General features: G+C 62.9%; 57 protein-coding genes and 3 tRNA genes (1 of these 60 cut by a window edge). 33 read left to right on the top strand and 27 right to left on the bottom strand.

Features of this window, described 5'->3' with window-relative positions; translation table 11 throughout:
- From CDQ91_RS00290 to CDQ91_RS00225, 15 genes are all read left to right on the top strand, one after another.
- On the top strand, nt 1-40 hold the final stretch of the coding sequence (locus tag CDQ91_RS00290) for a hypothetical protein (RefSeq protein ID WP_088470727.1). The gene continues 164 nt to the left of window position 1, outside the view; 40 of the gene's 204 nt are visible here — the last part of the coding sequence; its start codon lies beyond the left edge, outside the window; the stop codon is at nt 38-40.
- On the top strand, nt 40-2,052 hold the full coding sequence (gene nuoG / locus CDQ91_RS00285; RefSeq protein ID WP_088470726.1) for an NADH-quinone oxidoreductase subunit NuoG: 2,013 nt from the start codon (nt 40-42) through the stop codon (nt 2,050-2,052). The genes CDQ91_RS00290 and nuoG overlap by 1 nt, the downstream gene beginning before the upstream one ends.
- The gene (locus tag CDQ91_RS21180; RefSeq protein ID WP_158213580.1) at nt 2,049-2,186 is read left to right on the top strand and encodes a hypothetical protein; all 138 of its coding nucleotides are present in this window, start codon (nt 2,049-2,051) and stop codon (nt 2,184-2,186) included. The genes nuoG and CDQ91_RS21180 overlap by 4 nt, the downstream gene beginning before the upstream one ends.
- Nucleotides 2,183-3,229 carry an NADH-quinone oxidoreductase subunit NuoH gene (gene nuoH / locus CDQ91_RS00280; protein WP_088470725.1) on the top strand — a complete coding sequence of 349 codons (1,047 nt, stop codon included), beginning with the start codon at nt 2,183-2,185 and terminating at the stop codon, nt 3,227-3,229. Before CDQ91_RS21180 ends, nuoH begins: the two co-directional genes overlap by 4 nt.
- Nucleotides 3,229-3,678 (top strand): hypothetical protein, encoded by a 450-nt coding sequence (locus CDQ91_RS00275; protein ID WP_088470724.1) that lies wholly within the window; start codon nt 3,229-3,231, stop codon nt 3,676-3,678. Before nuoH ends, CDQ91_RS00275 begins: the two co-directional genes overlap by 1 nt.
- 1 nt (nt 3,679) lies before the next feature.
- A complete protein-coding gene (nuoI, locus tag CDQ91_RS00270; protein WP_088470723.1) occupies nt 3,680-4,165 on the top strand; it encodes an NADH-quinone oxidoreductase subunit NuoI in 486 nt (161 codons plus the stop codon).
- 12 nt (nt 4,166-4,177) lie between these two features.
- A complete protein-coding gene (locus tag CDQ91_RS00265; protein ID WP_088470722.1) occupies nt 4,178-4,789 on the top strand; it encodes an NADH-quinone oxidoreductase subunit J in 612 nt (203 codons plus the stop codon).
- Between the two features lie 130 nt (nt 4,790-4,919).
- Nucleotides 4,920-5,225 (top strand): NADH-quinone oxidoreductase subunit NuoK, encoded by a 306-nt coding sequence (nuoK, locus tag CDQ91_RS00260; protein ID WP_088470721.1) that lies wholly within the window; start codon nt 4,920-4,922, stop codon nt 5,223-5,225.
- Nucleotides 5,226-5,229: 4 nt separating this feature from the next.
- Nucleotides 5,230-7,284, top strand: coding sequence for an NADH-quinone oxidoreductase subunit L (gene nuoL, locus CDQ91_RS00255; RefSeq protein ID WP_088470720.1), 2,055 nt, complete (start codon nt 5,230-5,232; stop codon nt 7,282-7,284).
- Nucleotides 7,281-8,828, top strand: a complete 1,548-nt coding sequence (locus CDQ91_RS00250) for an NADH-quinone oxidoreductase subunit M (RefSeq protein ID WP_088470719.1) — start codon at nt 7,281-7,283, stop codon at nt 8,826-8,828. The genes nuoL and CDQ91_RS00250 overlap by 4 nt, the downstream gene beginning before the upstream one ends.
- Complete coding sequence (gene nuoN, locus CDQ91_RS00245) at nt 8,825-10,258, top strand: NADH-quinone oxidoreductase subunit NuoN (protein ID WP_088470718.1); 1,434 nt, start codon at nt 8,825-8,827, stop codon at nt 10,256-10,258. Before CDQ91_RS00250 ends, nuoN begins: the two co-directional genes overlap by 4 nt.
- The gene (locus CDQ91_RS00240) at nt 10,180-10,983 is read left to right on the top strand and encodes a biotin--[acetyl-CoA-carboxylase] ligase (protein ID WP_088470717.1); all 804 of its coding nucleotides are present in this window, start codon (nt 10,180-10,182) and stop codon (nt 10,981-10,983) included. Before nuoN ends, CDQ91_RS00240 begins: the two co-directional genes overlap by 79 nt.
- Nucleotides 10,984-10,985: 2 nt before the next feature.
- On the top strand, nt 10,986-11,771 hold the full coding sequence (locus CDQ91_RS00235) for a type III pantothenate kinase (protein ID WP_088470716.1): 786 nt from the start codon (nt 10,986-10,988) through the stop codon (nt 11,769-11,771).
- Complete coding sequence (locus CDQ91_RS00230) at nt 11,768-13,402, top strand: ribonuclease J (protein WP_088470715.1); 1,635 nt, start codon at nt 11,768-11,770, stop codon at nt 13,400-13,402. Before CDQ91_RS00235 ends, CDQ91_RS00230 begins: the two co-directional genes overlap by 4 nt.
- Nucleotides 13,403-13,413: 11 nt before the next feature.
- Nucleotides 13,414-13,674, top strand: a complete 261-nt coding sequence (locus tag CDQ91_RS00225; protein ID WP_088470714.1) for a DUF1467 family protein — start codon at nt 13,414-13,416, stop codon at nt 13,672-13,674.
- 180 nt (nt 13,675-13,854) lie between these two features.
- Here the strand turns inward: CDQ91_RS00225 and CDQ91_RS00220 are convergent, their stop codons facing one another.
- A complete protein-coding gene (locus CDQ91_RS00220; RefSeq protein WP_237245754.1) occupies nt 13,855-16,158 on the bottom strand; it encodes a coiled-coil domain-containing protein in 2,304 nt (767 codons plus the stop codon).
- A gap of 131 nt (nt 16,159-16,289) precedes the next feature.
- On the opposite strand from CDQ91_RS00220, the gene CDQ91_RS00215 reads away from it, so the two are divergent.
- Together CDQ91_RS00215 and CDQ91_RS00210 are read left to right on the top strand one after the other, a co-directional pair.
- Complete coding sequence (locus tag CDQ91_RS00215) at nt 16,290-16,586, top strand: Hpt domain-containing protein (RefSeq protein WP_088470712.1); 297 nt, start codon at nt 16,290-16,292, stop codon at nt 16,584-16,586.
- Nucleotides 16,587-16,749: 163 nt separating this feature from the next.
- Nucleotides 16,750-18,036: a tetratricopeptide repeat protein gene (locus tag CDQ91_RS00210; RefSeq protein WP_088470711.1), complete on the top strand. Its 1,287-nt coding sequence runs from the start codon at nt 16,750-16,752 to the stop codon at nt 18,034-18,036.
- 84 nt (nt 18,037-18,120) lie between these two features.
- Here the strand turns inward: CDQ91_RS00210 and CDQ91_RS00205 are convergent, their stop codons facing one another.
- Nucleotides 18,121-18,594, bottom strand: coding sequence for an Lrp/AsnC family transcriptional regulator (locus CDQ91_RS00205; protein WP_088470710.1), 474 nt, complete (start codon nt 18,592-18,594; stop codon nt 18,121-18,123).
- 168 nt (nt 18,595-18,762) lie between these two features.
- On the opposite strand from CDQ91_RS00205, the gene CDQ91_RS00200 reads away from it, so the two are divergent.
- From CDQ91_RS00200 to CDQ91_RS00185, 4 genes are all read left to right on the top strand, one after another.
- Entirely contained in the window at nt 18,763-20,442 is a 1,680-nt protein-coding gene (locus tag CDQ91_RS00200; RefSeq protein WP_237245753.1) for a histidine kinase dimerization/phospho-acceptor domain-containing protein, read from the top strand.
- An 18-nt stretch (nt 20,443-20,460) separates the two neighbouring features.
- Nucleotides 20,461-21,507, top strand: a complete 1,047-nt coding sequence (locus CDQ91_RS00195; protein WP_237245752.1) for a polysaccharide deacetylase family protein — start codon at nt 20,461-20,463, stop codon at nt 21,505-21,507.
- A 55-nt stretch (nt 21,508-21,562) separates the two neighbouring features.
- Nucleotides 21,563-21,638 (top strand) — tRNA-Ile (locus CDQ91_RS00190).
- A 59-nt stretch (nt 21,639-21,697) separates the two neighbouring features.
- Nucleotides 21,698-23,173, top strand: a complete 1,476-nt coding sequence (locus CDQ91_RS00185; protein ID WP_088470707.1) for a M20 family peptidase — start codon at nt 21,698-21,700, stop codon at nt 23,171-23,173.
- A gap of 64 nt (nt 23,174-23,237) precedes the next feature.
- Here CDQ91_RS00185 and CDQ91_RS00180 read toward each other — a convergent pair.
- Nucleotides 23,238-23,314: transfer RNA gene (locus tag CDQ91_RS00180), tRNA-Pro, on the bottom strand.
- A gap of 131 nt (nt 23,315-23,445) precedes the next feature.
- The gene (locus tag CDQ91_RS00175) at nt 23,446-23,706 is read right to left on the bottom strand and encodes a hypothetical protein (RefSeq protein ID WP_158213579.1); all 261 of its coding nucleotides are present in this window, start codon (nt 23,704-23,706) and stop codon (nt 23,446-23,448) included.
- 512 nt (nt 23,707-24,218) lie between these two features.
- Here CDQ91_RS00175 and ettA point away from each other — a divergent pair.
- Entirely contained in the window at nt 24,219-25,898 is a 1,680-nt protein-coding gene (ettA, locus tag CDQ91_RS00170) for an energy-dependent translational throttle protein EttA (RefSeq protein ID WP_088470705.1), read from the top strand.
- Between the two features lie 5 nt (nt 25,899-25,903).
- Nucleotides 25,904-26,350: a PaaI family thioesterase gene (locus CDQ91_RS00165; protein WP_088470704.1), complete on the top strand. Its 447-nt coding sequence runs from the start codon at nt 25,904-25,906 to the stop codon at nt 26,348-26,350.
- On the opposite strand, the gene CDQ91_RS00160 is transcribed toward CDQ91_RS00165, so the two are convergent.
- The 3 genes from CDQ91_RS00160 to CDQ91_RS00150 all read right to left on the bottom strand — a co-directional run bounded on the left by CDQ91_RS00160 (nt 26,347) and on the right by CDQ91_RS00150 (nt 28,385).
- Nucleotides 26,347-27,048, bottom strand: coding sequence for a DUF899 family protein (locus tag CDQ91_RS00160; RefSeq protein ID WP_088470703.1), 702 nt, complete (start codon nt 27,046-27,048; stop codon nt 26,347-26,349). The genes CDQ91_RS00165 and CDQ91_RS00160 overlap by 4 nt on opposite strands.
- A gap of 100 nt (nt 27,049-27,148) precedes the next feature.
- On the bottom strand, nt 27,149-27,730 hold the full coding sequence (locus CDQ91_RS00155) for a DUF2846 domain-containing protein (RefSeq protein ID WP_088470702.1): 582 nt from the start codon (nt 27,728-27,730) through the stop codon (nt 27,149-27,151).
- Nucleotides 27,731-27,743: 13 nt separating this feature from the next.
- A complete protein-coding gene (locus CDQ91_RS00150) occupies nt 27,744-28,385 on the bottom strand; it encodes a carbonic anhydrase (protein ID WP_088470701.1) in 642 nt (213 codons plus the stop codon).
- Nucleotides 28,386-28,447: 62 nt separating this feature from the next.
- Between CDQ91_RS00150 and lipA the strand changes: the two genes are divergently transcribed.
- Both lipA and CDQ91_RS00140 read left to right on the top strand, forming a co-directional pair.
- Nucleotides 28,448-29,392: a lipoyl synthase gene (gene lipA / locus CDQ91_RS00145; RefSeq protein WP_088471365.1), complete on the top strand. Its 945-nt coding sequence runs from the start codon at nt 28,448-28,450 to the stop codon at nt 29,390-29,392.
- A 7-nt stretch (nt 29,393-29,399) separates the two neighbouring features.
- The gene (locus CDQ91_RS00140; protein WP_088470700.1) at nt 29,400-29,879 is read left to right on the top strand and encodes a type II toxin-antitoxin system RatA family toxin; all 480 of its coding nucleotides are present in this window, start codon (nt 29,400-29,402) and stop codon (nt 29,877-29,879) included.
- On the opposite strand, the gene CDQ91_RS00135 is transcribed toward CDQ91_RS00140, so the two are convergent.
- Both CDQ91_RS00135 and CDQ91_RS00130 read right to left on the bottom strand, forming a co-directional pair.
- Nucleotides 29,822-30,379: a CinA family protein gene (locus CDQ91_RS00135; protein WP_419722530.1), complete on the bottom strand. Its 558-nt coding sequence runs from the start codon at nt 30,377-30,379 to the stop codon at nt 29,822-29,824. The genes CDQ91_RS00140 and CDQ91_RS00135 overlap by 58 nt on opposite strands.
- Nucleotides 30,380-30,383: 4 nt before the next feature.
- Nucleotides 30,384-31,565 (bottom strand): bifunctional 2-C-methyl-D-erythritol 4-phosphate cytidylyltransferase/2-C-methyl-D-erythritol 2,4-cyclodiphosphate synthase, encoded by a 1,182-nt coding sequence (locus tag CDQ91_RS00130; protein WP_088470699.1) that lies wholly within the window; start codon nt 31,563-31,565, stop codon nt 30,384-30,386.
- A gap of 98 nt (nt 31,566-31,663) precedes the next feature.
- On the opposite strand from CDQ91_RS00130, the gene dusB reads away from it, so the two are divergent.
- The 7 genes from dusB (at nt 31,664) to hflX (ending at nt 40,947) form a co-directional block, all read left to right on the top strand.
- Complete coding sequence (gene dusB / locus CDQ91_RS00125) at nt 31,664-32,662, top strand: tRNA dihydrouridine synthase DusB (protein WP_088470698.1); 999 nt, start codon at nt 31,664-31,666, stop codon at nt 32,660-32,662.
- Nucleotides 32,659-33,762 (top strand): two-component system sensor histidine kinase NtrB, encoded by a 1,104-nt coding sequence (locus tag CDQ91_RS00120; RefSeq protein ID WP_088470697.1) that lies wholly within the window; start codon nt 32,659-32,661, stop codon nt 33,760-33,762. Before dusB ends, CDQ91_RS00120 begins: the two co-directional genes overlap by 4 nt.
- Nucleotides 33,759-35,180, top strand: a complete 1,422-nt coding sequence (locus CDQ91_RS00115) for a sigma 54-interacting transcriptional regulator (protein ID WP_088470696.1) — start codon at nt 33,759-33,761, stop codon at nt 35,178-35,180. Before CDQ91_RS00120 ends, CDQ91_RS00115 begins: the two co-directional genes overlap by 4 nt.
- Nucleotides 35,181-35,348: 168 nt before the next feature.
- Nucleotides 35,349-37,589, top strand: coding sequence for a sensor histidine kinase (locus CDQ91_RS00110; RefSeq protein WP_237245751.1), 2,241 nt, complete (start codon nt 35,349-35,351; stop codon nt 37,587-37,589).
- On the top strand, nt 37,579-38,958 hold the full coding sequence (gene ntrX, locus CDQ91_RS00105) for a nitrogen assimilation response regulator NtrX (RefSeq protein WP_088470694.1): 1,380 nt from the start codon (nt 37,579-37,581) through the stop codon (nt 38,956-38,958). Before CDQ91_RS00110 ends, ntrX begins: the two co-directional genes overlap by 11 nt.
- A 118-nt stretch (nt 38,959-39,076) precedes the next feature.
- On the top strand, nt 39,077-39,580 hold the full coding sequence (gene hfq / locus CDQ91_RS00100; RefSeq protein ID WP_237245750.1) for an RNA chaperone Hfq: 504 nt from the start codon (nt 39,077-39,079) through the stop codon (nt 39,578-39,580).
- 20 nt (nt 39,581-39,600) lie between these two features.
- On the top strand, nt 39,601-40,947 hold the full coding sequence (hflX, locus tag CDQ91_RS00095; protein WP_088470692.1) for a GTPase HflX: 1,347 nt from the start codon (nt 39,601-39,603) through the stop codon (nt 40,945-40,947).
- On the opposite strand, the gene mazG is transcribed toward hflX, so the two are convergent.
- The 10 genes from mazG to CDQ91_RS00050 all read right to left on the bottom strand — a co-directional run bounded on the left by mazG (nt 40,925) and on the right by CDQ91_RS00050 (nt 49,898).
- Nucleotides 40,925-41,698 carry a nucleoside triphosphate pyrophosphohydrolase gene (gene mazG / locus CDQ91_RS00090; RefSeq protein WP_088470691.1) on the bottom strand — a complete coding sequence of 258 codons (774 nt, stop codon included), beginning with the start codon at nt 41,696-41,698 and terminating at the stop codon, nt 40,925-40,927. The genes hflX and mazG overlap by 23 nt on opposite strands.
- Before the next feature lie 64 nt (nt 41,699-41,762).
- On the bottom strand, nt 41,763-41,939 hold the full coding sequence (locus CDQ91_RS21175) for a hypothetical protein (RefSeq protein ID WP_158213578.1): 177 nt from the start codon (nt 41,937-41,939) through the stop codon (nt 41,763-41,765).
- A complete protein-coding gene (locus CDQ91_RS00085) occupies nt 41,936-42,700 on the bottom strand; it encodes an MBL fold metallo-hydrolase (protein WP_088470690.1) in 765 nt (254 codons plus the stop codon). Before CDQ91_RS00085 ends, CDQ91_RS21175 begins: the two co-directional genes overlap by 4 nt.
- Nucleotides 42,701-42,713: 13 nt before the next feature.
- Nucleotides 42,714-43,490: a TatD family hydrolase gene (locus CDQ91_RS00080; protein ID WP_088470689.1), complete on the bottom strand. Its 777-nt coding sequence runs from the start codon at nt 43,488-43,490 to the stop codon at nt 42,714-42,716.
- Nucleotides 43,490-45,064: a methionine--tRNA ligase gene (gene metG, locus CDQ91_RS00075; RefSeq protein WP_088470688.1), complete on the bottom strand. Its 1,575-nt coding sequence runs from the start codon at nt 45,062-45,064 to the stop codon at nt 43,490-43,492. Before metG ends, CDQ91_RS00080 begins: the two co-directional genes overlap by 1 nt.
- A gap of 63 nt (nt 45,065-45,127) precedes the next feature.
- Nucleotides 45,128-46,096: a DNA polymerase III subunit delta' gene (locus CDQ91_RS00070; RefSeq protein ID WP_237245749.1), complete on the bottom strand. Its 969-nt coding sequence runs from the start codon at nt 46,094-46,096 to the stop codon at nt 45,128-45,130.
- Nucleotides 46,093-46,719 carry a dTMP kinase gene (gene tmk / locus CDQ91_RS00065; protein ID WP_088470686.1) on the bottom strand — a complete coding sequence of 209 codons (627 nt, stop codon included), beginning with the start codon at nt 46,717-46,719 and terminating at the stop codon, nt 46,093-46,095. Before tmk ends, CDQ91_RS00070 begins: the two co-directional genes overlap by 4 nt.
- Entirely contained in the window at nt 46,716-47,939 is a 1,224-nt protein-coding gene (locus CDQ91_RS00060; RefSeq protein ID WP_237245748.1) for a D-alanyl-D-alanine carboxypeptidase family protein, read from the bottom strand. Before CDQ91_RS00060 ends, tmk begins: the two co-directional genes overlap by 4 nt.
- An 11-nt stretch (nt 47,940-47,950) precedes the next feature.
- Complete coding sequence (locus CDQ91_RS00055; protein WP_088470685.1) at nt 47,951-48,919, bottom strand: septal ring lytic transglycosylase RlpA family protein; 969 nt, start codon at nt 48,917-48,919, stop codon at nt 47,951-47,953.
- Nucleotides 48,903-49,898, bottom strand: a complete 996-nt coding sequence (locus tag CDQ91_RS00050) for a lytic murein transglycosylase (protein ID WP_237245799.1) — start codon at nt 49,896-49,898, stop codon at nt 48,903-48,905. Before CDQ91_RS00050 ends, CDQ91_RS00055 begins: the two co-directional genes overlap by 17 nt.
- Before the next feature lie 213 nt (nt 49,899-50,111).
- Here CDQ91_RS00050 and CDQ91_RS00045 point away from each other — a divergent pair.
- Nucleotides 50,112-50,201: transfer RNA gene (locus CDQ91_RS00045), tRNA-Ser, on the top strand.
- A 406-nt stretch (nt 50,202-50,607) separates the two neighbouring features.
- Here the strand turns inward: CDQ91_RS00045 and CDQ91_RS00035 are convergent.
- The 8 genes from CDQ91_RS00035 to CDQ91_RS00005 form a co-directional block, all read right to left on the bottom strand.
- Entirely contained in the window at nt 50,608-50,916 is a 309-nt protein-coding gene (locus CDQ91_RS00035; RefSeq protein ID WP_088470682.1) for a hypothetical protein, read from the bottom strand.
- A gap of 76 nt (nt 50,917-50,992) precedes the next feature.
- Complete coding sequence (locus tag CDQ91_RS21170; protein ID WP_158213577.1) at nt 50,993-51,133, bottom strand: hypothetical protein; 141 nt, start codon at nt 51,131-51,133, stop codon at nt 50,993-50,995.
- Between the two features lie 623 nt (nt 51,134-51,756).
- Entirely contained in the window at nt 51,757-52,023 is a 267-nt protein-coding gene (locus CDQ91_RS00030) for a hypothetical protein (protein WP_088470681.1), read from the bottom strand.
- A gap of 234 nt (nt 52,024-52,257) precedes the next feature.
- Nucleotides 52,258-52,608 carry a P27 family phage terminase small subunit gene (locus CDQ91_RS00025; protein WP_088470680.1) on the bottom strand — a complete coding sequence of 117 codons (351 nt, stop codon included), beginning with the start codon at nt 52,606-52,608 and terminating at the stop codon, nt 52,258-52,260.
- Between the two features lie 201 nt (nt 52,609-52,809).
- Nucleotides 52,810-53,160 (bottom strand): hypothetical protein, encoded by a 351-nt coding sequence (locus tag CDQ91_RS00020; protein WP_088470679.1) that lies wholly within the window; start codon nt 53,158-53,160, stop codon nt 52,810-52,812.
- Complete coding sequence (locus tag CDQ91_RS00015; RefSeq protein ID WP_088470678.1) at nt 53,157-53,900, bottom strand: HK97 family phage prohead protease; 744 nt, start codon at nt 53,898-53,900, stop codon at nt 53,157-53,159. The genes CDQ91_RS00020 and CDQ91_RS00015 overlap by 4 nt, the downstream gene beginning before the upstream one ends.
- Nucleotides 53,897-54,949, bottom strand: coding sequence for a phage major capsid family protein (locus CDQ91_RS00010; RefSeq protein ID WP_144036642.1), 1,053 nt, complete (start codon nt 54,947-54,949; stop codon nt 53,897-53,899). The genes CDQ91_RS00015 and CDQ91_RS00010 overlap by 4 nt, the downstream gene beginning before the upstream one ends.
- Before the next feature lie 86 nt (nt 54,950-55,035).
- Nucleotides 55,036-55,254, bottom strand: coding sequence for a hypothetical protein (locus CDQ91_RS00005; RefSeq protein ID WP_088470676.1), 219 nt, complete (start codon nt 55,252-55,254; stop codon nt 55,036-55,038).
- Nucleotides 55,255-55,558: the final 304 nt, after the last annotated feature.

Raw genomic sequence — 55,558 nt, 5'->3', positions numbered from 1 at the left:
CGTCACAAGCGGCGACCCAGCCGCGGACGGAGCAGATTAATGCCTAAAGTTACCGTAGATGGCGTAGAACTGGACGTTCCGCAGGGCGCGACCGTCCTGCAGGCGTGCGAGCTGGCGGGGAAGGAAATTCCGCGTTTCTGCTATCATGAACGCCTGAGCATCGCCGGCAATTGCCGCATGTGCCTCGTCGAAGTGTCGCCGGGACCGCCGAAGCCGCAGGCTTCGTGCGCGCTGCCGACCGCCGAGGGGCAGGTGATCAAGACCGACAGCCCGATGGTGAAGAAGGCCCGCGAAGGGGTGATGGAGTTTCTGCTCATCAACCACCCGCTCGACTGCCCGATCTGCGATCAGGGCGGCGAATGCGATTTGCAGGACCAGTCGGTCGCCTATGGCCGCGGCGCGACGCGTTATGACGAGAATAAGCGCGCCGTCACCGAAAAATATATGGGCCCCATCGTCAAGACGGTGATGACCCGCTGCATCCAGTGCACGCGCTGCGTCCGCTTTGCGGAGGAAGTTGCGGGCGTGGAAGATATCGGCGCGATCGGTCGCGGCGAGAATATGCAGATCACGTCCTACCTCGAGCGCGCGGTCGCGAGCGAGTTGTCGGGTAATGTCATCGACCTGTGCCCCGTCGGTGCGCTGACGTCGAAGCCCTATGCGTTCGAAGCACGCCCATGGGAGCTTACCAAGACGCTCGGCATCGACATGATGGATGCCGTCGGCACCAACGTCCGCATCGATGCGCGCGGCCGCCAGGTTCTGCGCGTGTTGCCGCGGGTCAATGATGACGTGAACGAGGAATGGGCGAGCGACAAGACGCGCCACCATGTCGACGGCCTGATCCGCCGCCGCCTCGACCAGCCCTATGTCCGCAAGGACGGCGCGCTCCAGCCCGCAACTTGGGCCGAAGCATTCGAAGCGATCAAGGCTGCCAATGCCGGTGCGTCGGTCGCCGCGATCGCGGGCGACATGGCCGATTGCGAAACGATGTTCGCCGCCAAGGCGCTGGTCAATGCGCTCGGCGGCAACCTGCTCGAAGGGCGCCAGACCGGGCTCGACTATGATGTCACCAGCCTGTCGGCGGTCAATTTCAACACGACGATCGCCGAGGCCGAAAATGCCGACGTGATCCTGCTCGTCGGTACGAACCTGCGCTGGGAAGCGCCGCTCATCAACACGCGCGTCCGCAAGGCGGCTTGGAAGAAGGGCGCGAAAGTGTTCGGCATCGGCGCCGAAACCGACCTGACCTACAAGGTCGAATGGCTGGGCAACGACGCCTCGCTGGTTGCCAAGCTGCCCAAGGCCGCGCTCGACGCGCTCAAGGGCGCCGAGCGGCCGATGCTGATCTTCGGCGGCGGCGCGCTGTCGGTGCCCGGCGTCCATGGCGCGGCGCTCGACCTCGCCAAGTCGGTCGGCGCGATCAAGGACGGCTGGAACGGCTTCAACGTCGTCCATTTCTCGGCCGCACGCATGGGTTCGTTGATGCTCGGTTACGGGCTCCCTGGCGGGATCAGGGATGTGGTTGCGGCCAAGCCGAAGCTCGCCTTCTTCCTCGGCGCCGACGAAGTCGATTTCACGAACTTCGCCGACACGCTGAAAGTCTATGTCGGCCATCATGGCGACAAGGGCGCGCATGCCGCCGACGTCATCCTGCCCGCCGCGGCATGGACCGAAAAGGACTTCACGACGGTCAACACCGAAGGCCGCGTCCAGCGCAGCGACAAGGCGGTGTTCGCACCGGGCGACGCGCGCGAGGATTGGAGCATTTTCCGCGCGCTCGCCGATACGCTGGGCGTGTCGGTCGGCTTCGACAGCTTCGACGCGTGCCGCGCGGCGATGGTTGCCGTGGTGCCGGCGTTGGGCGTCGAAGGGCTCGCCGATTATGGCTGGGCGCCGCCGAAGCTTCCCGCCAAGCCCGATGCGCGCGAAATTCCGTCGCCGATCAAGGATTTCTACCTCACCAACGCCATCTGCCGCGCGTCGCCGACGATGAACCGCTGCTCGGAGGAAATCCTCCATGGCGCCGACTATGCGGAGGCCGCAGAATGACCCCGGTACATGCTATCGCCACCGTCCTGCTTTCGGGCATGGGCTATGCCGTCTGGCGCGGCTTCAATCCGCGCAAGTCGGAAAAGCCCGGCCCGCATAATGGCTGGCGGAACCAGGACGGGGCAGGGAAATGACCGAATTTTTCCAGAGCCTTGGCATGTCCTATGAATGGGCATGGGGTGTTGCGACCGTTGCGGGCATCCTGCTGATCGCGCTACCGCTGATGCTCAGCGTGGCGATGATCATTTACGCCGACCGCAAGATATGGGCGGCGATCGCGCTGCGCCGTGGTCCGAACGTCGTCGGCCCCTTCGGCTTGCTCCAGAGCTTCGCCGACGGCCTGAAAGTCTTCCTTCAGGAAACGATCATCCCGAGCGGCGCCAACAGGGGCCTGTTCCTGATCGCGCCGATCATCACCTTCACCGTGGCATTGCTCGCATGGGCGGTGATCCCGTTCAATTCGGGCGCGGTGCTGGCCGATATCAACGTCGGCCTGCTCTACATCCTCGCGATTTCGTCGCTCGGCGTCTATGGCGTGATCCTGTCGGGCTGGGCGTCGAACTCGAAATATCCCTTCTTCTCGGCGATGCGCGCGTCGGCGCAGATGATTAGCTATGAAGTGTCGATCGGGTTCATTCTGGTTGGCGTCGTGCTTTTCGCCGACAGCTTCAACATGAACGAGATCGTCAAGGCGCAGCAGGGCCATGGGCTGGGCGTCGTCAACGCCTTCGGCTTCAACCTGCTGCTCTTCCCGCTCGCGGTGATGTTCCTGATCTCGTCGCTCGCCGAAACCGCGCGCGCGCCGTTCGATCTGACCGAAGCCGAAAGCGAACTCGTCGCGGGTTATCAGACCGAATATTCGTCGATGGCCTTCGCGCTCTTCTGGCTCGGCGAATATGCCAACGTCCTTCTGATGTGCACGCTCAACGCGGTGCTCTTCTGGGGCGGCTGGCTGCCGCCGCTCGATATCCCGATCCTTTATGCGGTTCCGGGCGTCATCTGGCTCTTCATCAAGATCTTGATCTTCTTCTTCATCTTCAGCTGGGTCAAGGCGACCGTCCCGCGCTATCGCTATGACCAGCTAATGCGGCTGGGTTGGAAAATCTTCCTGCCGATTTCGCTTTTCTGGATCTTCCTGATCTCCGGCTATCTGATGCTGACGAGGTATGGGGCGTGATGATGGCGGCGCTTTCCTTAGCGGCCGTGCCAGCGAACCCTCCAGTTCCGTTGGCCGTCACATACGACTGCTTTGTGCGTGAGCAATGGCAGGAAACATCGCGCGGTGAGAGGCCATGGTATACATCTCCTGGAACCAACTGGCGGTATCTCATCACTCTCGAGCATAGCCGTCCGGGTTCTCTGACGATCGAATCGGATAAGGACTTTGCCGGCATAAATGGCAAATATCCGGTCTGGATCGACGGTATTATGGCCACTTCGCCCGCAATTCTCGGTTCGAGGGACGGCGAGATTTACGGCCTTTCGGTCAACATGACCGTCCCGATCTCTACCGTTCCTGCAACGGTCAGTATTACTGCGGCGTCCATGGACAAAGACGACGAAGAGCAAACCAAGGAAGTCACCAAATTGGTTTGCAAGAATCCCGGCAGCGAGCGGAAAAATTGATATGAGCCTGTCCTATTACATCAAGAGCTTCACGCTGTGGGAGTTTGTGAAGGCGCACGCCCTCACGCTGAAATATTTCTTCAAGCCCAAGGCGACGATCAACTATCCGTTCGAGAAGAACCCGCTGTCGCCGCGTTTCCGCGGTGAGCATGCGCTGCGTCGCTATCCGAACGGCGAGGAACGCTGCATCGCGTGCAAGCTGTGCGAAGCCGTGTGCCCGGCTCAGGCGATCACGATCGAGGCCGAGCCGCGCGATGACGGCTCGCGCCGCACGACGCGCTACGACATCGACATGACCAAGTGCATCTATTGCGGCTTTTGCCAGGAAGCATGCCCGGTCGATGCGGTGGTCGAGGGGCCGAATTTCGAATTCGCGACCGAAACGCGCGAAGAACTGCTTTATGACAAGGCCAAACTGCTCGCCAATGGCGACAAATGGGAACGCGCGATCGCGGCAAATCTTGCCGCTGACGCGCCCTACCGCTAGGGGGCGGCGCATATGATTCAGCTAGCTGCCTTTTACCTCTTCGCGACGCTTGTGATCGCGTCGGCCGCGATGGTTATCTTCGCGCGCAACCCGGTCCACAGCGTGATGTGGTTGATCCTCGCCTTCTTCAACGCGGCGGGGCTGATGCTCCTCGCGGGGGCCGAATTCATCGCGATGCTTCTGATCATCGTCTATGTCGGCGCGGTCGCGGTGTTGTTCCTGTTCGTCGTGATGATGCTCAACATCGATTTCGCCGAGCTGCGCGCCGGTTTCGTCCGCTATCTGCCGCTGGGCGCGCTCGTCGCGATCATCCTGGTCGCCGAGCTGATCTTTGCGCTGGGCGCATGGAGCGCCGGCGGGATCGACCTTGCGTCGCGCGCCGCACCGGTGGTGACCGACAAGAGCAATATCGAGCAGGTCGGTGAACTTCTTTATACGCGCTATATCTTCCTGTTCGAGGCGGCGGGTATCGTCCTCCTCGTTGCGATGATCGGCGCGATCGTGTTGACGCATCGCCAACGCGGCGGCGCGCGCACCCAGAATATCTCGGCGCAGAATCGCCGCCGTCCGCAGGATGCGACACGGCTGGTCGATCCGGGCGTCGGGCAGGGGATGGAATTGTGATTTCGTTGGACACCACCAACCCGTTCGCATCGAGCGCAGTCGAGATGCCCCACGTTTGGGCATGCCTTCACGGTGTCTCGACTTCGCTCGACACGAACGGAATTCAAGGCAGCAGCGCGGGAGCGGGCGCATGATCTCCGTCGGCCATTATCTCGCCGTTTCGGCGGTGCTGTTCACGCTGGGCGTGCTGGGCATCTTCATCAACCGCAAGAATATCATCGTCATCCTGATGGCGATCGAACTCATCCTGCTGGCGGTGAACATCAATCTCGTCGCATTCAGCGCCGCGCTCGGCGACCTTGTCGGGCAGGTTTTCTCGATGTTCGTGCTGACGGTTGCCGCTGGTGAAGCGGCGATCGGGCTCGCCATCATCGTCATTTACTTCCGCGGCCGCGGCACGATTGCCGTCGACGATGCCAACCGGATGAAGGGATAAGCCGGTGATTCAGGCGATCGTTTTCCTGCCGCTGCTCGCGGCACTTGTCGCAGGGCTTGGCCAACGTGCCATTGGTCCCTTTGCGTCGAAACTCGTCACGACGGGCGCGCTGTTCACCAGCTGCGCCCTGAGCTGGCCGATCTTCCTGTCGTTCGTGACGGGTACGGGTCAGGCCGAAGTCGTGACCGTGCTGCACTGGGTGTCGTCGGGCGCGCTTCAGTTCAACTGGGAATTGCGCGTCGACACGCTGACCGCGGTGATGCTTGTCGTCATCACGACCGTCTCGGCGCTCGTCCACCTGTATAGCTGGGGCTATATGGAGGAAGACCCGGACCAGCCGCGCTTCTTCGCTTACCTCTCGCTCTTCACCTTCGCGATGCTGATGCTCGTGACCGCGAACAATCTGGTTCAGATGTTCTTCGGCTGGGAAGGCGTTGGTCTCGCATCCTATCTGCTCATCGGCTTCTGGTATAAAAAGCCCAGCGCCAATGCCGCCGCGATCAAGGCGTTCGTCGTCAATCGCGTCGGCGATCTGGGCTTCATGCTCGGCATCTTCGGCACCTTCCTTGTTTTCGGCACCGTCTCGATCCCCGAGATTCTGGCGGCCGCACCGGGCATGGCGGGTTCGACGATCACCTTCCTCGGCATGCGTCTCGATACGATGACGATCCTCTGCCTGCTGCTGTTCATCGGCGCGATGGGCAAGTCGGCGCAGCTTGGCCTGCACACCTGGCTTCCCGACGCGATGGAAGGCCCGACCCCGGTGTCGGCGCTGATCCATGCCGCGACGATGGTTACCGCGGGCGTGTTCATGGTCTGCCGCCTGTCGCCGATGTTCGAAACCTCGGACGTCGCACAGGGCGTCGTGATGTTCGTCGGCGCCGCAACCTGCTTCTTCGCCGCGACCGTTGCGACGACGCAGTGGGACATCAAGCGGGTCATCGCCTATTCGACCTGTTCGCAGCTCGGTTACATGTTCTTTGCCGCCGGCGCGGGCGCTTATGGCGCGGCGATGTTCCACCTGTTCACGCACGCCTTCTTCAAGGCGCTGCTGTTCCTTGGTGCCGGTTCGGTCATCCATGCGATGCACCATGAACAGGACATGCGTTATTACGGCAATCTGCGGAAGCAGATCCCGATCACCTTCTGGGCGATGATGCTCGGTACGCTGGCGATCACCGGCGTCGGTATCGCCGGGGTTGCAGGCTTTGCCGGCTTCTATTCGAAGGACGGCATCCTCGAGGCCGCTTTTGCGAGCGGCGGCGGCGGCGTGGTGGCTTTCTGGGTCGGCATTTTCGTGGCTTTCCTCACCAGCTTCTATTCGTGGCGCCTCGTCTTCCTGACCTTCTATGGCAAGGCGCGCTGGGAACAGAGCGAGCATATTCAGCACGCGGTTCACGATGATCATGGTCACGGCCATTACGATAATGCCCATGCTGCGCACGACGACCATAGCCATCATCACGATGCGCACAGCGACGGCACGGCGGGCTATCACCCGCACGAAAGCCCGATCACGATGCTGATCCCGCTGGTCTTGCTGTCGATCGGCGCGGTGTTCGCGGGCATCGCCTTCCACCACCAGTTCATCTATCCCGAAGAGGGTATGGCCTTCTGGAAGGGCAGTATGCTGGCGTTCGACGAACATCTGATGCACGCCGCGCATGAAGTGCCGCTGTGGGTCAAGTGGACGCCGTTCACGGTGATGGCGATCGGCCTGTTCCTTGCCTGGAACAGCTATATTCGCAACACCACGCTGCCGGCACGGTTCGTGGCGCAGTTCAAGCTGCTGCACCAGTTCCTCTACAACAAATGGTATTTCGACGAGCTGTACAACATCCTCTTCATCAAGCCGGCGTTCGCGATCGGCCGCTTCTTCTGGAAGCGTGGTGATGAACAGACGATCGACCGCTTCGGCCCTGATGGTGTCGCGGCGCTCGTTCAGGGGGGAACGCGGCTCGCGGTACGACTGCAATCGGGTTATGTTTATGGATATGCGTTCGTGATGCTGCTGGGTCTTGTCGGCCTCGCCAGCTGGGCCATGGTGAATTTCCTGTGAGCGGCTTTCCCATTCTTTCGCTGATGCTGGCGGTCCCCGCGATTGCCGCCATCGCCTGTCTGTTCGTCGGCGACAAAATGGCACGCTGGGTTGCGCTGGGCGCAACGCTGGCGACCTTCGTCCTCGGCTGCATCCTGTGGGCCAATTTCGACATCGGCGGCGCGCAGTGGCAGTTCCAGGAACTGCACGAGGGCATTTTCGGCCGCTTCAACTATGCGCTCGGCATCGATGGCATGGCCCTCATGCTGATCATGCTCAGCGTCTTCCTGATGCCGCTGTGCATTTTGGCGAGCTGGGAATCGATCAAGAGCCGCGTCGGCCTCTACATGTCGATGTTCCTCGTCATGGAAGTCGTGATGATCGGCGTCTTCATGGCGCAGGATCTGCTGCTCTTTTACATCTTCTTCGAAGCCGGTCTGATCCCGATGTATTTCATCATCGGCATCTGGGGCGGGGCGAACCGCAAATATGCGGCGTATAAATTCTTCCTCTACACGCTGCTTGGCTCGGTGCTGATGCTGATCGCGATGATCGCGATGATCGCAGAGGCCGGAACGACCTCGATCCCGGTCCTGCTGAACTACGACTTCCCGGTTCAGATGCAGACGTGGTTGTGGCTTGCCTTCTTCGCCAGCCTTGCGGTCAAGATGCCGATGTGGCCCGTCCATACCTGGCTTCCGGACGCGCACGTCCAGGCGCCGACCGCAGGCTCGATGATCCTCGCGGGCGTGCTGCTCAAGCTTGGCGCTTATGGTTTCATCCGCTTCATGATGCCGATGTTCCCCGATGCGTCGGGGCAGCTGATGTGGGTCGTCTTTGGCCTGTCGATGATCGCGGTGGTCTATACCAGCCTCGTCGCGCTGGTGCAGAGCGACATGAAGAAGCTGATCGCCTATTCGTCGGTCGCCCATATGGCGATCGTCACCGCGGGCCTGTTCGCCTTCAACCAGCAAGGCATCGAGGGCGCGCTGATCATCATGCTCAGCCATGGTGTCGTGTCGGCCGCGCTCTTCTTCTGCGTCGGGGTCATCTATGACCGGCTTCACACGCGCGAGATCGATCGTTACGGCGGCCTCGCGGTGAACATGCCCGCCTATGCGCTCTTCTTCATGCTGTTCACCATGGCGTCGATCGGCCTGCCGGGCACCAGCGGTTTCGTCGGCGAATTCCTGAGCCTCGCGGGCATTTACGAAGCCTCGAGCTGGGTTGCCTTCGTCTGCACCACCGGGATCATCCTGGGGGCCGCATATATGCTCTATCTCTACCGCCGCGTTGTGTTCGGCGAACTGACCAAGGACGATGTGAAGGCGATGCCCGATCTCAACCCCCGCGAATGGGCCGTCCTGGCGCCGCTGGCCGCCGTGGCGCTGTGGATGGGTGTCTATCCCGAAAGCTTCCTCGCGCCGATGCGCGGTGACGTGACAACGGTCGTGGCACGGCTTGCGCCGGCCAAACCCGCCGGCGACGCGCATCTTGCCGCGGGCAAGCCCAAGGCTGCGGAGGCCCATCACGGCGAAGCACATCATGCGGGAGGCGTTCAATGACCGCCGATCTCATGCTCATCTGGCCCGAACTGATCCTGACGATCGGCGGGCTTATCACGCTGATGCTCGGCACCTTCCTGGGTGACCGTCAGGTCGGCATTTATCAGCTCAGCGCCTTGCTGACGCTCGCCGCTGCGACCGCCGCCGTCGTCGCGCTGTTCGGGGTTCAGACATCGGTCTTCTCGGGCACGCTGTCGGTCGACAATTTCGGCGGTTTCGCCAAGCTGCTGATCTATGCCGCGAGCTTCGTGTCGATCCTGATCGCACCGCGCTTCTTCACCAGCGGGATGCGCGCCGAATATCCGGCGCTGATCCTGTTCGCGACGCTGGGCATGGGCATCATGGCGTCGTCGCGCGACCTGATGACGCTCTATGTCGGGCTCGAGCTCAACAGCCTGGCCGCCTATGTCCTTGCCAGCTTCATGCGCAACGACGACCGGTCGAGCGAAGCGGGCCTGAAATATTTCATCCTCGGCGCGCTGGCGTCGGGCATGCTGCTCTATGGCATTTCGCTGCTCTATGGTTTCTCGGGCACCACCGATTTCACCGGCATCGCCAAGGCGATGGGCGGCGAGCTCAACATCGGGCTGATCTTTGGCATCGTGTTCGTGCTCGCGGGTCTTGGTTTCAAGATCAGCGCCGTGCCGTTCCACATGTGGACGCCCGACGTCTATGAAGGCGCGCCGACCCCGGTGACGACCTTCTTCGCCAGCGCGCCGAAAGTGGCGGCGATGGCGATGATGACGCGCGTCGTGATCGAGGCAATGGGCCCCGCGGTTGGCGCCTGGCAGCAGATCATCATCTTCCTCGCGCTCGCATCGATCATCCTCGGTGCGGTCGGCGCGATCGGGCAGAAGAATATCAAGCGGCTGCTCGCCTATTCGTCGATCAACAATGTTGGCTTCATGCTCGTCGGCCTCGCTGCCGGAACGCAGCAGGGGGTCGAGGCCGTGCTGACCTATTTGCTCGTCTATGTCGTGACGACGCTCGGCGCTTTCCTTGTCGTGCTGCAATTGCGCGACGCAGAGGGCAATCAGATCGAGAGCATTCCGGCACTGGCGGGGCTGTCACAGCGCCGCCCGGGGATTGCGGCCGCGATGACGGTGTTCCTGTTCAGCCTGGCCGGTATTCCCCCGCTTTTCGGTTTCTGGCCGAAATATCTGGTGTTCGAGGCTGCGGTGAACGCGAACCTCGTGCCGCTGGCGGTTGCGGGTATCGTCGCTTCGGTGATCGGCGCATTTTATTATATCTCGATCATCAAGACGATGTATTTCGATGACAAGTCGGACACCGAAATCCCGGCGGGCGGCGGCGTGATCGCCGAGGATGCGGTGATCACGGCAAGCGCGTTGTGGCTGTCGGTCATCGGCTATCTCTTCATCCCTGTGCTGGCGGTGATTTCGGCCAGCGCCGCAGCGGTGCTCTTCTGATCCCGCCGATAGAGCGGATCGCGCAGACAGGTTCGACCAACGCCGACCTGCTGGCGCGGCTGGCAGGCGGTGAGCATGTCAGGGAAGGGCATTGGCTGGTCGCCGACCGCCAGACCGCCGGTCGCGGCCGTCTGGGCCGCGCATGGGGCGACGGGCTTGGCAATTTCATGGGATCGACCGTGGTTCATCTGACCGCGGGCGATCCGTCGCCGGCGGGTCTGTCTCTCGTTGCCGGCGTCGCGCTGGCGAAAGCGGTGGGCACGCTGGCCCCCGGCGTCGATGCAAAGCTCAAATGGCCGAACGACCTGTTGATCGAGGGCGTCAAATGCACCGGCATCCTGCTCGAGCGCGTCGGTGACAGCATCGTCATCGGCATGGGGGTCAATCTGGTATCGTCGCCCGATTTGCCCGATCGTCCAACGGTCTGCTTTGCCGACAAGGGTGTGACGATCGACCGCGACCGTTTTGCCGAAGTGCTTGCGGTTGCATTGACCGACGCGCTGTGGACGTGGCGGCAGGGAGGGATCGATAACATCGTCGCGGCATGGACGACCCATGCCCATCCCGTCGGAACGCCGCTGCGGGTGTCAGAACAGGGGATCGACGGGACATTCGACGGCCTCGCGCCCGATGGGGCGCTGCGCTTGCGCCGCGCGGGCGGAGAGGTCATGCTGATCCACGCGGGCGATGTCGAATTGCAACGACCCGTGTCGGGAAGGAATTGACCATGCTTCTCGCGATAGATGTCGGCAACACCAACGCCAAATTCGCGCTGTTTCAGGGCGCCGAGATGCTTGCGCGTTGGCGCATCGCGACCGACGACCGCCGCACCGCCGACGAATATGCGGTATGGCTCGACCAGTTGCTGCGGATCGAGGGCTATGAGCGCAGCGATGTCGATGCGGTGATCATTTCGACCGTCGTGCCGCGCGCGCTGCACAATCTGCAGCTGTTGTCGGTCAAATATTTCGGCGTCGACGCGCTCGTTGCGGGACGCGCGCCGGTAACCTGGGGCATTGCGCTCAAGGTCGACGAGCCGCAGTCGGTCGGCGCCGACCGCGCGGTCAACGCGATCTCGGCGCAGGCCGCCGCACCCGGCACCGACAAGCTCGTTATCAGTTTCGGCACTGCGACGACGCTCGACCATATCGACCCCGACGGCGCCTATATGGGCGGCATCATCGCTCCCGGGGTCAATTTATCACTAGAGGCGCTCGTCGCTGCCGCAGCCAAGCTGCCGCGCATCGCGATTGAAGCGCCCACCACGAATAGCGTTATCGGTCGCACTACCGAGAGTCAGATGCTGATTGGCGTCTATTGGGGTTATGTATCGATGATGGAAGGGCTGATTGGCCGTATGAAGGCCGAGATCGGCAAGCCGCTGACGGTGATTGCCACCGGCGGTCTGGCGACCTTGTTCCAGGAACAGGCGCATTTGTTTGACCGGATCGAACCCGATCTGACGCTGAACGGCTTGATGCATCTTTATGCACAGCGGGGGAGCGCGGCATGACCGTTCCCGGCAAAGAACTTCTCTTCCTCGCGCTCGGCGGATCGGGCGAGATTGGGATGAACGCCAATCTTTATGGCTGCGATGGCAAATGGATCATGCTCGATCTGGGCGTGACCTTTGGCACCCATGATTATCCCGGCATCGACATCATCATGCCCGACCTCGAATTTATCGAGGATCGCAAAAAGGACCTGCTCGGGATCATCCTGACCCACGGGCATGAGGATCATATTGGGGCCTTGCCCTATCTCGCCGCCGACCTCGGCGTGCCGCTTTACGCCAACCGCTTCACCGCGGGGCTGATCGCGCACAAGCTCGCCGAAGAGGGGCTGGAGAAAGAGGTCAAGATCCACACCGTCGATATCGACGCCGAGTTCCAGCTTGGCCCCTTCGGCATCCGCCTGATGCCGCTCGCCCACTCGATCCTCGAGATGAGCGCGGCGGTGATCGACACCCCCTATGGCCGCGTGTTCCACACCGGCGACTGGAAGCTCGACGCCGATCCGGTGCTCGGCACCCCGTCGAGCGCCGCAGCGCTGACCGCGATCGGCGACGAGGGCGTCGACGTTCTCGTCTGCGATTCGACCAACGCCTTCAACGCCGAAGCGTCCGGCAGCGAAGGCGGCCTCCACGACGGCCTGCTCAAAGCGGTCGGCGAAGCGCGCGGGCGCGTCATCGTCACCACCTTCGCCTCCAACGCCGCGCGGCTCGCGACGTTGGGCCGGGTTGCGGTCGAAACCGGGCGCACGTTGTGCGTTGCAGGACGCTCGCTCGACCGCATCCTCGGCGTCGCGCGAGCGGCGGGCTATTTGAAGGATTTTCCGCCGACGGTCGATTTCGACGAAGCGATGCGCCTCCCGCGCGACAAGTTGATGGTCATCGCGACAGGCGGGCAGGGCGAAGCCCGCGCGGCGCTCGGCCGCATGGCGTCCGACGGACACCAGATCAAGCTTCAGGCCGGAGACACCGTCATCTTCTCGTCGAAGCAGATCCCCGGCAACGAGGTCGCGATCGGACGGATCATGAACCAGCTTGCCGCCAAGGATGTCCTGACCGTGACCGAGAAGCAGGCGCATATCCATGTCAGCGGCCACCCGGGGCAGCCCGAATTGGCGGCGCTCTATGGCTGGCTGCGTCCGAAGCTGGTGCTGCCGGTGCACGGCGAGATCCGCCACATGCACGAACAGGCGCGTTTCGCGCTCGAACAGGGCGTGCCCGGCATGCTGGTGCAGGAAAATGGCGATCTTTGCCGCCTGTCGCCTGGACCGGTGAAGATCGTCGAGCGCGTTCACGCGGGGCGCCTGATCCTTGACGGCGATGTGATCCTGCCCGCCGAAGGCGAGACGATCAACGAACGGCGCAAGATTGCGCTTCACGGCCACATTACGGTCGCGGCGATCTTCTCGAAAAAGCGCTTTGTCGAAAGCTCGGTCAGCTATCGCGGCGTCCCGGTCGAGGATGAGCGCGAGGCGTTCATCGACGAAATGCGCGAAGCGGTGCAGAAGACCGCAACCGGTCCGGCGAAGGAGCGCGACCGGCTGCGCGAAGCGGTCCGGCTGGCGGTGCGCCGCGTCGCGACTGACTGGACGGGCAAGAAGCCCATCGTCGACGTCATGCTCGTCGATATCTGAGGACAGACGCAATGAATTGGACTTCGGCGTTCGCCATCTATCTGCTCTTCTGGGCGCTCAGCGCGTTTCTCGTGCTGCCTTTTCATGGCCGCCGCGCAAGCGACGATAATATGCCGATGGTGAGCGGGCAGGACGCGGGCGCGCCCGCAACCTTCCGTCCAGCACGCGTCCTGCTCCAGATCACGATCGTCGCGACGGGCCTTTTTGTGGTCTATTATATCGCGTTCACGAACGGCTGGGCCGATCCTGAAGTGTTCAGCGGGCGGGGGTAAGGCCACTCTCGTTGTAGCGAGAAATGCAACTTCGTTGTTGCCGATAGTCCCATTTCGTCATTGCCAGCGTAGCGAAGCAATCTCCAGCCATCAGCCTTGTACGCCATCAGCCTTGTACAAGGCCGATGGCTGGAGATTGCCTCTCCGCGCAACGACGATTCAAAGCAAAGTCGTGGCGCTTTAATTTCGCAGCCGGTCGATCGCCTGCGCCAGCGCGACATACAGCTTGCCAATATCCGACGACAGCAGCGTCACGCTGATCGCCGACCCGTCGCGCGCGCCGATCAACACGCGCAGCATCGCTTCGAAATCATGGATGAACTGATTGACTGCGGCGTGGAAGCCGTCGTCGCTCTGGTACAGGCGCAGGATTTCTTTCGCCTCGCCATTTTCGATCAGCTTGACCGCACGCCGTGCAAAGACGCCGCGGTCACCCTTCAGATAGGCGTCCCACGCGGCATCGCTGACTTCGTGCGACAGAATTTTGGTGACGTCGATCGCGGTCGATTTCAGCGCTTCGGTCAGCAAACCGACCTGTTTTGCCAGCGAATCGCGGCCCGACGCGGCGATTGCCTGTTCGGCCTCCGCGACGCGCGCCTCGACGCTCGCGCTCGTGTCCATCACCGTGATCAGCTGGCGCATCAGCCGGTCGGCGGCGCCATTCGCGGCGGCGACCGCACGCAGCGAGGCTTCCTCGATCGCGGTCAGTTGCGCCATGATCTCGGTCTTGAACGCGGTGTCGACGGCTTGGCTCGCGGTCGCCTCCATCATTTCGCGCGCACCCGCGACAAGGCGGTCGAGCGTCTGACGCGCTTCGTCGGCTGCGGCCTCGGCGGTGCTACGCACTTCGGTCAGCGTCGCTATCATGCGCGCGCCACCTTGCTCGGCGAATTCGTCGGCGCCGCTGCGCAATTTGGCCAGCGCGCCATCGGCCTCGGCCAGCGCGGCGTTGATCCGTTCGGCCAGTGCCTGCTGGCTGGTCGCCTGATCGGCCATCTGCCCTTCGTTGGTCTGGAGCGTCGCGTGCACCGCATTGACGTGCGACAGCGTCGATTGGGCGACGAGTTCGGACGCGTCGAGGATCGGACGCAGCTGCGACAGAGCCGTCTGCGTCGTCGTGCCGTGCGCGGTGATGCGATCGAGCGCGTGGGGCAGGGTTTCGTCGATTTCACGGGTCACGGCATCTAGTGCGAGCAACAGCGATTCGGCGTGGGTGATCAACTGGTGCGCGGATGCGTTGCCGCTCTGAACTTCGCCGGTGAAAGCCGTGAGCTGCGCCTTGGTGTCTTCGATCGCGCGACCGATGACGCCGGTGCTGGCCGAAATATTGACGTCGAGCAGTCCGAGCTGCTGTTCGACCTCGGCGACGTGCGCTGTGATGCGGGCGGCCAGCGCCTCGCTTGCCTGGCCATGGGCCGCAAGCTGCGCACCCATCGCATCACCAGCCTCGCGTGCCGTTGTCAGCCGGGCGTCCATCAGTGTGGCGGCGTCGTCAATGCCTTCGCGGAATTGCTGCCAGGTGGCGCCCATCTGTCCGGTCAAGGTCGCGACCGTCGCGTTCATATCGTCACGCGCCGAGGCGGCGAGTTTCGTCATTTGCGCAAGCGCTGCTCCATGCGCGCCGGTGACTTGCGCCGAAGCGGTCAGCAGCCCGGTTTCGGCCAGTCTGGCCTGTTCCTCAAGGGCGTACATGGCTTCGTGCAGACTGGCCGCTGATGCTTCGCCGGTCTGGGCGGTCTTTGCCGCTTCCTCGGCGAGTGACGCCAGCTGCGCTTCGAGGTTCGCGCCCTGCTGGTGCGCGACCAGCCCGGCTTCGCGAAAATTGACCGCCAGCCGCTGTGCGACATCGTCGATTCGCGGCAATCCGGCGAGCAGACCGTCCATCCGCTGCAACGCCACATCGCCCGATCGCGCGAGCTGGTCGTGGGCATTGGCGATGACCGAGGCGTTGCCGGCAAGCTTGTCGCTGCTTTCGTTCAGCCGTGCGACGGTATCGAGCCCCAGATTCTGGACGAGCCTTGCCTGTTCGCCAAGTTGGCGTTGGGCATCGACCAGATGGAGCCCCAGCGAATGCATCGACTGGTTGAGCGCCATATTCTCATTCTGCAGCGCCTTGGCGACACGCGCGAACCGCGCTTGTTCCGAACGGCTCGATCGCAACAAGGCCATCCATAATATTATCAGCAACGTCAGCGGCATCGCGATGACCGCGAGCAGCCCGGGCCATTCGGCAAACGCGGGACTCCGCGCGAAATTTTCGGTCGAGGCCGCCAATGCGAAACCGGTCCAGCCGATACCCAGTATCAGCAGCAGCGCAGGAGCGGTGCGATCGCGCCATTGCGAGAATACCGCCGTCTCTTCGGACGCGTCCCCGGCGTGGGTTTCGGCGAGGGCCGACATATCGAGCCAGTCGCGATCGGCGGGCGCGGGGGCGTCGGGCGCCAACACGGATTCGGGCGCTGCGGTTTCCGCTGGCGCCTGCATGTCGGCTTCCTGGCTTGCCGCGGATTCCCGCCACAATCCGACGATTTTCTTTTCTCCGGTCATCCTCCCATTCTAGCATCAAATGCATCGCGCGAAACGGAAACTTAACCGCGCAATGTCAATCCTGTGGAATGTCGTTCGATAGTGGGCCCCTTGACCGGTATTTGACCGCCGCGATCGGGGACGATCCGGCGATGGCGATGGATTTGCGGGCCGTGTTTGCAACGAGCGCACGCGATCTTGCCGACTTGATGCGCCGGGCGCGCTGCGACGCAAACTGGAACGTTGCGGCGCTGCGCCTGAAAGGGCTCGGGGCCACATTTGGCGTCATATCGCTGATCGAACTTGCCGAAGAGGCGATGGCGGGCGCGCCGGGCGATCCCGCCGTGCTTCGCCGGATCAACGCGGCGATCGCCGCCATCGCCTGACCGCGCCGACGCGGGTTCAATTCCCGTTCAGCCGTCCGGTGCCAGGAAAATCGATACGGGCTGTCTTGCCATGGCAACGCGACGCGTTTAGCCGCGTTTAGGAACCGCGGCCGAGCCCATAACTGCGTCCAGGCGAGGCGGCCGATACGAAGGAGAGATTTCGATGTTCAACCGTTTCCGCTCGACGCCCGCGACGGCGATGGCCGCTCTGCTCGGCTGCGCGCTGATGACGACCGCAGCCCCTGCCGCTGCGAAGGAAAAGCCGAAGAAGGAAGAGACCAAGAAAGGTGGAATGAGCGCCAGCAAGACGTTCTCGCCAGCGGTCAAAAAGATGATGGACGCGACGGCGGCGAAAGATGCGGCTGCGCTGCAGGCGGCGCTGACCGAAGGCCAGTCGACGGCAACGACCCCGGAAGACAAATATCTGCTCGCCAATTATCAGCTGCAGCTTGGCATTTTGAACAAGGATCAGACGCTGCAGGCGCAGGGTCTCGACACCATGATCGATTCCGGGCTTACCCCGTCGGAGAGCGTGGGCGTCTATAATTTCTTCTCGGGCAATTTTGCCTATGGCGCCAAAAATTATGCCAAGGCGATTCAGCGCCTCGAAGCGGCCAAAGCCGCCGGTTCCACCGAGGCGAGCCTGTCGGCCATGCTGATGGACAGCTATATCAACGCCGGACAGGTTGATCAGGGGTGGGCGATCGCCAAGGCCGCGATCGAGGCTGATCGTGCCGCAGGCAAGCGTCCGTCGGAAGAATTGTTCGTCCGCCCGGCGCAGGCTTTCCAAAAGGCCAAGCGCACCAATGACATGCTCGAAGCGCTGACGATGCGCGTTCAGGATTATCCGGCCCCTGCAACATGGCGGAACCTGCTCTATATCATGTTGCAGCAGGCGGGCGCGGACAAGGATATGAACCTCGATGTCCTGCGCCTGATGCGTGCCACAGACTCCATGACCGATCGGCCCGAATATGCCGAATATTCCGCGCTGGCGATCGAAGCCGGTTATCCGGGCGAAGTCGTGGCTGTCGTGAAGCAGGGGCAGGCGAAGGGCGTTATCCCGAAGAGCGATACCCATTTCAGCGGGATTCTCAGCTCGCAGGAACCGCGCGCGGCAACCGATGCCGCCGCTGTGACGGCCGACGCCGGCAAGCCCGCGACGCTCAACAATCCGAAGGCTGCGCGTGCCACCGGCGATGCGCTGGTCGGCAATGGTCAGGCGGCGCAGGCGATTCCGCTCTATGAAGCGGCACTGAAAGCCAGCGGCGGTTCGGACCCGCTGGTTCTGTATCGCCTTGGCGTCGCCCAGGCGCTCGCTGGTCAGAATGATGCGGCGCTCGCCAGCTTTGCCAAGGTGCAGGGCCCCCGTCAGCGGCTCGCCCAGCTCTGGACGATCCACGTCAAGACCAAGGGCGCTCCGGCGGCCGCACCGGCAACGGGCGGCTGACCCCGCTTCGGTTCGACAGAAAAATCAAAAGGGCGCCGCTCCCGATGGAGCGGCGCCCTTTTCTTTAGCAGGAAGGCCGTGCGGTCACGATTCGACGGGAATTCCGGCGAGCTGTTTGGCGGTCCGAATCGTCAGCGACGTCTTCACGCTGGTGACGTTGGGTGCCGACGTCAGATGCGCGGTCAGGAAGGATTGGAAACTCTGTAGGTCGCGCGCGACGACTTTCAGCAAAAAGTCGATCTCGCCGTTGAGCATATAACATTCGCGTACCTCGGCGAGCTCGCCGACATAATCTTCGAACGCCTTCAGATCGGCCTCGGCCTGGCTGCGCAGGCTGACCATCGCAAAGACGGTGATGCCATAGCCCAGCTTCGCCGCATCGAGGTCGGCATGATAGGATCGGATCACCCCCGATTCTTCGAGCGCCCGTACCCGGCGCAGGCAGGGCGGCGCAGTCAAACCGACCATCTGGGCCAGCTCGACGTTCGTCATTCGTCCATTTTTCTGGAGTTCGCCGAGTATCTGTAAATCGATCTGGTCGAATTTCTGGCTTGCCATCTGTGAAACATCCGCTTTCTAAAACTGCGGTGACCATAATATTATTTCAGCCGATTGCAATTGTCCCACAATGTGACGCGCAGGGTGAAGCCACTTTCACGACTGACGGATTCACGCTAGCCGCTAATTTTACGCTAACTGACGTTAAGAGTGTGGGGCCGACTTTGCGTGACTGCTGACCCGATGATCGCGACCATCTTGCGCCATGCGCCGGCGGATCGACGCGCCAGCATCGCTGTCTGGCGCCAATTGACCGACATTCTTGCCCAGCGCGGCAATCAATTGAGCGACGACGATATCCGTCGCAGTTTCCATGCGCTCTCTGTTTTGCGTCCTCAGGTTCCCGAAAATATTCGCCGCGATTGCGCGTCGGCCGTTGCGGGCCATGGTCGTTTCGCGCCGCTCGTTGCCTTTTATGCCAATGACGTGCCCGCCGTTTCTGCCGCTATGTTGGGTCGGGCGCGGCTCTCCGATGCCGACTGGGCAGCACTCCTGCCGGCAACGGGGGCGATGGCGCGCTCGATTCTGGCGGGGCGCAGCGATCTTTCCGAAGCGGTACGGCGCGCGCTGGTCAGCCTGGGTGCGGGATCGGTCGCGCTGCCGCAGCCAGAGGTGGCGAGCGAAGCCGCGCCACCGCCAATTGCGGATGAGGTTGTCACGGCAGCACCTGCCGGGACCGGGCCGAGCCAGATCAGCGAGTTGGTCCGCCGAATCGACAAATATCAATCGACGCGCAGCCAGCCGTCGATGCAGCCATCGAGCGCTTCGCCAGAACCGCGAGCGCCGCGTGCGGCCTTCCTGTTCGAAACCGGTCCCGACGGGGTTATCAATTGGATCGACGGAATTATGCGCGGCGCGGCGATCGGCCTGTCGATCGCCGAGGCGGCTTACGGCGATGAGCCGGGCACCGACGGTGTCGCCGCGGGCGCCTTTCGCCATCGCGCCGAAATCATCAACGCACGCATGGTGCTGGCGGGGACGCCTGCCGAATCGGGCGAATGGCGTTTTTCGGCCTTGCCCTGGTTCGACCCGGCGACCGGACAGTTTCGCGGTTATCGCGGCAGCGCGCGGCGTCCGCGCGGCAATGAAATTCCCTATGGCCGACCCGCATCGCTCGACTCCGTCGATCCGGGCGATTCGATCCGGCAATTGATCCATGAACTGCGCAGCCCGCTCAATGCCATATCGGGTTTTTCTCAGATTATATCGAGCCAGATGTTCGGACCGGTCAGCGGCGCTTATCGCGCGATGGCCGACACGATCATTGCCGATTCCGCCTCGGTCGAGTCGATTATCGACGATCTCGACACCGCGACCCGGATCGAGCCGACAGCTTCCATCGCGCCGGCGACCGGCGAAATAACCGATATCGCCATGGTGATGGCGCATGTGGAAAGCGACCTCGCGCCCTTGCTGTCCGAACAGCATATCGACCTCAGTATTTCGCGTGTCGGCGGCCCCTTTCTGGCACGCTCGGACGACGCCAATTCGCGGCGGATGATCGGCCGCCTGCTGACGGCGCTTGTCGATGTCTCCGAAACAGGAGCGGTCCTGGTCGGGCAATTGGTTGTCGAACCCGAGCATGACGACATGCTGCAGTTGCGCATCGTCCGCCCCGTCGCGATCCGCTTTGCGACCGCGACGGACCTGCTCGATCCGGGGTTTAGTCCCGACGGCGAAGCGCCGGGCGCCGCCATCCTCAGCCTCGGCTTCTCGTTGCGGCTGGTCGATAGTCTGGCGCGCAGCGCGGGCGGACGTCTCGATATCGGGCATAACGCCTTGACCTTGCACCTGCCCTCCGCCAACCCGAGCGGCAACGTCGAGCTGGACGTAAAGCTGGGCGAATAGCGCGGGCCGGGGGCGGCGGTGCAAAAGGGGGGAGGCGCGGTGGAGTCTGCGGGCAGTTTCTTTGCATATCCGGCCGCGCGCGATCGTGTTGCGTTGGCCGAGGGTGAGCGTCCGCGTTTCTGGGTTACCATCGACACCGAAGAGGATTTCGATTGGAGCGCGCCCTTTGCGCGCACCGGCTATCGCCTCGATTCGGTTCCGGCGCTCGCTGATTGTCAGGCTTATTTTGATCGCGCGGCGGTCCAGCCCATTTATCTCGTCGATTGGCCGATCGTCGGCGACGACCGGGCCGTCGGGATATTGGGCGCGGCGAGAGCCGCGGGCCGCTGTGAAATCGGTGCGCAGCTTCATCCCTGGGTGACACCGCCGCACGACGAGGATGTGAACGCCTTTAACAGCTATACGGGCAATCTGCCGGTGGATTTGCAGCGCGCGAAAATGGCGGCGCTACATGCTGCAATCCGCGATCGTTTCGGCCTCGCTCCAACCGTCTATCGCGCCGGGCGCTATGGTCTGGGTGCCGACACGGCCGAAATGCTCGCCGAACTTGGTTTCCGCTGCGACACGTCGGTGCGCGCGGGCTTCGATTATCGCAGTGGTCATGGCCCCGACTATCGCGCGGCGTCGCTTCATCCGTGGCGAGTCCGGACCAATGGCGGGGCGGTGCTCGAAGTGCCCGTAACGACATTGTTTGGCGGCCTGCTCGGCCGCGTGGGACCAGGGCTCTATCACCGCTTTGCGCGGCCAGGATCGCGTGCCGGGGCCGCGCTCGCCCGCTTCGGCCTTGTCGAGCGGATCGCGCTGACCCCTGAAGGCATACCGGCCGAGCGCGCGTGCCGGGCGATCGACATCGCAGTCGATCTGCGCCTGCCTGTCCTGACCTTCTCCTTTCACTCGCCGTCGCTGCAACCCGGCAACACGCCCTATGTCCGCAGTTCCGCCGACCTCGGCCGTTTCTACCGCTGGTGGGACATCGTGCTCGACCATCTCGCCCGCCGGGGCGTCGAAGCGACGACGGCGGCAGGGATTCTGGCGATGGCCGATGCTAAAGCGGTGACCGTCTGATCGTTGCGCTTGCCAACGCGCCACACCCTCCGCTATCGCCCGCTCATCCCCACGGGGGCCTGTAGCTCAACGGTTAGAGCTGGCCGCTCATAACGGCTAGGTTGCGGGTTCGAGTCCTGCCGGGCCCACCATTTTCCCTTGCCTTTCAGGGGTTATGGCGGTCCATTGTCTCCAACAGAGGGAGAGGGACATGGGGAAGCGTCGGAATATCCTGTTGGGCGGGCTGGCGGTCGTCGCGATTGCGGCGGGCGTCGTGGCGGTTCGCACCGCGACTTTTGCGCCAGCCGGCATTGCCGATGGCAGCGATGTACGGCTCGCTGCGGTGCCAGCCTATGATCTGGACGCCGCGGTCGGCCATCTCAGCGCCGCAGTGCAATTGCGGACGGTCTCGCACCAGAACCCTGTCGAAAACGAAACGGCCGAATGGGACAAGCTGCACGCCTGGCTGGCGGCGACCTATCCGGCGACGCATGGCGCGATGACGCGCACGATCTTGCCCAACCGCACGCTCATCTATCACTGGGCCGGCTCCGATCCGTCGCTGCAACCGATCATCGTCATGGCGCATCAGGATGTCGTGCCGGTCACCGCAGGGACCGATGGCGACTGGAAATACCCGCCCTTCGCCGGGACGATCGCCGAACAGGCGGTGTGGGGGCGTGGCACGGTCGACGACAAGGGGTCGCTGGTCGGCCTGTTCGAGGCGACCGAAGCGCTCGCCAAGGCGGGTTTTCGGCCCAGGCGCGGAATCTATCTCGTTTCGGGCCATGATGAAGAAGTCGGCGGAACCGGCGCAGCCGCGGCGGCTGCCAAGCTGAAGGCCGACGGCGTCAAGGCGATCTTCACGCTCGACGAAGGCAGTATCGTGTTGAGCGATACGCCGGTGATTGGCGGCCCGGCCATCCTTATCGGTATTGCCGAGAAAGGCTATGCGACGCTGAAGGTCACCGCCAATGCGCCGGGCGGGCATAGTTCGATGCCCCCAGCCGAAACCGGCGTCGGAACGCTGGCGCGCGCGATCACTGCGATCACCGACAAGCCTTTCCCGATGGAGATACGCGGCCCCGGCGCTTCGATGCTCGAATCGCTCGCGGCGGCAAAGGGGGGCACGACCAAAATTGCGGTGGCAAACCAGTGGCTGCTCGGATCGCAAGTCAAGAAACAGCTCGCCGCATCGCCGACGAGCGCCGCCGGTTTCCACACCACCATCGCGCCGACGATGCTGGAAGGCAGTCCGAAGGAAAATGTCCTGCCGCAATCGGCGAATGCGCTGATCAACTATCGTATCGCGCCATGGGATCGTTCGGCCGACATACTGGCGCATGCCAAAGCCGCAGTGGGCAACGCGCCGGTCGATTTTGCCTGGGTAACGCCGCCGCGCGAGCCGTCGCGCGTGTCGTCGACCTCGTCACAGGGCTGGAAGTGGATCGCCGCCGCCGCACGCGCTGACGCTCCCGATGCGGTGCTCGCGCCGATGCTCGTGGTGGGAGGAACCGACAGCCGCAATATGGAGCCGGTATCAGACGATATTTACCGCTTCATGCCGATGCATTTCACGGTGAAGGAATCGGCGATGATTCACGGCACCAACGAGCATATGAAAATCGACAGCTTTCGCCGCATGATCGATTTCTACGCGCGGCTGATCGCGACGTCGGCGGGGTGAGGGGAGAAGGGGACGGGGGAGCGTGGAGGGTCAAAAGCCCCGATCGCTACCCTCGCTGGATAAATGGTCGGGGAGATAGGATTCGAACCTACGACCCTCTGCTCCCAAAGCAGATGCGCTACCAGGCTGCGCTACTCCCCGACTGGTTTGCGCCTTAGACAGGCTCGCGCGCGAAGTCTATCCGCCATCTGCGTTCAGGCGATGAGTTAGGGGAAATCGGGCAAAGAAAAAGGCGGCCTTCCCGAAGGAAGACCGCCCTGATCTCGTTTCAGTCATGCCCCGAGGGGCTGTGACTTACTTCTTTGCTTCAGCCGGAGCAGCAGCAGCGGCCGGAGCAGCAGCGGCATCAGCCGGTGCAGCAGCGGCAGCAGCAGCGTCAGCCGGAGCAGCAGCAGCGGCGTCGGCGCCAGCAGCAGCGGCTTCGGCACCAGCAGCAGCGGCGTCAGCGCCAGCAGCAGCGGCGTCGGCGCCTTCTTCTGCGACTGCTTCAGCAGCAGGAGCTTCGGTGGTTGCTTCTTCAGCAGCCTTTTCACCGCAAGCGGCGAGGGCGAACATGCTGGCAGCAACGGCGATAGCAGCAAACTTCTTCATGGTGTGTGGGCTCCCTAAAATGCCTAACCGCGTCGGGGAAACTTTCCCGTTCCGCGAGCCGCGGGATTTAGCCTTTCCGCATGAATCGTCAACAAAAATAATTGAGTTGGCTGTGGCGCGCGGAAATCTGTCATTTCCTGGAAACAATCACGGGCTCGCAGGAAGCGCGCGATCGGCAAGAATCGCCATTACAGCCCTTGGGGCGATGATATTCCGATGCGATGGCGACGCATCGGGTCGATGCCTTGTGTCATAGGATAGGGTGCGCAGACGGGCATGGCGAGTGCCCTCGGCGGGCATGTCGATCGCTTCGACGCATGGCTCGACCGCTATGTCGCAGCCTCGCGCGCGCAAGCGTCGATTGCCAAGGCGCACCCTATTCGCTAACCGGCCCCCAATTCCATATTCCTCTGGCCGCGCGCGCGTGAGCCAGTCAGCTTTCGGAGCAAATTCCATGGCCGCCCAATATAGTTTCGTGATGAAGGGTCTGAACAAGACCTATCCCGGCGCGCAAAAGCCGACGCTCAAGGATTTGAGCCTGCAATTTTATCCCGACGCCAAAATCGGCATCGTCGGCCCGAACGGAACGGGTAAATCGACCCTGATGAAGATCATGGCCGGTATCGACACCGAATTTTCGGGCGAGGCATGGCCGGGCGAGGGCATCACCGTCGGCTATCTGGCGCAGGAGCCGGAGCTAGATCCGACCAAGACGGTCAAAGAGAATGTCATGGACGGCGTCCGCCCCGTCGCCGACATGATGGATCGTTTCAACGAGATCAGCACGCTGATGGCCGATCCGCCCGCCGACGCCGATTTCGACGCGTTGATGGAAGAAATGGGCACGCTTCAGGAAAAGATTGATGCGGTCGATGGCTGGACGCTCGACAACCAGCTCGAAATCGCGATGGAAGCGCTGCGTTGTCCGCCGGGCGACTGGGGCGTCGAGAATCTGTCGGGTGGTGAAAAGCGCCGCATCGCGCTCACCCGCCTGCTCCTCGAAAAGCCGTCGATCCTGCTGCTCGACGAACCGACCAACCATTTGGACGCCGAAAGCGTCGCCTGGCTCGAAAAGCATCTGGTCGACTATCCAGGCAACGTCATCCTCGTCACCCACGATCGCTACTTCCTCGACAATGTCGTGAACTGGATCCTCGAACTCGATCGCGGCCGCTATTTTGTCTATGAAGGCAATTATTCGACCTACCTGGAGAAGAAGGGCAAGCGCCTCGAGCAGGAATCGCGCGAGGACGCGGGTCGCCAGAAGGCGATCAAGGACGAACTCGAATGGATTCGCCAGTCGCCGAAAGCCCGCCAGGCCAAGTCGAAGGCGCGTATCAAAAGCTTCGACCAGCTGGTCGAAGCGCAGGAAAAGCGCATTCCGGGCAAGGCGCAGATCGTCATCCAGGTTCCCCAGCGTCTCGGCGGCAAGGTCATTGAGGTCGAGGGTGTGTCCAAAGCCTATGGCGACAAGCTGCTCTTCGAAGACCTGTCCTTCTCGCTGCCGCCGGGCGGTATCGTCGGCGTGATCGGTCCGAACGGCGCGGGTAAATCGACTCTGTTCAAGCTGATCACCGGTCAGGAAACTCCCGACAGCGGCAAGGTGACGATCGGCGACACCGTCCATCTCGGCTTCGTCGACCAGAGCCGCGACGATTTGAAGCCCGACAATAATGTCTGGCAGGAAATTTCGGGCGGCGCCGAAATGATGAATATCGGCAAGCATGAAATGCAGACCCGCGCCTATGTCGGCGCCTTCAACTTCAAGGGCGTCGACCAGCAGAAGAAGGTCGGCCAGCTGTCGGGCGGCGAACGCAACCGCGTCCATATGGCCAAAATGCTCAAGGAGGGTGGCAACGTCCTCCTGCTCGACGAACCGACCAACGATCTCGATACCGAAACGCTGGCGGCGCTCGAAGAGGCGCTGGAGAATTTCGCGGGCTGCGCCGTGGTCATCAGCCATGACCGCTTCTTCCTCGATCGCCTCGCGACGCACATTCTGGCGTTCGAAGGCGATAGCCATGTCGAATGGTTCGAAGGCAATTTCGGGGCATATGAAGAGGACAAGATCCGCCGCCTGGGCGAAGGTGCGACGCGTCCGCACGCGACGACCTACAAGAAACTGTCGCGCTGACCGGCATGACGGGGGAGGCGGCACCGATCTCTTCGAGCGCGATCCGTTTGGATGCGGACGCGCTCAACGCCTTCATGGCACAGGCCTTCCCCCATTCGGCGCCGGGTTCGCGCGGGCATGTGGTGTCGGCGGTGCCCGGCCATATTCAGGCGCGGCTCGATCCGAATGAAAAGGCGCTGCGCCCCGGTGGGTTGATCTCGGGGCCAACGCAGATGGGTTTTGCCGACATGGCGGCCTATGCGCTTGTGCTCGCGCATATCGGCCCCGTCGCTATGGCGGTGACCAGCGGGCTCAATTACCAGTTCCTGCGTCCGTGCCGCCCGGGCCCGCTGTTTGCCGACGCGCATATGCTGCGCCTCGGCAAACGGCTTGCGGTGATGGATGTGCGAATCTGGACCGACGATGCTGACAAGCCCGTCGGTCAGGCGAATGTGACCTACGCCATCCCCTAATATTCCAGCGATGGATACCAGTCGGTGCCGCGCCCGCCGGGCGTGAGGTCGAGGATCGTCCACAGGCTTGCCACATCGGGCGCATCGCGCGGGTCTTGTCCCGGGTCGGCCATTTGCGGCGTCATTTCGCTTTTCCAGAACAGGCGTATGCCGCTGCCATTGCGCTTGAACACCGCCAGCGCCGGGTTTTCGGTGCCGTCCGGGTTGAGCAGCGCGAAATCGCGGGTGAAATCGTCACCGATGGTCTGGACGAAATCGAGCGCCTGCCATCCGCGTTCTTGCGCGAATGCCTGTTGCCGTTGGACCGGGCTGCGGCCGATAATCTTGAACGCGACGCGCTGCTTGAGGTCATTCGCATTGCCGTTCACCGCGCCCAGCCAGTTGGTGCACATCGGGCAGGGGCGTTCGCGTTCGGGGCCGTACATCCAGAAATAGGCGACGAGCGTGTCATGTTCGCCAAACAGGTCGCTCAGATCAAGGGCCGCTCCATCGCCATCCTGAAACCGGTAATCCGCCATTAGCGGCCCGGGCGGTAGTGCGCGACGCTGAGCGGCCACCCGCGCTATCTTGCGGCGCAGGTCAATCTCTTCGGCAAGCAGCGATTTTCGGGCTTTGGCGTAATTTTCATCTTCGCCGGGAAAGGCGCGGCGGCGGGAAGCAAGCGCCGGCGCAGCCGACAGGGTTTGGCGAAAGGCCATCAAATTCTCCTTTTGGGGGAGAACGTGTCATCAACGCCATTGTTGCCGAACCGTTTCACGGTTGCTCGCATGTCTGCGTCGCTTGGTCGCGCAGCATAGTTCAGCTTACGGGCGGAACTTCCCACAGGATCAGCTTGATCGCGTGGACGTCCTCACGCGCCTTGGCGGCGTCAAGCCGGGTCAGCTTCACGCTGCCTTTCAGCGCGCCCATTTCGATCATCGCGTCGATGACGATCACGCCGCCCGCGCCGACGTCGATTTCCAGTTCGGCAGGATGTGCGAGCTTCGTCTTGGCGGTCGCGACATGGATATGATGCACGCCCGGCGCGACGTCGGCGAGCAACATCTGGCCCGATTTGATCTGGCCCTTCGCGGTCCCGTCGAGCGTCACATCCATGCCCTGCAAGGCGGCGACGAAGCCGCGGCGGCTGATATAGATGCGCGCTTTTCCTGATGGCGCCTGCATCGTGCGGGCATCGGCGAGCGCCGCCGGACTGGCCTTGGCGCCGCCCTTGTTGCTCGACAGCGCCCAGAAAATGAAGAGGATGATGCCGCCGATCAGGAGGACCGAGAGGATCAGCAGCTTGTCGGGAGACATCATGCTGGCGAGCGACGGCCCCATCAGAGCGCCGAAAATGGCCGCCGCGAAAATCAGCGTCAGCCACATTGCATTTTTGCTCATGTCAGTCTCCCGTTCAGGTGGCGGGGCTGAATTCCCCGGTCGCTTCGTCCAACAGATGCAATATGCCGTCACTGACCGCGAAAAAGGCGCCGCGCAGCGATAATGTCCCGCGTGCTTCCTTTTGCTGGATGCAGGGGAAGGTGCGCAAATTGGCGAGGCTGACCTCGACCGCCGCAAATTCCATGTCGCGCCGTGCTTCAAAGCTGTTGAGGTCGGCGTGGCGGGCGCGCACTTCGGCGCTTGCATCGTCGAGCATCGAAATCCAGTCGGCAATGAATCCGCCATGGCCAGGCTCGGCGCCCTCCATCGTGCGGTGGAGCGCGGCGTGGCAACCGCCGCACATGCCGTGACCCAGCACGACGATTTCCTCGACGCGCAGGATTTGGACGGCGAATTCCAGCGCCGACGAAACCCCGTGGCGACCGGGGGTGATTTCGAAGGGGGGCACCAGCGCGCCGACGTTGCGGACGACGAAAACCTCGCCGGGGCGGGTGTCGAAAATCTGTGCGGGCTCAACGCGGCTGTCAGAACAGGCGATGATCATCACCTTGGGCGACTGGCCCTCGGCCAGTTCCTCCCATCGCTCGCGCTGCTCTTCCCACCCGGTGGCGCGGAAACGGGCATAGCCCTCGAGCAAATCAGCAAAGTGAGTCATGCGCGCGCTTTAGCATAGGATCGCGGGTTGAGAAGAGGCGCGTGCACGACTATGTGAGCGGCATGAACGCTCCCGCCCAGCCTCAGCCGGCATCCGCCACCACTCCCAGCCAGCGCGCGCGCAAGCCCGACTGGATTCGCGTCAAGGCGCCGACCAGCCCCGGTTACGCCGAAACGCGCAAATTGATGCGTGAGCTCAATCTCAATACGGTGTGCGAAGAAGCTGCGTGCCCGAACATCGGCGAATGCTGGACCAAAAAGCATGCGACGGTGATGATCCTGGGTGACACCTGCACCCGCGCCTGCGCCTTTTGCAACGTCAAGACGGGGATGCCGCGCGCGGTCGATCTGCTCGAACCCGAACATACGGCTATCGCGGCGGCGAAGATGGGGCTCAGCCACATCGTCATCACGTCGGTCGATCGCGACGATCTGCCCGATGGCGGCGCAAGCCAGTTCGTCAAGGTGATCGAGGCGCTGCGCCGTGAGACGCCGACGACGACGATCGAAATCCTGACCCCGGATTTCCGCAACAAGCCCGAAAGCGCGATCGCGGCGATCGTCGATGCGCGGCCCGACGTCTATAATCACAACCTCGAGACCGTCCCGCGCCTCTATCCGACGATCCGCCCCGGCGCGCGTTACTATGCCTCGCTGCGCCTGCTCGAAAGCGTCAAGCGCCGCGATCCGTCGATCTTCACCAAGTCGGGCGTCATGCTCGGCCTCGGCGAGGAGCGGATGGAGGTGCATCAAGTGATGGACGATATGCGCAGCGCAGACATCGACTTCATGACGATGGGCCAATATCTTCAGCCGACGCCGCGTCATGCCAAGGTGATGGACTTTGTGACCCCGCAAGCGTTCGACGCCTATGCGCAGATCGCGCGTGCCAAGGGCTTTTTGCAGGTCGCTTCGTCGCCCTTGACCCGGTCGAGCTATCACGCCGGCGACGATTTCGAACGCATGCGCGCCGCGCGTGAGGCGAAATTGGCGCGCGCGGCGGGCTGACGCCTTCTTGCCACGGCACCACGAAACCCGCGTCCTGCCGTACAGCGCCGAACAGATGTTCGCGCTGGTGGCGGATATTGAGCGTTATCCTGAATTCCTGCCGTGGGTCATCGCCCTGCGTCTGCGTAGCGACAGCGAGCATGAGGCGATTGCCGACATGATCGTCGGCTTCAAGGGATTGCGCGAGAGTTTTTCGTGCCGCGTCCATAAACAGCGGCCGAGCGCAGTGTCAGTGAGCTATATCGATGGCCCGATGCGTCACCTCAGCAATGAGTGGCATTTCGAGCCTGCCGAGGGCGGCGGCTGCCGCGTCGACTTCATGGTCGATTTCTCGTTCCGCAGCCGTATGTTCGAGGCGCTGGCGGGGCAGATGTTCGACAAGGCGCTGCGCAAGATGATCGCGGCGTTCGAAACGCGCGCTGATGAACTTTACGGCGCGGGGAGGGCGATATCTTCCGAAGGCCGCAGCGAATCCTTGTCGGGCTGAAGCAGGTCGAGCGCGAACAAGGTTGCATGGTGACGGATCGCGGCGCGATCGGTCGATTCGAACTGTACCCGCTGGGTAAAATATTCGTCGGGGTCCTGGCCGCGCAGCGCTCGGGCGAAGACGATAAGGCCCACGGGTTTCTTTTCCGATCCGCCGCCCGGACCGGCGATCCCGGTGATCGCAACTGCAACGTCGGCATCGCTGTTCGCCAGCGCCCCTGCGGCCATCGCCCAGGCGGTCGCGAGCGAGACTTCGCCGAAGGTTTCGATGATTTCGCTGCTGACGTCGAGTTGGGTCTGCTTGGCATGGCCCGAATAGGTGATGAACCCCGCCGAAAACACGTCGGAACTGCCCGCAATGTCGGTCAGCGCGGCGCTGACCATACCCCCGGTGCAGCTTTCGGCGACGGCGACCCGGCGGCCCACGGCGCGGTTGTTCGCGAGCACATTCGTAGCAAGATCGTCGCGCGCGGTGAGGCGCGATTCATCATTGGGCAGCACGGCTTCAAATCTCCGGAAGTTGCAGGGTCGCAACGGCCTGCGCAGCGATCCCTTCGCGACGGCCGGTAAAACCCAGCCGTTCTGTCGTTGTGGCTTTCACACTAACCTTTGCCACAGGGATCGCAAGGATTTCCGCGATGCGCTCCCGGATGGCGGGGCGATGCGGGCCGATCTTCGGCGCCTCGGCGATAATCGTCAGGTCGACATGCTCGATCCGTCCGCCGCGCGCTGCCACGCGGTCGGCGGCGAAGGCGAGGAAGCGGTGCGAGGCGGCGCCGCGCCACTGCGGATCGCTCGGCGGGAAATGGTCGCCAATGTCGCCGTCGGCGAGCGCGCCGAGGATTGCGTCGGTCAGCGCATGAAGCGCGACGTCGGCATCACTATGGCCTTCAAGTCCATGACTATGCGCGATTTCTATGCCGCCTATCCACAGCGGCTTATCGGCGACCAGCCGATGGACGTCATAGCCCATGCCCACCGCGGTTCGTGTCATCGCCTTTGTCCCCAAGAGCCCCGAGAGGATATCCATATCCTCGGCATATGTCAGTTTATGGAGGCGCGCGTCGCCCGCGACAGCCTGCACCGGCAAGCCCAGTCGCCGCACGAGTTGCGCATCGTCGGTCGCGGTAGCGCCAGCGGCGGCGGCATGGGCGCGTCGCAATGTCCCCAAATGAAACGCCTGCGGGGTTTGTACTCGCGCCAAAGCCGCGCGATCAACGACTTCGCCGGCCTCATTGCCCGCCTGTTCGACCAGCGTATCGGGCACCGGAAGGGTGGGGATCGCCGCCTTGGCGCCATTTTGCAGCACGGCAAGCAAGCGGTCGACCACCGCCGCCGTCACGCCGGGGCGCGCGGCGTCGTGCACCAATATCATGGCGTCATCGTCCCAGTCGGAAAGGCAGGCGAGGGCGTTTCCGACCGATTGCTGGCGTTCGGCGCCCGCGGCGGCATAGCTCCAGCCTTCGGGAAGCTCGCCGACCGCCGCCACGACATCGTCGCTCGCCACCAGCACGCCGCGTGATATGGCGTCATGCGCAGCAAAGGCGTCCAGGCTCCAGCGCAGCACCGGCTTGCCGCCGAGCATCGCGAGTTGTTTCGGGGTTTCATAGCCGGCGCGCGTCCCGCGGCCACCAGCGAGCAGCAACACGGCCACGCGCGGGGCCGAAGAGAGGGCAGACTCACTCATCGTGCGCGCCGGTTAGCGCAGCGGCGGCTTGCGGGAAAGCCGCTTAACGTGTAGGGGCGCTGCTTATTTTTTAGGCAATTTCCGGAAAGACGCTCGCCATGGCGCCGCTGCGGCCCATTCAGATTGGCAATATCAGTATCGCGGATCCAGTGATCCTCGCGCCGATGACGGGCGTCACCGACCTGCCGTTTCGCAAGATTGTCCGCCATTACGGTTCGGGGCTCAACGTCACCGAAATGATCGCGAGCCAGGCCGCGATCCGCGAAACGCGCCAGTCGATCCAGAAAGCCGCCTGGGACCCGGTGGAAGAGCCGGTGTCGATGCAGCTGGTCGGCTGTACCCCCTATGAAATGGGCGAAGCGGCGAAGCTCAACGAAGATCGCGGCGCCGCGATCATCGACATCAACATGGGCTGTCCGGTGCGCAAGGTCACCAATGGCGATGCGGGTTCGGCGCTGATGCGCGACCTGACTTTGGCCGCTGCGCTGATCAAGGCCTGCGTCGAGGCGGTGAGCGTGCCCGTGACGGTCAAGATGCGGATGGGCTGGTGTCATGACAGTCTGAACGCCCCCGAACTCGCGCATATCGCCGAGGATCTGGGCGCCAAGCTCGTCACGGTCCACGGCCGCACCCGCAACCAGATGTATCGCGGCGAGGCCGACTGGAGCTTCATCCGCAAGGTCAAGGATGCGGTTTCGATCCCGGTGATCGCCAATGGCGACATTTGTTCGGCAGATGACGCCCGCACCGCACTGGCGCAGAGCGGCGCCGATGGCGTCATGATCGGCCGTGGCGCCTATGGTCGCCCCTGGCTATTGGGTCAGGTCATGGCGGCACTGCGCGGGGAGGCCGAACGTCCCGACCCCGGTATCGACGAACAATATGACGTTATCACAACGCATTATCGTGCGATGATCGAGCATTATGGAGAGATGACGGGCGTCAATATGGCGCGCAAGCATCTCGGCTGGTACGTCAAGGGCATCCATGGTTCGGCCGAGTTCCGCAACAAGGTCAATCAAATCCCCAGCAGCCGCCAGGTGCTCGACGCGCTGGAAGAATTTTACGGCCCGTTCCTCAGCAAGGCTGCTGCGTGATCACCCCGACGTCGAGCATCCCGATGTTCGACCATGATGAGCTGATCCAGTCGCATCCCGTCGCAACTCTGTTGATCGACAAGGGCGGGGTCGTCCTGTTCGTCAACGCCGCCGCCGAACAGCTTTGCAATGTCAGCCGGTCGGCGATGGTCGGACGTGTCGTCTATGACGTCATCGGCATGGACCGCAGCTATCGCCAGCGGATGAACGATCCCGAGACGTCGGCGCTGTTCGCGCACCGCGCCGAAATCACCATCGGCGGTCGCAACTCCATCTTCGTCGACATGCAGATGGTGCCTTATGGTCAAAGCGGCCACCGCATCCTCGCGCTGCTGCCGTCGCAAAGCGAGGCCGAACTGCTCGGCGGCGCAATCGGCCGTTCGGGGCGCGCCGCGGGTGCTGCCGCGTCGATGCTGGCGCATGAGATCAAGAATCCGCTCGCCGGGATCAAGGGGGCAGCGCAGCTGCTCGCCCGCAACGCCGATGCCAATGGCGAACGCTTCACGACGTTGATCTGTGCCGAGGTCGATCGCATCACCACGCTGATCGATCAGATGGAGCATTTCTCGCGCGGTCAGCCGATCCACTGCACCCCGATCAACCTCTATCCGCCGATCCATCAGGCGATGGAGACGGTGCGTGCGCGCCAGCTTGCAGGCATCAGCTTCGGTGAGGATTTCGACCCGTCGCTGCCGCTCGTTCATGGCAATCATGACGCCATGGTGCAGATTTTGCTGAACCTTGTTACCAACGCCTGCGAAGTGCTGGCCGGGCGCGACGATGCGACGGTGCGGATCGCCACGGCCTATCGCCACGGCCTGTCGATCGACAAGGGCGATGGGCGCGGGCGTATCGCGCTGCCGATTGAGGTCAGCGTCAGCGACAATGGTCCCGGGGTTCCCGCCGACATTCGCGGCGATCTGTTCGATCCATTCGTGACCACCAAGCGCGAGGGACGCGGCCTCGGCCTGGCGCTCGTCGCCAAGCTGGCGCGCGACATGGGCGGGACGGTCCAGCATATGCGCGATGGGGATTGGACGCGCTTTCGCGTCCACCTGCCTGCCGCGCGCGGTTCGGCAGCGAAGGGGCAGCAACAGTGAGCGACGGCAAGACGATCCTGCTGGTCGAGGATGATCCGACTATCGCGATGATCATCCGTGAAACGCTGATCGATGAATGTGCGCGCTTCGCGTCGGTCGCCAGCATCGCCGAGCGCAACGCCTGGCTCGCCGATCATCGGCCTGACCTGATCATCACCGACGTCGTTCTGCCCGACGGCGACGGAATCGACTCGCTGCCCGGCGCCGGGGTCGATCCCGAAACGCCGGTGATCGTGCTGTCAGCGCAGAATACGCTGGATACCGCAGTGCGCGCGACGGGCATTGGCAGCTATGATTATCTGCCCAAGCCCTTTGATCTGGAAGAACTGACGACCAGCGTGCGCGCCGCCCTGCAGCGGGTGCGCGCCGAACCGGCGGCAAAGATCGATCCGGCGCAGGCCGACAGCCATGGGTTGGTCGGCCGTGCGCCAGCGATGCAGGCGGTCTATCGCACCATCGCCCGCCTCGCTTCGAACGACCTTGCCGTCCTCATCCTGGGCGAGTCGGGGACGGGCAAGGAAGTCGTCGCGCGTGCCATCCACGCGACGGGGCTGCGCCGGTCAGGGCCATTTGTTGCAATCAATATGGCGGCGATCCCACGCGAGTTGATCGAGGCGGAACTGTTCGGGCACGAGAAAGGTGCCTTTACCGGCGCCCACAGCCGTAACGCGGGCCGTTTCGAGCAGGCGGCCGGTGGCTCACTGTTCCTTGACGAAATCGGCGACATGCCGCTGGAGGCGCAGACGCGACTGTTGCGCGTGCTGCAAAGCAATGAATATTCGACCGTCGGCGGCAGCCAGGCGCTGAAGGCCAATGTCCGCGTCATCGCCGCGACCCATCGCGACATGCGCACTTTGGTCGCCGACGGCCGGTTCCGCGAAGATCTTTTCTATCGCCTCAACGTCATCCCGGTGACGCTGCCGCCACTGCGCGACCGGCGCAGCGATATAGGTGCGCTCGTTCGTCATTTCGTCGATGCGGGGCGCCATTCGGGCCTCCCCGACCGCCAGTTCGCCCCCGATGCGATGCAGATGCTCGAGCGCCACGACTGGCCGGGCAATGTTCGCGAACTGGGCAATGTCGTCCAGCGCCTCGCGGTCCTGTCGCGCGACACGATTGTCAGCGTCCGCGATGTCGAAGCCGTGCTGACCGCCAGTGGGGAAGGGGGACTGCCCCCCGCGCCCGCTGACAGTATCTCCCGCGCCGTTGATGATTGGGCGCGCGAACAACTCGCGGGTGACGAACAGGACGGCAGCATCCACAGCCAACTCGAAGCGATCGTCGAGGCGGCGCTGTTCCGCCGCGTCCTGCTCGACGTTCGCGGCAACCAGCTGGAGGCGGCGCGGCGCCTTGGCATTAACCGCAACACGCTACGCAAGCGGCTTGGTCAGCTCGATATCGACCCCGCCAACCCCTGACGCCAACCTCTGGCGTAAGTGTCCGTTTCGGCCGATTGACGATAATTTGCGGCAACGCGTGGCCGAAATGCACTTTGTGTGTTTTCTATGCAACAGGATTGTCGTAACGCAGCAACAATGGCGTCTCTAGCCCCCTTGCCTATCGATCGCGATTCCGGTGAACCGGATGTGCGTTCCAGCGGCTGGCAGTTCGCCGCGCCGGAATATTATACGCTGGCGGTCATCATCAGCGTCGCGATCGCGACCTATATTTTCGTCACGGGCGATGCGCAGAGCGAACGGCTGCTCACGCCGGCGCTCGTTGCGGCCATCATGGTCGCCAACCTTGTTCCCGCCATGGCGCTGATCGTGCTTGTCGGCAGTCGCGTCGCCCGCGCCCGCGCGGTGCGATCGATGGCGGGCGGCAATGGCCGCCTTCACGTCAGGCTCGTTGCGCTATTTTCGCTTATCGCCGCAGCGCCGACGCTGTTGGTGGTGATCTTTGCTTCGCTGTTGTTCCAATATGGCGTGGACTTCTGGTTCTCCGACCGATCGCGCGGCATGTTCGAAAATGCCGCCAGCCTCGCGCAGGGCTATTATCAGGAAAATCAGCGCGAAGTCGGCGCGAACACGATCGCCATGGCAAAAGATCTGGGCAGTTTCCTCTCGCGCGTGCCGATCGACGACCCCGATTTCTCCAACTATTATCTCCAGCAGGTGGTCGTCCGAAATCTGAATGAATCGGCGATTATCGAGATTGGCAGCGACGGGGTCGCGCGCACGCCGGCGATGATCGATCCCGACAATCGCGCCGCCGAAAACCGTATTTCGCCGTCGATGGTTAGCCGTCTTGATGCGGGCGAAGAGGTCGTCGTTGCCCGCCAGTCGGACCGGATCGAGGCTGCAACCCGGCTTCCCGGTCCCCGGCGCGCCTATCTCTATGCCTCGCGCGATGCCAATGTTCTGGGGCTTCAGCAGTTCGAGCGCGCGCGGACCGTGCTCGCCGATTATAACGGCCTGTTTCAGCGGTCGCAGCAATTGCAGTTGCAGTTCAACGGCGCGCTTTACCTCGGCTCACTCCTGCTCCTTGCGCTTGCCGTTGTGGCGGCGATCGTCGTTGCCGACCGCATCGTCCGTCCGCTTGGTACGCTGATCGGCGCGACGCGCACCGCTGCGGGGGGCGACCTTTCGGTGCGCGTGACTCCGCCCGCCAGCAATGACGAAATCTCGGTGCTGACCCGCGCCTTCAACCGCATGACCGAACAGTTGCAAGGACAGACCGGAGCGCTGGTCAGCGTCAATGAACAGCTGGAAGCGCGGCGCAGCTTCATCGAAGCGGTGTTGAGCGGCGTGTCGTCGGCGGTCGTTTCGGTCGATACCGACCATCGCATCCTGCTGGTTAACGCCGCAGCGGAACGGCTGATCGGCCAGCCGGCGGAGACGCTGACCGGTCAATCGCTCGCCGATGTCGCGCCCGAACTCGCCCGCCTGCTGACCGCCGACGAACGTGAGGCCATCGTGCAACTGGCGCGCAAAGACGCTGAACCGGCAACACTCGCGGCGAAGACGGTCGCACTGGGGGAAGGCTTCGTTCTCAGCTTCGAAGATATTACCCAGCAATTGCTCGATCAGCGCCGCGCCGCCTGGTCCGATGTGGCGCGGCGCATCGCGCACGAGATCAAAAATCCGCTGACCCCGATTCAGCTTGCTGCCGAGCGCCTGCAACGGCGCTTTGGCGACAAGGTGGAGGGTGATCAGGCGACCTTCCGTCGGTTGACCGATACGGTGATCCGACAGGTTCACGACATGCGGCGGATGGTCGATGAATTTTCCAGCTTCGCGCGCATGCCCAAGCCAACCTTCGGGGTGGAGGATGTTCGCGACATCCTGCGTCAGGCGGTGTTCCTGTTCGAGGTTGCAAAGCCCGATATTGCGTTCAGGATCAGCATGGCGGACGAAATCGAGCCGCTGGTCTGCGACCGCCGCCTTCTTTCGCAGGCGTTGACGAATATTGTCAAAAATGCGGTGGAAGCCATTGAAGAAAAAATAAAAAATCCCGGATCGACGCCCGTTGGCCATATCCGTGCAGAGCTGGAGCTGACGCCTGACGGCGAGATGGTCATTCGCGTCAGCGACGATGGCATTGGCCTTCCCGAAGCCCGTGAAGCGATTGCCGAACCGTATATGACGACGCGCCAGGGCGGCACCGGGCTTGGTCTCGCAATCGTGAAGAAAATCGTTGAGCAACATTATGGCGAACTGGATTTCGCTGACAATCCAGAGGGGCAGGGGACGCGCGTAACGCTGACGCTCCATCCCGACCGGCTGCGGCCGCTCGCGGGGCAGGGCGCCGATATGACTACAGGACAGATGGAATCCGTACCGGGGCGGATCAGGAACCGGCAGGATAGAGAAGATTATGGCGCTTGATATTTTAATTGTCGATGATGAGCGGGACATTTGCGAACTGGTGGCCGGCGTCATGGAGGACGAGGGCTATGAAGCGCGGACCGCGTCCGACAGCGACGCCGCGCTGGAGGCCATTCGTCAACGTCGTCCGTCGCTGGCGCTGATCGACGTTTGGCTTCAGGGATCGCGGCTCGATGGGCTGGGGCTGGTCGAGGCGATCAAGGCGTTCGACCCGACGTTGCCGATCATCGTGATCTCGGGCCATGGCGGGATCGATACTGCGGTTGCCGCGATCCGCCGCGGCGCCTTCGACTTCATCGAAAAGCCGTTCGAGGCCGAACGTCTGCTCCACCTCGTCGCGCGCGCGACCGAAAATGAGCGGCTGAAGTTTGAATATGAGCAGCTGCGCGAAAAATCGGGCCGGTCCGACGAACTGAACGGCACTAGCGCCGCGATCAACAATGTTCGCGCAACGCTGAAGCGCGTCGCCGGTACAGGCAGCCGGGTGCTGATCACCGGCGCTCCGGGGGTCGGCAAGGAGGTCGCGGCGCGCGTGCTACATGGTTGGAGCGGGCGACAAAATGCGCCGTTCCGCGTCATCTCATCGGCGCGCATGGATCCGGAGACGGTTGAAATCGAACTGTTCGGGTCGGAAGCGGACGATGGATCGATCCGCGTCGGCTTGCTCGAACAGGCGCATGGCGGGACCTTGTTCCTCGACGAGGTCGCCGATATGCCGCTGACGACGCAGGGCAAGATCTTGCGGGTGCTGACCGATCAGAGTTTCAATCGCGTCGGCGGACGAACGATGATCCGCGTGGATGTGCGGATCATTTCAGGTTCGGCGCGCGATCTCGTTACCGAAATCGCCGAAAACCGGTTCCGCGAGGATCTCTACTACCGGCTCAATGTCGTTCCGGTGCACATCCCGCCGCTGCGCGAGCGCCGCGACGATGTCGCCAGCCTGTGCGATCATTTCATCCGTCGCTATGCCGCTGATCGCCGTGTCCCGCCGCCCGAGGTCAGTTCTGATGCGATGGCGGCGTTGCAGGCACATGAATGGCCCGGCAATGTGCGTGAGCTGCGCAACGTTATCGAGCGCGTGATGATCCTGGCCCCAAGCGACCGGCTCGCGCGGATCGACGCCGACATGCTGCCGACCGAGCTGGTGCGCGGCGGGACCGATATTTTGCCCAACAGTGAATCGATCACTGCCATCCCGCTGAAGGAAGCGCGGGAGAATTTCGAACGCGAGTATTTACGTATTCAGATCAACCGTTTTTCGGGCAATATCTCGCGGACAGCCACATTTATCGGCATGGAGCGGTCGGCGCTGCACCGCAAACTGAAACTTTTGGGGCTTACCGAGAGTTCGGATAACGAGGGATAGGGCGCACAAGCCCTAGACCTGCGGCGCACTTTGCAGCATATTGCTTGCTCAGAAGACCAAAGACACCGGATCAACCGGAATCGCAATGCGGCTTTGCCGCCAAGAACAGGAGACCAATGTGTCCGATAAAAATCAGAATCTCCAAGATCTTTTCCTCAACGCCCTGCGCCGCAGCAAGACACCGGTCACGATGTTTTTGGTCAAGGGCGTCAAGCTCCAGGGCATCATCACCTGGTTCGACAATTTCTCGTTGCTGCTCCGCCGCGATGGACAGTCGCAGCTGGTCTACAAGCATGCGATTTCGACGGTGATGCCATCGCATGACTTCGATCTGTCGCTGCTTGGCAACAATATACGCGAAGTCCCGACCACCAAGGGCAAGGCGCTGCAGGATGTGTTCCTGAATGCCGTGCGCCGGTCGGATGAATCGGTGACGATGTTCCTCGTCAATGGCGTGATGTTGCAGGGCGACATTGTGGCGTTCGACCTGTTCTGCATGCTGCTCGAGCGTGAGCGGCAGGTGCAGCTGGTTTACAAGCACGCGATTTCGACGGTGCAGCCGAACGGTCCGATCAATCTTACCGATAGCGGTGAAACCGACGGCGAAGCGGACGACGCCTGATCGATCCCCAGACCCCCAGAATGACGGATAGCGTAGAAGAGGTTACGCGCGGCGCCGCCGCGCTGCTGGTTGTGCCCGAATGGCGCAGCCAGCGCCTCTCGCGCGATCTGGATGCGCGCGCCGAAGAGGCCCGGGGCCTGGCCATTGCGATCGGGCTGAACGTCGTCGGCGTCCACCCGCTTCGCCTGCGACAGACGCGCGCCGCAACCCTGCTCGGCGTTGGACAGATTGAGGCGATCAAGCCCGATATCGCGGCGAAAAATGTCCAGCTGGTGATCGTCGACGCGGCGCTGACCGCGATCCAGCAGCGCAATCTGGAAACCGCGTTCGAAACCAAGGTCATCGACCGTACCGGGCTGATTCTCGAAATTTTCGGCGAGCGCGCCGCAACCGCCGAGGGGCGGCTGCAGGTCGAACTCGCCCATCTCGACTATCAGGCGGGGCGACTGGTGCGCAGCTGGACCCACCTTGAACGCCAGCGCGGCGGCTTTGGCTTCCTCGGCGGCCCCGGCGAAACCCAGATCGAGGCCGACCGTCGAATGATCCGCGACCGCATGGCGCGCATCCGGCGGAGCCTGGAGGATGCGCGGCGCACGCGCCAGCTTCAGCGCGCGAAGCGGCAACGCGCGCCCTGGCCCGTGGTCGCGCTTGTCGGCTACACCAACGCCGGAAAATCGACATTTTTCAATCGCCTGACGGGAAGTGACGTCATGGCGGAAGATATGCTCTTCGCCACGCTCGACCCGACGATGCGCGAGATCCGCCTGCCGGGGATCGACAAGGCGATCCTGTCCGACACCGTGGGTTTTGTCTCCGATCTGCCGACCGAGCTGGTCGCAGCGTTCCGGGCGACGCTCGAGGAAGTGACGACCGCCGATCTGATCGTCCATGTCCGCGACATCGTTCATCCCGACAGCGACGCGCAATATGACGATGTGCGCGCGATACTTGACTCGCTGGGCGTCAACGGGCCGCAGGATGGGGAAGGGGATCGCGATACGCCCGCCGCCATCCCGCAGATCGAAATCTGGAACAAGATCGACACCGCCGATGCGGACCAGCGCGCCGCGATCGAGGAAATGGTGGCGCGGCGTCCCGACGTTGCGGCGATATCGGCGGTAACGGGCGAGGGTGTCGAGGCGGCGCGCGTCCTGATGGCGGCCCAATTGACCGCGCTACACGAAACGCAGCGGATATATCTGAGCTATGCGCAGGGCGAGGCGATGGCCTGGCTGCACGCGCGCGGCGAGGTACTGACCGATGAGCCTGCCGATGATGGCCATTGGTTGACCGTTCGGCTCGACCCCGCCGACCGCGCACGTTTCGAGCGGCTGTGGCCGACTGCTAGTTCCGCTCCGACGCTTTGACCGCTTGCCAATGCGCTTCCAGCGCATCGAGCGACAGTCCGGTCAGATTTCCGCCAACGCGATCTTCTATACTCTGGAATCGGCGTGCGAATTTGTCGCTGGCAGCGCGGAGTGCGCCTTCGGCATCGACGCCGAGATGGCGTGCGTAATTGACCACCGCGAACAGCAGGTCGCCGATTTCTTCGGTGCGTTCCTGTTCGTTGGCGGCGGCTTCTACTTCGGCCAGTTCCTCAACGATCTTGCCTCTAGGGCCTTCGACGTCGGGCCAATCGAAACCGACGCGCGCGGCGCGCGATTGCAGTTTCTGCGCGCGGAGCAGCGCGGGCAGCGACAATGCAACGCCGGCGAGCGCGCTCGCCGGGCCATCGACGTCGCGTTCGGCAGCCTTGATTTGTTCCCATTGCACCCGAACGTCGTTGGTTTTGGCTTCACCGAAGATATGCGGGTGGCGGCGCTCCATCTTGTCGCTGATCGCGGTGGCCACATCGTCGAAGCCAAACAAGCCGTGGTCGGTCGCGATTTGGCTGTGGAAGACGACCTGAAGCAACAGGTCGCCAAGCTCGTCACAGATGGCGTCGGGCTGGCCGCTGGCGATCGCATCGGCGACCTCATAGGCTTCCTCGATCGTATAGGGAGCGATCGTTTCGAAATTCTGGGCGAGATCCCATTCGCAGCCGCCATCGGGATTGCGCAACTGGCGCATGATCGCGCGCAGGCGATCAATGGGGGATTGCGGGACGCCGTTGGACATAGGATTATCCGATAATATATATTATGTTAAATTATTATGTGCACGAGCCGAAAAACCTCTCGCCTCATGCAAATATTTGCCAGGTCCGGATGACCAGAAATACGAGCCCGAAGATTGCGGTCCACGCGAGCGCCATCTTCATCCAGTCTTTCATCGGAAGCCGCCGCGCGAGCAGCGAACTCAGCACCAGCGCGAACGCGCCAGCGAACCAGATCATTTCGACCGCGGTGTCACCATTCATAACTGCACCTCCAGCCCGTCATAACCCGGTTCGACGCCCGGCGGCAATTCGTCCGCCAGATCGTCATAATCCATCGTATTGTCCATGTGGGTGATGATCGCACGCGGGTTCCCGACTTTTTCGAGGCCTGCGAGCGACATCGCCAGATGCGGATGCGTCGGGTGCGGATAGCGGCGCAATGAATCGATTACGAACAGGTCGACGCCCTGGAAAAACTCGACCATTTCATCAGTAAACTTCGAAAAATCAGTCGCATAGGCTATCTTGTGCGCACCGTCGCTGAAGATCAGTCCGGTCGCTTTGATCGGTCCGTGCGGCATTTCGATCGCCGACACTTCAATGGGACCAATCGATTGATGATCCATCAATTCGATCGGATCAACCGACGCAGGATAGCCTGCGTTGCCGGCAAAGGCATAGGTGAAGCGCCATTTCAGGATATCGAGCACATGGTCGCGGGCATAGGCGGGCACCGCCGAACGGCGCAAATGCATAATCTGGCGCAGGTCGTCGAGCCCGTGGCAATGATCGGCATGCTCGTGGGTCCAGATGACGGCATCGACCTCACCCACCTCGGCATCGAGCAATTGCAGGCGCATGTCGGGGCTGGTGTCGACGAGAATCCGAAAACCGCCGAGCGAGATCAGGATCGAGGCGCGGCTGCGCAGATTGCGCGGATTGTCGGGGTCGCACTGACCCCAGTCATTGCCGATGCGTGGAACGCCCGAAGAGGTGCCGCAGCCGAGGATGCGGACCTTCATGCGCTATATGACGTCATGCCGCCGCCTTGTTGAAAAGAGTGTAGAAATTGGCGCTTGTTGCTTCTGCGAGCGCATCTTTCTCCTCGCCGCGCAAGTTGGCGAGAAACGCCAGCGTGTCGGCGACGAACGCCGGCTCACCGGTCTTGCCGCGGTGCGGCACCGGGGCGAGGAAGGGGGAATCGGTTTCGATCAGCAGCCGCTCCTGCGGTAGCCATTTCGCGGTCGCCTGAAGCTCGGCGGCGTTCTTGAAGGTCACGATCCCCGAAATCGAGATATAAAGCCCGAGGTCGAGCGCCTTGCGCGCGAAATCGTCGCTCGCGGTGAAGCAATGGATCACGCCGGGGAAACTCGCCCTGCCCATCTCTTCGCCGAGCAGCGCCAGCGTATCTTCCTCGGCATCGCGGGTGTGGACGATGATCGGAAGCCCCGTTTGCTGTGACGCATGGATATGGCGGCGGAAACTGTCCTGCTGCCGCACACGGTCGCTCTTGTCGTAATAATAGTCGAGCCCGGTTTCGCCGATCCCGATCACGCGCGGGTGCGCGGCGCGTTCGACGAGCTTCTCGGTGTCGATATCGGGATGCTGGTCGGCATCGTGCGGATGGATACCGACACTCGCCCAGACATCGGTGTTCGCTTCGGCCGCGGCCAGCACATCGTCCCATTCGCTTTCGCGCGTCGCGATGTTGAGCATCGCGGTGACGCCGCGCTCGCGTGCGCGCGCCAGCACCTCATCCTGCTGTTCGGCCAGGCCCTTGTAATTGAGGTGGCAGTGCGAATCGACGAGCATCAGGTGGCGTCCTCCCCTTCCCCTTCGGGCAGTTCGAGGCGCGGGAAGATCGGCACCGGCTGGCCGACCACGAAGTCGCTCGCCGCGAGCTTCGCGAACCAGTCATTGTCAGCCAGCGCCTCATAATCGCGCGCATCGGCGGCGATCCCCATTTGATCGAGCAATTTGTCGGCCGCCGCCGGCACGACGGGGCGGATCGCGATCGCGAGCGTGCGGACGACCTGGAACAAGGTCATCAGCACCGCGCGCATCCGGTCCGGGTCGGTCTTGCGCAGCGCCCACGGCGCCTGTGTGTCGACATATTGGTTGCACGCGAACACCGCGCGCAGCCAATCCTCGATCCCCAGCGAGAAAGCGAGCTGCTCGAATTCGCGCGGCAGGCGAACCGTAGCCATGTCGCCAACGTCGGCGAGCAGGTCAATATCATCCTGCGCTGGCGTATAATCGGCCGATAAAGTGCCATCCAAATTCTTGAAAATCATCGACAAACTGCGCTGCGCCAGATTGCCGAAGCTGTTGGCGAGATCGGCATTGGTCGCACGGACGATCGCCTCGGCGGAGAAGGTGCCATCCTGCCCGAAGCTGACTTCGCGGAGCAGATAATAGCGCATCGGGTCGACGCCGAACTGTTCGGCGAGCGCCATCGGATCGACGACATTGCCGAGCGACTTCGACATTTTCTCGCCGCGGTTGAGCAGGAAGCCGTGGCCGAAGATTTGTTTGGGCAGCGGCAAATCGGCACTCATCAGGAAGGCAGGCCAGTAAACCGTATGAAATCGCACGATATCCTTGCCGATCATGTGAATGTCGGCGGGCCAGAAGCGCGCGAAATCGCCCTCGAGATCGGGATAACCGATGCCCGACAAATAGGTGGTGAGCGCATCGACCCACACATACATCACATGCCCAGGGCTGCCCGGAACCGGCACGCCCCAGTCGAAGCTGGTGCGCGAGACGCTGAGGTCTTTCAGCCCGCCCTCAACAAAGCGCAGCACCTCGTTGCGGCGGCTGTCGGGGCGCATGAAATCCGGCTGTTCGGCATAGAGCGCGAGCAACTTGTCCTGATAGGCCGACAGGCGGAAGAACCAGGTTTCCTCTGCGGTCCACTCGACCGGGGTGCCCTGCGGCGACAGGCGAACGCCGCCTTCACCGTCGGTGAGTTCGCTTTCGTCGTAAAACGCCTCGTCGCGGACCGAATACCAGCCTTCATAGCGGTCGAGATACAGGTCGCCCTTTGCCTCCATCGCGCGCCACAGCGCCTGCGATGCGGCGTGATGCGCGGGGCTGGAAGTGCGCATGAAATTATCATAGCTGATATTCAGCCCATCGCACATCGCACGGAAATATCCGGATATTTCATCAGCGAAATCGAGCGTTTCGCGGCCCGCCGCGCGCGCCGTCTGGACCATCTTCAGCCCATGTTCGTCGGTGCCGGTGATCAGGCGGACGTCGCGGCCGCGCGCGCGCTGGAACCGCGCCATGACGTCGGTGGCGATCGCCTCATAAGCATGGCCGATGTGCGGACGGCCGTTGGGATAGCTGATGGCGGTGGTGATATAATATGGGTCAGACATGCGCGCGCCTTAGCCGCTGGCGCGCGCGAGGGGAAGTATATCGTCGCCCCCGCGAAGGCGGCGCTATCTCGTTCGCGGCGCGAGTTCGGCCAGGCAGTTGCCGATCTCGAAACCGACCATCGCGCCGTCATAGGATCCGCGCACCGCATCGCGGACAGTGCGCTGTACCCGGTCCCATTGTGCGAGTATCGGCCCGATCTCCGCCACCGGCCGTTCGCGCGCCAGTTCGGCGAGCAGGCCGGGAACGATGTCGATGACGAGTTCGAGCCGCGTGCGGTTGGCGACGCCACTGACTTCGCGCGCCAGCGCTTCGCGCAGCCGGTTTCCGGGGTCGCCGCCGGCCGCGATCGCGCGCAATTTCTTTTCCATCACAGCGACGTCGCTGTCGATCAGCGCGATCGCCTTGCCCGGAACTCCGCCCGACGCCGCAGCGATCGCGCGCACTTCGGGCATCTCGAGCATCGGGCGCAATTCGTGCAGCCATGTCGTCATGACGTCAGTGGCAACAGGTTGAAAACGCAAGGTTCTGCACCGCGACCGGATCGTCGGCAGCAGCCGCCCCGGCGAATGGCTGACGAGCAGGAACAGGGTCTGCGCCGGGGGTTCCTCGAGCGTCTTGAGCAGCGCGTTGGCGCCGTCATTCTCGAGATCGTCGACCGCATCGACAATGATTACGCGCCAGTCACCGAGAGATAGCGACAGGTGCAGGCGGCGGATCATCTGGCGCACCTGATCGATCGTGATGTTGCGCGCGAGGTCCTTGCTCTTGTCCTTCGGCTGGCGCGTCAGCGACAGGATTTCAGGATGATTGCCCGCATCGACGAGCCGCGCCGCAGCGCCATCGCCGACATCGTCGAGCGCAACCGCCTGCCCGCCGCCGGCCCTGCCATGGGTGACGAGGAAACGCGCGACGCGCGCGGCGAAGGCCCCCTTCCCCATCCCCTGCGGCCCGGCGAGCAGCCAGGCGTGATGAAGCCGCCCGCCCTGCCACGCCTCCAGAAAGGCGCTGGTCGCGTCCTGATGTCCGATCATGGCAGCCACCCGGCGAGTTCGGCGAGGATCGTTGCCGTCACGGTATCGGCGGGCGCATCGGCGTCGATGACGCGCCAGCGATCCGGCTCGGACGCCGCCATATCGACGAAGCGCGCGGCGAGGCGCGCCTGATAGTCGGCGGGCTTGCTACCCATCCGGTCGGCACCGTCGGCATCGCGCGCCGACAGCCGCCGCGCGGCCTCGTTGGCGCTCACGGTCAGCAGGAAGGTGCGGTCGGGGAGCAGACCCTGCGAGCCGAAACCGTGGAGCGCCATGATGTCGGCGTCGGTGATGCCGCCGCCGCCGCCCTGATAGGCGCGGGTCGAATCGACGAAGCGGTCGCAGATCACCCAAGCGCCGCGCTCCAGCGCCGGGCGGATCGTCCGCGCGACATGGTCGGCGCGTGCGGCGGCGAAGAGCAGGGCCTCGCTGCGCGCGTCCCAGCGATCGTCGGCGCCCTCCATCAATAGCGTGCGGATCGCTTCAGCGCCTGCGCTGCCGCCGGGCTCGCGCGTCGCGACAACCTCGATGCCATACGCGGCGAGCGCTGCGGCGAGTGCGCGAATCTGGGTTGATTTCCCGACCCCTTCGCCACCCTCGAGCGTGATGAAACGCCCGCTCACAGGCCGGTCAGCCGGTAAAATCCGGTGCGCGTTCGCGCCCACCCGCCGCCCGCGCCGACATCGGCCGCGGCGAGCAAAGGCGTCGTCTGTGGCGGCAAGCCGTCGGGGGTGACGATCAGATCGGCGATCGGTGTTCCGCGTACGACCGGCGCGGATAGCGGAGCTTGGGTGCGCATGACGGCGCGATAGCCGCCGGCATAGCCCTTGGGAACCGTCATGCGGACCGCCATGCCGGTTTCGGCGGCGACGGTCGGCGCAGCACCCTTCCCTACATCGATGCGGCCAAGGCTGGCGCCTGCGGGGACAAGTTCGCGCCCCTCCCATTGTTCGAAACCCCAGGTCATCAACCGTTCGGCCTCGTCGCGGCGCGATTTTTCGCTGCCCATGCCGGCGACCACCATGATCAGGCGGCGCCCATCGCGTTTCGCCGAGCCGAGGAAGCAATAGCCCGCCTCGGCCGTGTGCCCGGTTTTGAGGCCATCGGCACCGACGAAGCGGCCCAAGATCGGATTGCGGTTCGACTGGACGATCGGTTCGCCGCCCGGCGCCTTGCCGTGCTGGAGCTTGGGGATCGAGAAATAACGGGCATATCCACCCGGATGGTCGCGGATCAGCCGGTCGGCGAGCGTGATGAGGTCGGCGGCGCTGACCTTGGTCACCCCGCCATCGGGCCAGCCGGCGGGATTGCCGAACCGGCTCGACGCCATACCAATCTTGCTCGATACAACATTCATTCGCTTGACGAATTCCTCTTCGCTGCCGTCGATCCCGACCGCGAGGAGCGCCGCTGCGTCATTGCCCGAAACGGTGATCAGCCCCTTGAGCAGCTCGTCGACCGTCACTTTCTCGCCGGGGCGCAGGAACATCGTCGACCCGCCGCGGCTGCCGTTCCATTTCTTCCAGATCGCCTCGGTCATCGTGAATGGCTTGTCGCGCGACAATTCGCCCTTCTTGATCAGGTCGAGCACGACATAGGCGGTCATCACCTTCGCCATCGAAGCGGGTGCAAAGCGCTTGTCGGCGCCGCGCGAGAAGAGGATCGCGCCCGAATCGAGGTCCTTCAGCATCACGATCGGCGCCTGGGTGATATAGAGCGGGCGGCTGACCGGTGCGGGAGCGCCTTTCTTGCTGCCCGCCGATGCTGCGGGCAGCGCGGCGGCAAGCGCCAGCGCGGCGAGTGCCGCCGCCCCGCCCTTCATCATGATGTTCGTGTGCCGCATGCGCCGGATCGTCACCGGTCGCGCATGATCACAGCGTCGCCGAACCCCTTGACTTTCGCCTTGCCGAGCGCGGCCCGCGCGTCGGCGTCGCTGACGAACGGGCCGATGCGCACGCGCCACAAATTGCCCGCCTTGGTCACCGTACCGCCGACCGATTTGGCGGCGGCGTTGGCGCGGGCCTCGCTGCTGAACGCCGCGACCTGAACGATATGGCTGCCGGTGGAGGCGGGCGCGGGCTTTGCGGTGGGCGGTGCGGCTGGTTTGATCGCTGGTGCGGGTTTGGGGCCCGATCCTTCGATGACGAAGCGATCGGCACCGGGCTTGATATTCCCCGACGCAATCGGGGCCGCAGGTTGCGCCGTGACAGCGGCAGTCGGCGCTTTCGCGGGAACGGGCAGCGCTTTCATCTTGTTGCGCAGGATGGCGAGCAGCGAATCCGGCGTCGCGATCCGTTCCGTCGCGGGCTTACCCGCGCGCAGTTGCGCCTTTTCGGACGCGGGCGGGTTGGTCCGGCGTACACGCACGGCGGCAACCTCGCCGGTGAGTCCCAACTGTTCGGCTGCGCCGCGCGACAGGTCGATCAGCCGATCATTGACCATCGGCCCGCGATCGTTGACGCGCACCAATATCGTCCGTCCGGTATCGAGCGCAGTCACTTCGACATAGCTCGGCAACGGCAGGGTCTTGTGCGCGGCGCTGATCCCCGCGGGATCGAAGCTCTCATCAATCGCGGTCGGCTGCCCGGCGCGTTCGTCGCCATATAAACCCGCATAGCCGACATCGTCATAATCAGGGATATCTGCGGGGGTGTAAGTGACGCCGCCGATCGTGAAGGGCGCGCCAAGCGTGGCGGCGCCGTCGACAACGCCATTCGTCACCGGAACCGGTCCTGCCTCACGCTTGCCGTCAACACGCGCACAGCCGCCGAGCAGCAGCATGGCCCCGGCGATCAGCGCCCCGCTTTTAACGATCGATTTCATCCGCCAGCAACCCCACAGAAAGTGCGTAAAAATTGGAACAATTATAATCCAATATCGCACGATAGTTACCGGTCAACAAATAGGCGGTTTTTCCGGGGCCATCGGGTTCGAGAAGCACGGCCTGGACTTTTCCGTCGGGCCAGTTGCCGCTGACCGGCTGAATCCCGTCAGCGCGCCATTCGGCCATCGAACGCCAGCGGCTGTGGCGTTCGAACACGCGCGCGCAGCGGGTGGGGGCGAGGCGCGATGCGACGCGCGCGCGGTTAAACCCGTCGGGGACGCGCACAGCGACACCCCACGGCTGTCCGGCACGCCATCCGGCGCGGCGCAGATAGGCGCCGATCGATTCGATCGCATCGGCTTCGCTCGACCAGATGTTCGCGCGCCCGTCGCCGTCGCCGTCCTCGGCTACAGCCAAATAGACCGACGGCAGGAACTGCGGATAGCCAAAGGCCCCTGCCCAGCTGCCCTTCAGCGCACTGCGCGGCACCCCGCGCTCGACCATTTGCAGCGTCGCGAGGAATTCGGGCTCGAACAGGCTGCGCCGGCGGCCTTCATAGGCGAGCGTCGCGAGCGCCTCGGGCAGGTCGAAATTGCCGGTCACCTGGCCATAGGCGGTTTCATGCCCGTATATTGCGATCATGATGCTGGTCGGAACCCCGGTGCGCTGCTCGATCCGCGACAGCAAAGGCAACAGCCGGTCGTGGACGCGGCGGCCGCCGTTGATCCGCGCGGCATCGACATGCTTCGCCTTATAGGGCGCGAAGGCCGGGATCGGCGTATTGTTGCTTGGCGGGCTGCCCAGATTGTCGCGGTCGAGCGCGATGACGCGCGGGTTATAACGCAGCCCTGCGGTCACCCGGTCGAACGTCGTGCGCGACACGCCGCGCGCCTGCGCCTTGGGCCACAGCGACTGGACATAATTATCGAAAGCGGGGTCACCGCTTTGCGCGTGGAGCGGCGCCGATGCCGTGAGCATCCATGCCGAAAGGATGACGCCCAACGAAGAGAAAAGGCGTCCGGTTCTGAATTGGCTAGCGCGTGTCATGTCCCACCCATAAGCAATGTCTGGCATAGATGCACGCGCCTTGGCCACCCGGGGACAAGGCAAGCCGAGTCATTCGCGCGGCGGATGGAGCCCGCAAGGTTTTTGCTTGCTGCGAGACGTGCGGACGCTATGGCGTCGGGCAACGGACAGGTGGCCGAGTGGTTTAAGGCAGCGGTCTTGAAAACCGCCGTGGGTGCAAGCTCACCGTGGGTTCGAATCCCACCCTGTCCGCCACCCCTCCAATGAAATCAGCTACTTAACTTCATTTTTCTGTCGTGCCATAAGGGATGCCCTACCCGATGTTTTTTGTATTTTAGCTGCGACAGGTTTCGATCAGCGCCGCGTCTCTTTGCAGACGTGGATATCGATGTTCGGGTCGAATTCGCATTTGTAGCCGCATTCATAATCGCCCCTGTCTGGATCAGGAAGCGACCGCAGCTCGCTTATCGCCGCGCTTTGACATAGCTCGAACGTCTTAAATCCCTTGATGGTCTTGGATGTAGTCAGGTCATTGCCATTCGGGTAAATGAACGCATCCCATTGGTTGGGCCGCTGGTCGCAGCTTGCGAGCGAGAACCCGGCCAGAGCGATCCATCCAATGCGAAGTGGCCCAGACTTGAAGCTACCATCAGCGGATCTCTCACCCATATACTTTACCGCATTTAATGTTCGCGGCTGCCTCGGCGTGCTCTTGGTCCAACGGCACGTCCTGAAAATCCGGAACTATGTTTGCAGGGATAAGAACGCCCCCTATTTCAACCGGCGGTTCGTTGCTTCGGTCGACTTTTGGCTGGTTCCGCCGCTCCTCGTAGGCCTCCACTTCCTGCTCCCACGCCGCCATCTGCGCATCAATGCATTGCTCAAGCGGCGTCTGGCTGCACGAGCTCGCAAACACAGCGCCTGTCGCTGCTAACGCCACTGCGGTAGATTTAATTGCCCTGTTCGTCATTGCATGCCCTCCCCTACCTTCATTGTGCCTCACGCTCAAAGACTTCGCAACGGGGCCATTTCTCGACACGCAGACATCAAATTGCTCCCAAAGGAGCCAGCCTCATCACGTTGATCGCAAGATCGATCAGCGACATGACAAACCACATTGCACCCGCGATCACCGCAAGACCTAAACAGACTAACGCCGCATCGACCGTCGTCTTGTGGGCGCTCATATCAAACCTCGACGGCGCAGAACGCTTTGGACATTGAGGGTGGTTCGCGTGTCCGCAAATGCCAACTCCACAATCTTATGCGCGATGGGGTCGTTGACAGTGCCAAGGGCCAGTCTCATCGATCGCAGTTTCATCATCCCCATCGACCAGCACGACGAACCAGTCGCCATCGGGATCGGGGCCGCGCACCTCATAAATCATGATTGATCTCCGATAGCCATCTGTAGCCAGTTGCCTCGTCGCGAAACGGGGTGATGATGCCGCCCCATCGATCGGTTGAGAAGTAGGTATAGCCCCGGCAGCCGGGTTTCAACTTGCATGGCTTGTTGCGCCGGTTGTGAAGGCAGAAGTCAGGGCCGACCTTTTCGATCAGCGCGGCAATGTCGATTGGCTGTTGGCGTCCGCACCGTGAGCAGCAAGCGAACGCCTTAACTCCTAGCGCCAGCATCTTGCCAAGTGTCGGCGCCCATCCAATGTCTCGCCGTCCTCGATTGCCCATTGGACGACGCTAACGATGTTCTCGCCTTGTTCGCAATGATTCGGTGAGGTGGCCCCGCCGCATGGGTCGCGCAGCGGCGGGGTTGGCACGCATTTGCCGCGGATTGGTGAAAATTTGGTTACGCTCAGTTTGCCGCATCCCACGGGCGCCCAAATTCCCGCTCTGCCCATTGCGGCTCGTCATGGGGATGCTCGGCTAACCAGCGGGCGCCGAAACGCTCCCATGCGGCTTGCGCGGCATCGCGGTCGGGCTTGCCGTATTTGTCGCATGCAACGCCAATTTCGGGCAGCTCGTCAAAAAAGTCTCGCCCGCAATCGAAGATAGCGGCCCAAACTGGATAGGCCTTCGCGTCATCGGGGCGGCGCTTATCGAGCCTTCGTTTTACCGGCATGGCTCACCCCCTGCCGCGTCGGCAAGTTCACTGCGCAGCTTGACAGCTATCGGCCACCAATGAGCGCCACCTGTGCCGCTTGGATAAGGGCAAGGCCCGGTCGCCTCGATTGGCGATGGATGCTGCCACGGCTTTATTCCCCAAAGCTGGCGGATCGCCTTTTCGTCACCAGCGACAAAAGCCGCGATGACGTCGGGGTTCAACGGATATTCGCGCGTTTTTGCTGCGCGGCGCTTAGTCGGCATTTGCGCCCCTCCTGTTCGATAGGAGCGCGGGCGGGCGCGGTGCCTCGCTCGGCGCGCCGGTGTCCAAATCAAGTTCACGGACAAGGCGGGCAAAGGCGGTGCGCGCGTCGCGTTCCATTGCGACGGCGGGGTGCGCCCGGATCGTTCCCCGCTCATCGGTGAACGTCAGGCCACCGTGCGCGGTCAAGGCCTCACCAGCCTGCCGCATTCGCATCCACGCCTCGCAAGCCGCTTGCAGCAACCGCAAATGGTGGGGTTCGAGCGTATAGTCGCGCAGCACGTCACGCCACCACGCGGCAGCGTCGGGCGACAGGTGGGCGGGCGGTTCAACAGTGGTCATGGCTCACCCCCCTCGCGCGGGCGGGACGAACCGGGGCGCCGTTTGTGAAAGTTACAGTTCCCCAGCGCCAGAGAAGGGTTTAGGTCTGAAAGTTCAATCGCCCCCCCCGGTGGGTGCCGCCGATCAAGGATCAAAGCGGCGGCACCCTGCGCTTCGCCAATAGGATGGCTTGCGCGGTCCCCAGATGGACGGGGTAGACAATCAAGCCGCATGGTGGATCGGTGCGGCAAAGCTGGCACGGCACCCTTCACGGGCGGCGGCGGTCATATGTTCGGCCATTTCGACCGTAACCTCGCCGAATAGCGAGATAAAAGATTGTTCGATCAATTCGCGCGGTGATCTGGCGTGTTTCGGGCCGACGACGAACGCTTGCATCTGCCTGTTGCCGGTAGCCTTCACGCGCTTGATGCGCATGGCGAGAACGTCGGAGCGGTCAATGTCGATGCCGCGCTGTTCCAATACTAGGTAGCGCAAATCAGCATAGGCCACTGCCATGTCGATGCGCGGGGCTTCGTCGAGGCTGACGTCGATAATGTCACGGGCGCGCGTCATGCGGCACCGATGCGGCGCAGGGCGCGGCGATGCGCGAGAAATTCGTCGGGCGTCATCGCGGCCAAAGCCTTGGGATTAAGCAACGCCTCCACAGTCGTCATGCGCTGGTCGAGCTGGCCAAGACATTCGTCGGTCGTCGCGACGGCGGCGCCAAGCGAGCGCGCAAGCATCTCGTCGGCTCCCTCTCCTTTCACGACGCGGTCGAGTTCGGCAACCACGGCGTTGGAGACCGGGCGTTCGAGCTTCACGACGCGCGTCGCGCGCATGACATACTGCCGGTCGAGCGCCTTGATTGTCTCGATTGAGCATTCCTGATTGCATGGGATCGTGACCGCGCTGAGTTCATGCCAGGACCATCGGGTATAGTTGCGCCCGCCAGTCGGCAGGGCTTTCCAGTCCAACGGCTGGAAGCCGATGCTGGTGCCGCGAACGAGATTGGCCTCAATGGAATCCCATACCTCGTCGAGACGGTCCTTAAGGCGACCGGGGGTTTTAACCTCGGCAATGCGGGCGCGAAATTCGATGCCCTTTGCCGAAACATTGGCGTGCGTCACGCGGCCAATCGGTGCCGATGCGTCGTGCTGCCAGAGCAATGGCAACGGCAGCGTAAATTCCGCTCCCTCAGGCGAGACAATATCCCCGGCGCGATCAAGCGATGGCGTCGAAGCTAGGCCAGAAATTTCACGGGCAGCACCGGGCGCCCGCTTAATCTCCAGCGTCGAATAGGCCCGGATCATCATGACGCCGATCCCGCCGCGATGCCGGTCAGCAATGCCACCGAGCCGGGGCGCGTCCGGATCCAGTTCTGGCGCAGCAAGGCGGCGATAGCCGTTCCGTTTACTTGCCAAAGGTTGATCATATTCGCGCCGGTTGGCTCTACCGAATCCATGGTCGGGGCGTCGTCGAATTGGATCGAAGCATGGCGGGCGGTCTTGAGTTCGGTCCCGGCTTCGTCCGATGTATAGGTGATGCCGCTCGGATCGATCAGGGCAAGGTCATAGGTGTCGCCTGCGCCCATCGGCACATAGCGCGATGCAAGGGCCGGGATGCCTGCAATCTCACCGCCGCGAGCGCCGATGTTGGGATATTCGATGCCCGAAATCTGGACGAACAATTCGGGCCTCCCGACGAAATATGCGGCGGTCAGGTCGCCCGCGAACGTGCGGGTGAGGGTTTCAATCGATTCCGTGAAATCGCCGCCCGACGTTACAGCGGTTATGCCGTTCGTGACGGCGGCGGGTTGTTCGCCCGGGGTGCCGCTGTTGCCCGGGTCGATAAACGCGGTGTCGCTCGCCTCGACGATGGCGCTAATCAAATCAGCGCGGATCATGCTTTCGGCGGCGGGGTCGGCGCTGGACGCGAGTTCTTCGGTAAGAACGGTGAGCGCCGCAATCTTGAGCGTTTCCAAAGAATCGCGCGCGAAGGTCATGCCGCGCATCGCCATGGCGCCGCCCTCGGCAATCCACGATGCAGTCGCGCCCGACGATACGCGCAAAAACGGGGTCAGCGGGGGAACGCGGCGCAGGCCCGGCAGGCGCCCGATGATTGTGCGCTCGCGTACCAGACCCAGAAAATCGGCGGCGGCGGCACCGTATTCGCTCACCAGTTCTTCGCCCCAGCCTGCGGTATCGCCCGCGCTGACCGCCCCTTTCAAGATGCGATGCACTTGCGAGCCTTCGCCCCAGCGCGATGCCGCATAGGCAGCGGCGTTGCCAACGTCTTTTCCGACAGCCAGCGCCATCGCATAACGAACGAAAGTTGAGCCTTTCGGCAAGCTAGAAACAGTCATAATCACCTCCAATTCTGCCGATGTTTTAGCCGATCGGTGGCGCCGTTTCAGGGTGGCTACGGGTGGCTGCGGGGGGTTGCGGGAAACTATTTTGAGGCTTTTTCCAGATATTCGGCCAAGGTGGCGAGCGCGTAGATCGGACGTCCGGCGCGCTTGATTGATGGCAACCGGCCATCACCTGAGCGCCAGTTCGCCAGCGTCTTAGGAGCATGGCCAATCAGGGTTGCCGCATCGGCTTCGCGCACATAGTGGTCCGCCGAAATCCAGATGCCGCGCTCGCTGATCGTACGGCGCAAGTCGTCCATGAACGATCCTGCCACCAGTTGCGGCGCGATGCCGGTGCCGTGACAGTGCGGGCAGGCTCTCACCTGGTTAGTCTCCGGCAACCGCCCGCAGCGCGCCAGCGGGCAATCCATTCGGCGGGGTCAAATCTATTGGCATTCATAGTGTCAAAACTCCCATGGTTGGATGCTTTGCGCGAGTGATCTGCCCCCTTCTGAGTGGTCCAAAATTGATGATATTTTGGATTACGAAGGAGATTATGAATGCCGAGCAAGAAGCATCGCCCGGAAGAGATTATTGGCAAGCTGCGTGAAGCGGAGGTTGTGC

The organism is Sphingopyxis witflariensis, assembly GCF_002205635.1.
Taxonomy (GTDB): domain Bacteria; phylum Pseudomonadota; class Alphaproteobacteria; order Sphingomonadales; family Sphingomonadaceae; genus Sphingopyxis; species Sphingopyxis witflariensis.
Note: the sequence above shows the minus strand (reverse complement) of the source record. Positions and strands in the feature narration are given on the sequence as shown.

What these genes read in the sequence shown, in the direction of transcription:
- CDQ91_RS00155 (WP_088470702.1), bottom strand. Translation starts at nt 27,730, where the DNA reads ATGAGCAAAAATGCAATGTGGCTGACGCTGATTTTCGCGGCGGCCATT.
- CDQ91_RS00205 (WP_088470710.1), bottom strand. Translation starts at nt 18,594, where the DNA reads ATGGCAAGCCAGAAATTCGACCAGATCGATTTACAGATACTCGGCGAA.
- CDQ91_RS00080 (WP_088470689.1), bottom strand. Translation starts at nt 43,490, where the DNA reads ATGCTCGTCGATTCGCACTGCCACCTCAATTACAAGGGCCTGGCCGAA.
- CDQ91_RS00220 (WP_237245754.1), bottom strand. Translation starts at nt 16,158, where the DNA reads ATGCAGGCGCCAGCGGAAACCGCAGCGCCCGAATCCGTGTTGGCGCCC.
- CDQ91_RS00055 (WP_088470685.1), bottom strand. Translation starts at nt 48,919, where the DNA reads ATGAAATCGATCGTTAAAAGCGGGGCGCTGATCGCCGGGGCCATGCTG.
- CDQ91_RS00060 (WP_237245748.1), bottom strand. Translation starts at nt 47,939, where the DNA reads ATGCGGCACACGAACATCATGATGAAGGGCGGGGCGGCGGCACTCGCC.
- nuoK (WP_088470721.1), top strand. Translation starts at nt 4,920, where the DNA reads ATGATCTCCGTCGGCCATTATCTCGCCGTTTCGGCGGTGCTGTTCACG.
- CDQ91_RS21170 (WP_158213577.1), bottom strand. Translation starts at nt 51,133, where the DNA reads ATGAGCGCCCACAAGACGACGGTCGATGCGGCGTTAGTCTGTTTAGGT.
- CDQ91_RS00185 (WP_088470707.1), top strand. Translation starts at nt 21,698, where the DNA reads ATGGGGAAGCGTCGGAATATCCTGTTGGGCGGGCTGGCGGTCGTCGCG.
- CDQ91_RS00130 (WP_088470699.1), bottom strand. Translation starts at nt 31,565, where the DNA reads ATGAGTGAGTCTGCCCTCTCTTCGGCCCCGCGCGTGGCCGTGTTGCTG.
- CDQ91_RS00030 (WP_088470681.1), bottom strand. Translation starts at nt 52,023, where the DNA reads ATGCCGGTAAAACGAAGGCTCGATAAGCGCCGCCCCGATGACGCGAAG.
- CDQ91_RS00265 (WP_088470722.1), top strand. Translation starts at nt 4,178, where the DNA reads ATGATTCAGCTAGCTGCCTTTTACCTCTTCGCGACGCTTGTGATCGCG.
- CDQ91_RS21180 (WP_158213580.1), top strand. Translation starts at nt 2,049, where the DNA reads ATGACCCCGGTACATGCTATCGCCACCGTCCTGCTTTCGGGCATGGGC.
- CDQ91_RS00210 (WP_088470711.1), top strand. Translation starts at nt 16,750, where the DNA reads ATGTTCAACCGTTTCCGCTCGACGCCCGCGACGGCGATGGCCGCTCTG.
- CDQ91_RS00150 (WP_088470701.1), bottom strand. Translation starts at nt 28,385, where the DNA reads ATGACTCACTTTGCTGATTTGCTCGAGGGCTATGCCCGTTTCCGCGCC.
- CDQ91_RS00025 (WP_088470680.1), bottom strand. Translation starts at nt 52,608, where the DNA reads ATGACCACTGTTGAACCGCCCGCCCACCTGTCGCCCGACGCTGCCGCG.
- CDQ91_RS00215 (WP_088470712.1), top strand. Translation starts at nt 16,290, where the DNA reads ATGTCGTTCGATAGTGGGCCCCTTGACCGGTATTTGACCGCCGCGATC.
- CDQ91_RS00275 (WP_088470724.1), top strand. Translation starts at nt 3,229, where the DNA reads ATGATGGCGGCGCTTTCCTTAGCGGCCGTGCCAGCGAACCCTCCAGTT.
- nuoN (WP_088470718.1), top strand. Translation starts at nt 8,825, where the DNA reads ATGACCGCCGATCTCATGCTCATCTGGCCCGAACTGATCCTGACGATC.
- CDQ91_RS00015 (WP_088470678.1), bottom strand. Translation starts at nt 53,900, where the DNA reads ATGATGATCCGGGCCTATTCGACGCTGGAGATTAAGCGGGCGCCCGGT.
- dusB (WP_088470698.1), top strand. Translation starts at nt 31,664, where the DNA reads ATGGCGCCGCTGCGGCCCATTCAGATTGGCAATATCAGTATCGCGGAT.
- nuoI (WP_088470723.1), top strand. Translation starts at nt 3,680, where the DNA reads ATGAGCCTGTCCTATTACATCAAGAGCTTCACGCTGTGGGAGTTTGTG.
- CDQ91_RS00005 (WP_088470676.1), bottom strand. Translation starts at nt 55,254, where the DNA reads ATGGACGACTTGCGCCGTACGATCAGCGAGCGCGGCATCTGGATTTCG.
- CDQ91_RS00010 (WP_144036642.1), bottom strand. Translation starts at nt 54,949, where the DNA reads ATGACTGTTTCTAGCTTGCCGAAAGGCTCAACTTTCGTTCGTTATGCG.
- mazG (WP_088470691.1), bottom strand. Translation starts at nt 41,698, where the DNA reads ATGTCCAACGGCGTCCCGCAATCCCCCATTGATCGCCTGCGCGCGATC.
- CDQ91_RS00020 (WP_088470679.1), bottom strand. Translation starts at nt 53,160, where the DNA reads ATGACGCGCGCCCGTGACATTATCGACGTCAGCCTCGACGAAGCCCCG.
- CDQ91_RS00230 (WP_088470715.1), top strand. Translation starts at nt 11,768, where the DNA reads ATGACCGTTCCCGGCAAAGAACTTCTCTTCCTCGCGCTCGGCGGATCG.
- CDQ91_RS00085 (WP_088470690.1), bottom strand. Translation starts at nt 42,700, where the DNA reads ATGAAGGTCCGCATCCTCGGCTGCGGCACCTCTTCGGGCGTTCCACGC.
- CDQ91_RS00050 (WP_237245799.1), bottom strand. Translation starts at nt 49,898, where the DNA reads ATGCTCACGGCATCGGCGCCGCTCCACGCGCAAAGCGGTGACCCCGCT.
- CDQ91_RS00160 (WP_088470703.1), bottom strand. Translation starts at nt 27,048, where the DNA reads ATGGCCTTTCGCCAAACCCTGTCGGCTGCGCCGGCGCTTGCTTCCCGC.
- CDQ91_RS00235 (WP_088470716.1), top strand. Translation starts at nt 10,986, where the DNA reads ATGCTTCTCGCGATAGATGTCGGCAACACCAACGCCAAATTCGCGCTG.
- hflX (WP_088470692.1), top strand. Translation starts at nt 39,601, where the DNA reads ATGACGGATAGCGTAGAAGAGGTTACGCGCGGCGCCGCCGCGCTGCTG.
- CDQ91_RS00070 (WP_237245749.1), bottom strand. Translation starts at nt 46,096, where the DNA reads ATGATCGGACATCAGGACGCGACCAGCGCCTTTCTGGAGGCGTGGCAG.
- nuoH (WP_088470725.1), top strand. Translation starts at nt 2,183, where the DNA reads ATGACCGAATTTTTCCAGAGCCTTGGCATGTCCTATGAATGGGCATGG.
- CDQ91_RS00225 (WP_088470714.1), top strand. Translation starts at nt 13,414, where the DNA reads ATGAATTGGACTTCGGCGTTCGCCATCTATCTGCTCTTCTGGGCGCTC.
- CDQ91_RS21175 (WP_158213578.1), bottom strand. Translation starts at nt 41,939, where the DNA reads ATGAATGGTGACACCGCGGTCGAAATGATCTGGTTCGCTGGCGCGTTC.
- ntrX (WP_088470694.1), top strand. Translation starts at nt 37,579, where the DNA reads ATGGCGCTTGATATTTTAATTGTCGATGATGAGCGGGACATTTGCGAA.
- metG (WP_088470688.1), bottom strand. Translation starts at nt 45,064, where the DNA reads ATGTCTGACCCATATTATATCACCACCGCCATCAGCTATCCCAACGGC.
- CDQ91_RS00165 (WP_088470704.1), top strand. Translation starts at nt 25,904, where the DNA reads ATGACGGGGGAGGCGGCACCGATCTCTTCGAGCGCGATCCGTTTGGAT.
- CDQ91_RS00035 (WP_088470682.1), bottom strand. Translation starts at nt 50,916, where the DNA reads ATGACGAACAGGGCAATTAAATCTACCGCAGTGGCGTTAGCAGCGACA.
- lipA (WP_088471365.1), top strand. Translation starts at nt 28,448, where the DNA reads ATGAACGCTCCCGCCCAGCCTCAGCCGGCATCCGCCACCACTCCCAGC.
- nuoG (WP_088470726.1), top strand. Translation starts at nt 40, where the DNA reads ATGCCTAAAGTTACCGTAGATGGCGTAGAACTGGACGTTCCGCAGGGC.
- ettA (WP_088470705.1), top strand. Translation starts at nt 24,219, where the DNA reads ATGGCCGCCCAATATAGTTTCGTGATGAAGGGTCTGAACAAGACCTAT.